This is a genomic window from Pseudoflavonifractor sp. 524-17, from assembly GCF_009935845.1.
Lineage (GTDB): Bacteria > Bacillota > Clostridia > Oscillospirales > Oscillospiraceae > Pseudoflavonifractor_A.
The window spans coordinates 1-42,018 of the sequence record NZ_QWEK01000034.1 but is presented as its reverse complement, the minus strand read 5'-3'; the positions used below and the strand labels follow the sequence as shown (position 1 = coordinate 42,018).

General features: G+C 56.7%; 47 protein-coding genes, 1 tRNA gene and 1 pseudogene. 8 read left to right on the top strand and 41 right to left on the bottom strand.

The genetic code is table 11. The annotated features are described in order from the left end of the window. Positions 1 to 107: 107 nt before the first annotated feature. The 6 genes from pgsA to D1159_RS12805 form a co-directional block, all read right to left on the bottom strand. Positions 108 to 635, bottom strand: a complete 528-nt coding sequence (gene pgsA, locus D1159_RS12830) for a CDP-diacylglycerol--glycerol-3-phosphate 3-phosphatidyltransferase (RefSeq protein ID WP_161846056.1) — start codon at positions 633 to 635, stop codon at positions 108 to 110. Between the two features lie 4 nt (positions 636 to 639). Further along, positions 640 to 1,995, bottom strand: a complete 1,356-nt coding sequence (gene rimO / locus D1159_RS12825; protein ID WP_161846055.1) for a 30S ribosomal protein S12 methylthiotransferase RimO — start codon at positions 1,993 to 1,995, stop codon at positions 640 to 642. Beyond that, the gene (locus D1159_RS12820; RefSeq protein ID WP_161846054.1) at positions 1,988 to 2,662 is read right to left on the bottom strand and encodes a regulatory protein RecX; all 675 of its coding nucleotides are present in this window, start codon (positions 2,660 to 2,662) and stop codon (positions 1,988 to 1,990) included. The genes rimO and D1159_RS12820 overlap by 8 nt, the downstream gene beginning before the upstream one ends. Next, the gene (recA, locus tag D1159_RS12815) at positions 2,649 to 3,809 is read right to left on the bottom strand and encodes a recombinase RecA (RefSeq protein ID WP_161846053.1); all 1,161 of its coding nucleotides are present in this window, start codon (positions 3,807 to 3,809) and stop codon (positions 2,649 to 2,651) included. The genes D1159_RS12820 and recA overlap by 14 nt, the downstream gene beginning before the upstream one ends. Positions 3,810 to 4,008: 199 nt before the next feature. Next, a complete protein-coding gene (gene prmC / locus D1159_RS12810; RefSeq protein WP_161846052.1) occupies positions 4,009 to 4,872 on the bottom strand; it encodes a peptide chain release factor N(5)-glutamine methyltransferase in 864 nt (287 codons plus the stop codon). Positions 4,873 to 4,918: 46 nt separating this feature from the next. Continuing rightward, positions 4,919 to 5,890, bottom strand: a complete 972-nt coding sequence (locus D1159_RS12805) for a DUF1385 domain-containing protein (RefSeq protein WP_202621076.1) — start codon at positions 5,888 to 5,890, stop codon at positions 4,919 to 4,921. A 485-nt stretch (positions 5,891 to 6,375) separates the two neighbouring features. On the opposite strand from D1159_RS12805, the gene D1159_RS12800 reads away from it, so the two are divergent. After that, complete coding sequence (locus D1159_RS12800; RefSeq protein ID WP_161846051.1) at positions 6,376 to 6,744, top strand: nuclear transport factor 2 family protein; 369 nt, start codon at positions 6,376 to 6,378, stop codon at positions 6,742 to 6,744. Here the strand turns inward: D1159_RS12800 and D1159_RS12795 are convergent, their stop codons facing one another. From D1159_RS12795 to D1159_RS12785, 3 genes are read right to left on the bottom strand one after another with little or no spacing between them, the layout of a single operon-like run. After that, the gene (locus D1159_RS12795) at positions 6,745 to 8,169 is read right to left on the bottom strand and encodes a HAMP domain-containing sensor histidine kinase (protein WP_161846050.1); all 1,425 of its coding nucleotides are present in this window, start codon (positions 8,167 to 8,169) and stop codon (positions 6,745 to 6,747) included. A 46-nt stretch (positions 8,170 to 8,215) separates the two neighbouring features. Further along, positions 8,216 to 8,902 (bottom strand): response regulator transcription factor, encoded by a 687-nt coding sequence (locus D1159_RS12790; protein WP_161846049.1) that lies wholly within the window; start codon positions 8,900 to 8,902, stop codon positions 8,216 to 8,218. Positions 8,903 to 8,961: 59 nt separating this feature from the next. Then, on the bottom strand, positions 8,962 to 10,377 hold the full coding sequence (locus D1159_RS12785) for a hypothetical protein (protein ID WP_161846048.1): 1,416 nt from the start codon (positions 10,375 to 10,377) through the stop codon (positions 8,962 to 8,964). A gap of 210 nt (positions 10,378 to 10,587) precedes the next feature. On the opposite strand from D1159_RS12785, the gene D1159_RS12780 reads away from it, so the two are divergent. Next, positions 10,588 to 10,674, top strand: a tRNA-Leu gene (locus D1159_RS12780). A 152-nt stretch (positions 10,675 to 10,826) separates the two neighbouring features. Here the strand turns inward: D1159_RS12780 and D1159_RS12775 are convergent. Then, a complete protein-coding gene (locus D1159_RS12775; protein WP_161846047.1) occupies positions 10,827 to 11,366 on the bottom strand; it encodes a DUF4364 family protein in 540 nt (179 codons plus the stop codon). Positions 11,367 to 11,588: 222 nt separating this feature from the next. Here D1159_RS12775 and D1159_RS12770 point away from each other — a divergent pair, with 222 nt between their 5' ends. After that, positions 11,589 to 12,689 (top strand): DUF3048 domain-containing protein, encoded by a 1,101-nt coding sequence (locus D1159_RS12770; protein ID WP_161846046.1) that lies wholly within the window; start codon positions 11,589 to 11,591, stop codon positions 12,687 to 12,689. 48 nt (positions 12,690 to 12,737) lie between these two features. On the opposite strand, the gene D1159_RS19710 is transcribed toward D1159_RS12770, so the two are convergent. From D1159_RS19710 to D1159_RS12715, 11 genes are all read right to left on the bottom strand, one after another. Continuing rightward, positions 12,738 to 13,058 carry a 4Fe-4S binding protein gene (locus D1159_RS19710; RefSeq protein ID WP_347563692.1) on the bottom strand — a complete coding sequence of 107 codons (321 nt, stop codon included), beginning with the start codon at positions 13,056 to 13,058 and terminating at the stop codon, positions 12,738 to 12,740. A gap of 597 nt (positions 13,059 to 13,655) precedes the next feature. Continuing rightward, complete coding sequence (gene gltA, locus D1159_RS12760; RefSeq protein WP_161846045.1) at positions 13,656 to 15,050, bottom strand: NADPH-dependent glutamate synthase; 1,395 nt, start codon at positions 15,048 to 15,050, stop codon at positions 13,656 to 13,658. 16 nt (positions 15,051 to 15,066) lie between these two features. Then, entirely contained in the window at positions 15,067 to 15,927 is an 861-nt protein-coding gene (locus D1159_RS12755; protein ID WP_161846044.1) for a sulfide/dihydroorotate dehydrogenase-like FAD/NAD-binding protein, read from the bottom strand. Positions 15,928 to 16,184: 257 nt separating this feature from the next. Beyond that, complete coding sequence (locus D1159_RS12750) at positions 16,185 to 17,108, bottom strand: HAMP domain-containing sensor histidine kinase (protein ID WP_243152273.1); 924 nt, start codon at positions 17,106 to 17,108, stop codon at positions 16,185 to 16,187. Between the two features lie 60 nt (positions 17,109 to 17,168). Then, on the bottom strand, positions 17,169 to 17,918 hold the full coding sequence (locus D1159_RS12745; RefSeq protein WP_161846043.1) for a hypothetical protein: 750 nt from the start codon (positions 17,916 to 17,918) through the stop codon (positions 17,169 to 17,171). Between the two features lie 29 nt (positions 17,919 to 17,947). Beyond that, positions 17,948 to 18,703: an ABC transporter permease gene (locus D1159_RS12740; protein ID WP_161846042.1), complete on the bottom strand. Its 756-nt coding sequence runs from the start codon at positions 18,701 to 18,703 to the stop codon at positions 17,948 to 17,950. Beyond that, entirely contained in the window at positions 18,696 to 19,619 is a 924-nt protein-coding gene (locus tag D1159_RS12735; protein ID WP_161846041.1) for an ABC transporter ATP-binding protein, read from the bottom strand. Before D1159_RS12735 ends, D1159_RS12740 begins: the two co-directional genes overlap by 8 nt. 119 nt (positions 19,620 to 19,738) lie before the next feature. Further along, on the bottom strand, positions 19,739 to 20,425 hold the full coding sequence (locus tag D1159_RS12730; protein ID WP_161846040.1) for a response regulator transcription factor: 687 nt from the start codon (positions 20,423 to 20,425) through the stop codon (positions 19,739 to 19,741). 11 nt (positions 20,426 to 20,436) lie between these two features. Then, positions 20,437 to 22,161: an NFACT RNA binding domain-containing protein gene (locus tag D1159_RS12725; protein ID WP_161846039.1), complete on the bottom strand. Its 1,725-nt coding sequence runs from the start codon at positions 22,159 to 22,161 to the stop codon at positions 20,437 to 20,439. Continuing rightward, positions 22,152 to 22,565, bottom strand: coding sequence for a ribonuclease III domain-containing protein (locus D1159_RS12720; RefSeq protein WP_202621075.1), 414 nt, complete (start codon positions 22,563 to 22,565; stop codon positions 22,152 to 22,154). Before D1159_RS12720 ends, D1159_RS12725 begins: the two co-directional genes overlap by 10 nt. A 15-nt stretch (positions 22,566 to 22,580) precedes the next feature. Continuing rightward, complete coding sequence (locus D1159_RS12715; RefSeq protein WP_161846038.1) at positions 22,581 to 23,810, bottom strand: class I SAM-dependent rRNA methyltransferase; 1,230 nt, start codon at positions 23,808 to 23,810, stop codon at positions 22,581 to 22,583. A gap of 201 nt (positions 23,811 to 24,011) precedes the next feature. Here D1159_RS12715 and D1159_RS12710 point away from each other — a divergent pair, with 201 nt between their 5' ends. Next, positions 24,012 to 24,344: an alpha/beta fold hydrolase gene (locus D1159_RS12710; RefSeq protein ID WP_243152272.1), complete on the top strand. Its 333-nt coding sequence runs from the start codon at positions 24,012 to 24,014 to the stop codon at positions 24,342 to 24,344. 563 nt (positions 24,345 to 24,907) lie between these two features. Here the strand turns inward: D1159_RS12710 and D1159_RS12705 are convergent. Both D1159_RS12705 and D1159_RS12700 read right to left on the bottom strand, forming a co-directional pair. Next, entirely contained in the window at positions 24,908 to 26,332 is a 1,425-nt protein-coding gene (locus D1159_RS12705; RefSeq protein WP_161846037.1) for an amidohydrolase, read from the bottom strand. A 205-nt stretch (positions 26,333 to 26,537) separates the two neighbouring features. Then, on the bottom strand, positions 26,538 to 27,020 hold the full coding sequence (locus D1159_RS12700; RefSeq protein WP_161846036.1) for a hypothetical protein: 483 nt from the start codon (positions 27,018 to 27,020) through the stop codon (positions 26,538 to 26,540). 178 nt (positions 27,021 to 27,198) lie between these two features. On the opposite strand from D1159_RS12700, the gene D1159_RS12695 reads away from it, so the two are divergent. The 3 genes from D1159_RS12695 (at position 27,199) to tnpB (ending at position 29,113) form a co-directional block, all read left to right on the top strand. After that, a complete protein-coding gene (locus D1159_RS12695; RefSeq protein ID WP_161846035.1) occupies positions 27,199 to 27,525 on the top strand; it encodes a pyridoxamine 5'-phosphate oxidase family protein in 327 nt (108 codons plus the stop codon). A gap of 73 nt (positions 27,526 to 27,598) precedes the next feature. Next, positions 27,599 to 27,991: an IS200/IS605 family transposase gene (tnpA, locus tag D1159_RS12690; protein WP_161846034.1), complete on the top strand. Its 393-nt coding sequence runs from the start codon at positions 27,599 to 27,601 to the stop codon at positions 27,989 to 27,991. A gap of 9 nt (positions 27,992 to 28,000) precedes the next feature. Beyond that, positions 28,001 to 29,113 (top strand): IS200/IS605 family element RNA-guided endonuclease TnpB, encoded by a 1,113-nt coding sequence (tnpB, locus tag D1159_RS12685; protein WP_161846033.1) that lies wholly within the window; start codon positions 28,001 to 28,003, stop codon positions 29,111 to 29,113. 123 nt (positions 29,114 to 29,236) lie between these two features. Here the strand turns inward: tnpB and D1159_RS12680 are convergent, their stop codons facing one another. The 5 genes from D1159_RS12680 to D1159_RS12660 form a co-directional block, all read right to left on the bottom strand. Further along, positions 29,237 to 29,917: a hypothetical protein gene (locus tag D1159_RS12680; RefSeq protein WP_161846032.1), complete on the bottom strand. Its 681-nt coding sequence runs from the start codon at positions 29,915 to 29,917 to the stop codon at positions 29,237 to 29,239. Positions 29,918 to 29,920: 3 nt separating this feature from the next. Continuing rightward, positions 29,921 to 30,286, bottom strand: a complete 366-nt coding sequence (locus D1159_RS12675) for a hypothetical protein (RefSeq protein ID WP_161846031.1) — start codon at positions 30,284 to 30,286, stop codon at positions 29,921 to 29,923. Positions 30,287 to 30,295: 9 nt separating this feature from the next. Continuing rightward, complete coding sequence (locus tag D1159_RS12670; protein ID WP_161846030.1) at positions 30,296 to 33,526, bottom strand: hypothetical protein; 3,231 nt, start codon at positions 33,524 to 33,526, stop codon at positions 30,296 to 30,298. Between the two features lie 161 nt (positions 33,527 to 33,687). Further along, positions 33,688 to 33,834 carry a hypothetical protein gene (locus D1159_RS12665; protein ID WP_161846029.1) on the bottom strand — a complete coding sequence of 49 codons (147 nt, stop codon included), beginning with the start codon at positions 33,832 to 33,834 and terminating at the stop codon, positions 33,688 to 33,690. 82 nt (positions 33,835 to 33,916) lie between these two features. Further along, the gene (locus tag D1159_RS12660) at positions 33,917 to 34,072 is read right to left on the bottom strand and encodes a hypothetical protein (RefSeq protein ID WP_161846028.1); all 156 of its coding nucleotides are present in this window, start codon (positions 34,070 to 34,072) and stop codon (positions 33,917 to 33,919) included. 208 nt (positions 34,073 to 34,280) lie between these two features. Between D1159_RS12660 and D1159_RS12655 the strand changes: the two genes are divergently transcribed. Then, positions 34,281 to 34,943: a DUF5067 domain-containing protein gene (locus tag D1159_RS12655; protein ID WP_347563691.1), complete on the top strand. Its 663-nt coding sequence runs from the start codon at positions 34,281 to 34,283 to the stop codon at positions 34,941 to 34,943. Positions 34,944 to 35,044: 101 nt separating this feature from the next. Here the strand turns inward: D1159_RS12655 and D1159_RS12650 are convergent, their stop codons facing one another. The 13 genes and pseudogenes from D1159_RS12650 to D1159_RS12595 form a co-directional block, all read right to left on the bottom strand. Then, complete coding sequence (locus D1159_RS12650) at positions 35,045 to 35,608, bottom strand: Gp15 family bacteriophage protein (RefSeq protein ID WP_161846027.1); 564 nt, start codon at positions 35,606 to 35,608, stop codon at positions 35,045 to 35,047. Continuing rightward, positions 35,601 to 36,029 (bottom strand): hypothetical protein, encoded by a 429-nt coding sequence (locus D1159_RS12645; RefSeq protein ID WP_161846026.1) that lies wholly within the window; start codon positions 36,027 to 36,029, stop codon positions 35,601 to 35,603. The genes D1159_RS12650 and D1159_RS12645 overlap by 8 nt, the downstream gene beginning before the upstream one ends. Positions 36,030 to 36,032: 3 nt before the next feature. Further along, positions 36,033 to 36,545: a hypothetical protein gene (locus tag D1159_RS12640; protein WP_161846025.1), complete on the bottom strand. Its 513-nt coding sequence runs from the start codon at positions 36,543 to 36,545 to the stop codon at positions 36,033 to 36,035. A 7-nt stretch (positions 36,546 to 36,552) separates the two neighbouring features. Beyond that, a complete protein-coding gene (locus D1159_RS12635; RefSeq protein ID WP_161846024.1) occupies positions 36,553 to 37,020 on the bottom strand; it encodes a hypothetical protein in 468 nt (155 codons plus the stop codon). Further along, positions 37,004 to 37,426: a minor capsid protein gene (locus D1159_RS12630; protein ID WP_161846023.1), complete on the bottom strand. Its 423-nt coding sequence runs from the start codon at positions 37,424 to 37,426 to the stop codon at positions 37,004 to 37,006. The genes D1159_RS12635 and D1159_RS12630 overlap by 17 nt, the downstream gene beginning before the upstream one ends. After that, the gene (locus D1159_RS12625; protein ID WP_161846022.1) at positions 37,426 to 37,896 is read right to left on the bottom strand and encodes a hypothetical protein; all 471 of its coding nucleotides are present in this window, start codon (positions 37,894 to 37,896) and stop codon (positions 37,426 to 37,428) included. The genes D1159_RS12630 and D1159_RS12625 overlap by 1 nt, the downstream gene beginning before the upstream one ends. Continuing rightward, entirely contained in the window at positions 37,893 to 38,318 is a 426-nt protein-coding gene (locus D1159_RS12620; RefSeq protein ID WP_161846021.1) for a hypothetical protein, read from the bottom strand. The genes D1159_RS12625 and D1159_RS12620 overlap by 4 nt, the downstream gene beginning before the upstream one ends. Before the next feature lie 100 nt (positions 38,319 to 38,418). Further along, positions 38,419 to 39,378, bottom strand: coding sequence for a phage major capsid protein (locus tag D1159_RS12615; protein WP_161846020.1), 960 nt, complete (start codon positions 39,376 to 39,378; stop codon positions 38,419 to 38,421). A 7-nt stretch (positions 39,379 to 39,385) separates the two neighbouring features. Next, positions 39,386 to 39,931: a hypothetical protein gene (locus tag D1159_RS12610; protein WP_161846019.1), complete on the bottom strand. Its 546-nt coding sequence runs from the start codon at positions 39,929 to 39,931 to the stop codon at positions 39,386 to 39,388. A gap of 292 nt (positions 39,932 to 40,223) precedes the next feature. Beyond that, a complete protein-coding gene (locus D1159_RS12605; protein WP_161846018.1) occupies positions 40,224 to 40,433 on the bottom strand; it encodes a hypothetical protein in 210 nt (69 codons plus the stop codon). Further along, positions 40,430 to 40,840: a polymorphic toxin type 50 domain-containing protein gene (locus tag D1159_RS20075; protein WP_279280067.1), complete on the bottom strand. Its 411-nt coding sequence runs from the start codon at positions 40,838 to 40,840 to the stop codon at positions 40,430 to 40,432. The genes D1159_RS12605 and D1159_RS20075 overlap by 4 nt, the downstream gene beginning before the upstream one ends. Before the next feature lie 45 nt (positions 40,841 to 40,885). Next, positions 40,886 to 41,137 (bottom strand): annotated as a pseudogene (locus tag D1159_RS20070) (phage minor capsid protein); the annotation flags it as partial. A gap of 234 nt (positions 41,138 to 41,371) precedes the next feature. Then, complete coding sequence (locus D1159_RS12595) at positions 41,372 to 41,710, bottom strand: hypothetical protein (RefSeq protein WP_161846016.1); 339 nt, start codon at positions 41,708 to 41,710, stop codon at positions 41,372 to 41,374. Positions 41,711 to 42,018 lie beyond the last annotated feature (308 nt).

Below are 42,018 nucleotides of genomic sequence, written 5' to 3'. Positions count from 1 at the left end.
TTTTCTCACCCTGCTCTATTTTACCTCGTTTATATGAAAAAGTCTGCCGAAGGGCAGACTTTTTCGACAGGCTGGGCGCCCCATCAACAGATGGGGCGCAGTTCCTTTTATATGTGACTCCAGTCAATGACGTCCTTATTTTTGACAAAATACTCCACTCCGGAGTATACCGTGGTCAGCACAATCACCGCCGTCACAGTCACGTCTACCGCCGGCGGCACCGGCAGCAGCATCAGGCAGATCCCCACCATAGTGGAGGCCGTCTTGATCTTGCCGGACCAGGCGGCGGCAATCACCCTGCCGTTATCCACCGCCACCAGACGCAGGCCGCTCACCGCGAACTCCCGCACCACTACGATCAGCAGCGCCCAGGCCGGCATACGCCCCACCTCCACAAACCAGAGCATGGCGGCCATTACCAGCATCTTGTCCGCCAGCGGATCCATGAACTTGCCGAAATCCGTGATCTGGTTGTAGTGCCGGGCCACATAGCCGTCCACAAAGTCGGTGGCGCTGGCCAGGATAAATACCGCCAGGGCGGCATAGCGGTGATAGGGGAAGTCCAGATAGAGAATCACCAGAAACAGCGGGATCATCACAATGCGCAGCAAGGTCAGTTTGTTGGCAGTATTCATCGTGTCACTCCTCGATCTCCCCGGTCAGGTCCCCATCCGACGTCCCGGTCATGCGGACGTTGACAAAGGTCCCCGCAGGCACCAGTCCGGCTCCGGTGAAGAAGACCTTTCCATCCACATCGGGGGAGTCGGCATAGGTGCGGCCCACATAGCAGCCCATCTCCCGGTCAAAGCCCTCGCACAGAACCTCCATCACCTCGCCCAAACGGCTCTCATTGTAGCCGTCCATAATCCGGGACTGGAGCTCTACCACCCGCTCCACCCGGCGCTGGGCGGTATCCGGATCCACCTGATTGGGCATGACCGCGGCAGGCGTCCCCTCCTCCGGAGAGAACTGAAACACCCCCGCCCGCTCAATCCGGCTCTCCCTCAGAAATTCGCACAGCTCCTCAAATTCCGCCTCTCCCTCCCCCGGCAGGCCGCAGATGAGAGAGGTACGCAGCACAAGCCCCGGCAGGCGCTGACGCAGTTTGTCCAGCAGCGCCACAATCTCCGCCTTGGTGCTCCGGCGGTTCATGGATTTCAGGATCTCATCATTGATATGCTGGAGGGGTATGTCGATATACCTCAGAATCTTCGGCTGTCCGGCGATCACGTCAATCAGCGCATCGTCCAGCTCGTCCGGGTAGAGGTAGTGCAGGCGCACCCAGTGGAAGGGGAGCGCGCACAGCTTGACCAGCAACTCCCCCAGCATCCGCTTCTGATACCGGTCGGTGCCGTAGCGGGTGATATCCTGGGCGATGACGATGATCTCCTTCACCCCCCGCTCCGCCAGCTCCTGGGCCTCCGCCAGCAGGCTGTCCATGGAGCGGCTGCGGTACCGGCCCCGGAGCCTGGGGATGACACAGTAGGCACAGAAATTGTCGCACCCCTCGGCGATTTTCAGATAGGCGGTGTAGCTGGGAGTGGACACCAAGCGCCGGCCATCCTCTTTGGTATGGTGGATATCGCCAAAGATTTGAGGCTGCGCACCGGCCATCAGAGCCTCCACCGCCGGGACTACCTGGTCATAGCTGCCGGTGCCCAGCATACCGTCCACCTCCGGCAGCTCCTCCAGGATCTCCTTTTGATACCGCTGGGACAGACAGCCCGTCACCAGCAGCTTTTTCAGCTTTCCCGCCTCTTTCAGCTCCGCCAGCTCCAGGATGTTCTGAATGGCCTCACTTTTGGCCGAGTCGATAAACCCGCAGGTGTTGAGCACCGCCACATCGGCCCCCGCCGGATCGCCGGTGATCTCGTATCCGGCATCCTGGACCAGCGCCATCATCTGTTCAGTATTCACCAGATTTTTCGCACAGCCCAGTGAGATAAAGGCCACTTTATATGGATTCAAGGTCAATTCCTCCCTGTTCTCAGTCATCCATCCGGTGGTCCGCCCGATAGCGGTCCAGTCCCTCCTTGATATCCTCCCAGCGGTATCCCCGCCGGGCCAGAGCATCGGACACCCGCTTGAGGGCCTTCCGGTCGTCGGGATCCGCCCCGCGCATCTTTTTTTCGATGAGGGCATTGATGCGCTCCGCTTCCTCCCCATCCCCAGCCTCGTCCTGCGCCAGGGCGGTCTCCCAGTATTCCCGGGGCACCCCACGGCGAAACAGCTCGTCTTGGATCCTCCGGTGACCGTAGCCCTTGGCAGCATAGTGCCGGGCCACTGCAGCAGCATAGGTCTCGTCATTGAGGTAGCCCAGCCTCTCCAGCCAGTCGGCCACTGCCTCCGCCTCGGCGGGGGTGGGGCCTGCCTCCTCCGCACCATCCTCGCCTTTTTTTCTGGGGGGACGGGTCAGCTTTTGAAGCAGCTCCTTTCGGGACAGCGGGCGGGCGGACAGCGCCCGAAGGGCTTTCTCCCGCAGCCGGGACTCCCTCGCCCCCCGGTCCAGCTCCGCCAGCTGAGGCTCGGATAGGTCCATTCCCGCGTACAGGCCAAAGGACACCACCGCCTCCTCCCCCACGCGGAGAATTCTGCCGTCCTCCAGGTAGAGCAGCCAGCGGCCCTTCACCCGCTGGGAGGGTGACAGCTTACTCAGCCGCATCGTCCTGACTCTCCCCGCCCTTTTCGGCGGCTGGGGCGGCGGCGCTGTCGTCGAAGTCCTCGGCGCTCACATCCACCGCGCGGCCAGCAGCCCGGGCCGCCGCCTGGGCCTGACTGGACAGCAGCTTATAGGAGTTTTTGCGGATCTCCGTCTCCACCCGCTCCGCCTCTTCCGGTTTGGACTTTAAGTACTGCTTCACCGCGTCCCGACCCTGGCCCAGACGCACCTCTCCCATGGAGAACCAGGAGCCTGATTTCTGGATGATGTCCAGCTTGACACCCAGATCCACCAGCTCTCCCACCTTGGAGATGCCCTCACCATACATAATGTCAAACTCCGCCTCTTTAAAGGGAGGCGCCACCTTGTTTTTCACCACTTTCACCCGGGTCCGGTTGCCGATGATCTCCGAGCCGCTTTTCAGCGCCTCCACCCGGCGCACATCCATGCGCACGGAGGAGTAGAACTTCAGCGCCCGGCCGCCGGTGGTCACCTCCGGATTACCGTACACCACTCCCACCTTCTCCCGGAGCTGGTTGATGAAGACTACAATACAGTTGGTCTTGGCGATGGAGCCCGCCAGCTTCCGCAGGGCCTGGCTCATCAGCCGGGCCAGCAGACCCACATGGCTGTCCCCCATGTCCCCCTCAATTTCCGCCCGGGGGGTCAGCGCCGCCACCGAGTCCACAATCACCACATCAATGGCGCCGGAGCGGACCAGGGCCTCGCAGATCTCCAGGCCCTGCTCCCCAGTGTCCGGCTGGGAGATCAGCATGGAGTCGATGTCCACCCCCAGCGCTCTGGCGTAAGTGGGGTCCAGGGCGTGCTCGGCGTCAATAAAGGCCACCTCGCCCCCCTTCTTTTGGGCTTCCGCCACAATGTGCAGGGCCAAGGTGGTCTTGCCGGAGGACTCTGGACCGTACACCTCAATAATGCGTCCCTTTGGCACGCCCCCAATCCCCAGGGCCAGATCCAAGGACAGCGAACCTGTGGGGATGGACTCCACCACCACATGGCTGTTCTGCCCCAGGCGCATCACCGTACCCTTTCCATAGGTCTTTTCAATATTGGCCAGGCAGGTCTCCAGCGCCTTTTTCCGGTCTGCCGCCGGGGCCGCCGCCTCTACCGTGGATTTTTTCTTTTCCGCCATAGGTCTCTCCCTTTCCTGCCGGTCCGCTGCCGGCTCCGTAATCTGTAGTCCCCGACCACACCAGCCACCATAGGACAAGCGGAAAAGCCATCCGTAAAATCGTGGCTGGAGTGTCTTTCGACAGGATTCAGTATCTCATATCTGCTGTCCAATAAATCGGACTTTAAATGTCTGTATTCCCAGCTGTGGCGATAGGTGCTCAATCCTTTACCACGCCGGCCACCACCCGCAGAATGCCTTGGGTATCCCGATAGCTGCGAATATCCTCATAGCCAGCCTGTTCCAAAATGGCGCCCACGTCGCTGGCCTGGCCCATCCCTACCTCAAAGAGGAGGGTGCCGCCCAGGCTCAGGGCGTTCTTCCACCCGTTGGCGATCATGCGGTAAAAGTCCAGACCATCTGGGCCTCCGTCCAACGCCAGCTGGGGCTCAAAGTCCCGGACGGTGGGCTCTAAACCCGCCATCTCCCCGCTTGGGATGTAGGGCGGATTGCTGGCGATCACGTCAAAGTCCCACAGGGTAGAGGGCGGCGTCTGCCGGGCGTCCGCCTGGGCACAGGTGACCCGGGCATTGAGGTCGTTGCGGCGCACGTTTTTTTTACAGATCTCCAGCGCCGCCTCCGACACGTCGCACAGCACCACCCGGCTCCCCGGCACATTGGCAGCTACGGCCAGGCCCACACAGCCGCTTCCGGCGCACAGATCCAGCACCCGCACCCCTTCCCCGGCGGCCCGGGCCAGCAAAATGGCCTGTTCCGCCAGCACCTCCGTGTCCAGCCGGGGGATGAGGACATCCGGCGAGATCTCCAGGGGCAGGCCGTAAAACTCCCACTCCCCGATGAGATAGGCCACCGGCTCCCCCGCCACCCGGCGCTTCACCAGCGTCTTTACCTTTTGTTCCACCTGGGCCGAGGCATAGAGACAGATATCCCGGTAAAACTGCTCCCGGCTCTTTTCTGCGGCAAAGCAGACAATTTCCCGCGCCTCCAGCTGGGCCGACTCGATCCCCGCCCGCTTCAGATCCCGGCGGGCGTCCAGATACAGATTATTATAGGTGGTCGCCATTGGGAATCACCCTCACACACAAAATCTCTCTTATCGTTTCTTATGTTTACCAGGCGTCCTTGCCCTTCTCGCTGGGCAGTACCAGCTCCAGCGCACGGATTCCCACTTGAATCATCTCGTCATCCGGCTCAAAGGTGGTCCAGTTCTGGAGCCACAGGCCCGGCTTTGTAAACAGCCGGGTGACCGGGTTGCTGCACCGGCCCACCCAGCGATTAAGCTCATAGGTAATGCTCACCACTATAGGGAGCAGAAGCAGGTGGACCCCCATACGGGCAAAGGCGTTGGTCATAGGGAAAAAGGAGAACACTACGCTGGAGATCAAAATAGACACCACGATAACCACAAAAAGGAAGCTGGTTCCGCACCGGGGATGATGCCTGGGCTGCCTGCGCACGTTCTCCACCGTGAGCGGCAGGCCCGCCTCGTAGCAGAAGATGGACTTGTGCTCCGCGCCGTGGTATTGAAACACACGGCGGATGTCCTTCGTCTTGGAGCAGAGGATGAGGTAGGCCGTGAAAATCACCACACGGACCGCGCCCTCCAGCACATTGCGGCACCACATAGGCATTCCCCCCGCCAAAAAGCCGATTCCTCCCACCACTCCGGTGGGCAGCAGAATGAACAGCCCCACGGAAAAAGCCAGCCCCAAGACCACCGCCACTGTCACCAGCAGAGAGGACATTTTCTCACTGCCCAGCTTCTGTTCCAGCCACCGCTCAAATTTTGAGGGCTCCCCCTCCTCCTCGGGGAAAAATTCCGCCGAGTACATCAGGGCCCGCATTCCGTTGGCCATGGAGGAGCCGAAGTTGAATACGCCCCGGATCAAAGGCACCCCCAGTATGGGGTGCTTATCCTTGATGAGCACCCGATTTTCCACCTGTTCCTCCAGTCCCCCGTCGCTGCGCCGGATGACGACGGCTTTCTTCTCCGGGCCCAGCATCATAATTCCCTCAATCAGCGCCTGTCCACCGATCATAGTCTGAAAGGAACCGGAATCCCGCTGCTTTTCCTCTGCCATTTATCTGCTTCTCCTTTGTCTGTGGGCTTCTGTTTTTTGTGCCTGACTCCGCTTTCATCCGGCACATATTGTTATGGTATCAAATTTTGCAGGAAAAGGCAAGCACCGCACCACACCCCTCTCTCTTTTCCGAAACGTGTTGCTGACGGAGACCTTCGGCAATTTCATGAAAAGCGATTGAAGCAAATGAGTGCTGGTGCTATAATCAGTGTGATCAATTATTTTGGTGAGGGAACGACATGAATTTAAAAAAGATTCGAATTGAAGGCATTCCCGCAATCCTCTGGGGCGGCCCAAATAATAATTGCCGCATGTGAATATCCCCATGCGAAGGAGTTTGCGGACCGCTTTGGATGTGAGCTTACAGAACAAAAAGGCGGCGAACATTGGTTCCACACTGACACAGAGTTGGATTTTTTCAGAAGCTGGCTGCAAAAAAGGCTCAGCTGATAGGATAGAATAAGAATTCGAAAGGAGGGTGTATCGTGGAGATACAACACTTTTGGAACGCGGTGCTGCGTCAGGACGCCCAGGCCCTGCGGGCCTGCTTTTGGGACGATGCCTGGGTGAACTGGCACTGCACCAACGAGCATTTTACCGTAGAGGAGTATCTTGAGGCCAACTGCACCTATCCCGGCCGGTGGGACGGCGCCATTGAGCGGATTGTGGCCGCCGGCGATACGACCATTGTGGTGGGTCGTGTGTACCCCTTGGACAGAAGCCGCTCCTTCCATGTGGTATCCTTCCTCCAGCTGGAGGGCGGGAAAATCCGCGCTCTGGATGAGTATTGGAGCGACGACGGTCCCCCGCCTCAATGGCGGCTGGAAAAAAAGCTTGGCACTCCGATTATCTGATCAGCCGCCTATGGGAAAGCGCATAGTGGCCACACAGCCGCCCCCCGGGGCGTTCCCAATGTCCAGCGTCCCCTGGTGGCGCACCACAATCTCCTCGCACACCGCCAGACCGATGCCGCTCCCCCGGGCCTTGGAGCTGCCCTTGTAAAACCGGGTCTTCACGTGGGGGAGCTCCTCCTCCGGGATGCCGGGACCATAGTCCCGCACGGTAATGACCACCTGTTCCTCCTCTCCCCAGATAGCGGTGTCAATCCGCTTTCCGCTGCCGCCATGCTTTGCGGCGTTGTCCAGCAGGTTGCAGAACACCTGGCGCAGCCGCTCCGGGTCGGCGTTCATCAGGGGAAACTCCTCCTCGCAGTCGGTATGGGTCAGCTCAATCCCCTCCCGGCGGAAGAACTCCCGGTAGGTGTACACTGCGTCCTCCAGCTCCGCCTTGATGTCTACCGGCTCAATCGACAGGGTAAACCGCCCGTCCTGAATACGGGAGAACTCCAGCAGCTCCTCCACCATGTTGATCAGCCGCCGGGCCTCGCTGACAATAATGCCCATTCCCTTTTTTACGTCGTGGGCGTCCCGGACCTCTCCGTTCATAATGGTTTCCGCCCAGCCGTTAATGGCGGTGAGGGGGGTGCGCAGCTCGTGGGAGACGGAGGAGATAAACTCATTCTTCATCTTTTCCGACTGCTTGATCTTGGTGGACATATCGTTAATGGCGTCGATCAGATCTCCCACCTCGTCGTCAAAGCTCTTCTCCATTTGGACGCCGTAGCTCCCGGCGGCGATGTGCTCGGCGGTACGGGTCACCTCCGCCACCGGTCCCACAATGGAGCGGACAAAGTACAGCCCCGATGCGTAGATGAGCAGCAGCACCAACAGACCCACCAGCAGCGCAATTCCGATAACAATCACAATCTGCCGGTCCACAACCGCCAGGGAGGTGACCATACGCAGCACCGACACTACCTGCCCGCCCACAATCAGCGGACAGGACACCGCCATCACATGCTCCTTGGTGTTGGGGTCAATCCCGGTCCATACAAAGATGTTGGATACTGGGGTGCGCTCGCTCTCTACCGCCTTCTGAATGTCCGGCGTCCCCGGCTGGTACCCTGAGGGCAGCAGCATATAGCTGGAAAAGTGTACCGCTCCGTCTATATCCAGAATCTGAAAGTCCAGCTGATCCCGGTCTTCGAACTGGTTGTTAACGAAGGCGTAAGCATTTTGATAGTAGGCCTCCTCCGTCTTATAGCTGCCGAAAAAGTTCACCGCCGTCTTGATTTTGCCCTCCAGCCCCCTGCTCAGGCTGGAGTAATAGTAGCTGATAATGGCCATTGAGAAGGCAATGACCGCCAGCAGAATGCTCAGCATCGCGGCGCTGATGGAGTTCACCATCCACCGCCGCTGGATGCCCTTCATTTTTTTCATGGATGCACCGCCTTATCAATCCAGCTTGTTCCAGTCTGGACTGGATCTAACCGCCCCACTTATAGCCGTAGCCCCAGACAGTATTGATATAGGTAGGATTGGTGGGGTCGTCCTCAATTTTGATGCGCAGCCGCCGGATGTTCACATCCACGATCTTCAGCTCCCCAAAGTAATCCCTGCCCCAGACCGTGTCCAAAATCTCCTCCCGGGAGAGGGCCTTGCCTGGGTTGTCCATAAAAAGCTTCACAATCGCGTACTCCACCTGGGTCAGCTTCACCCGCTGGCCGCTCTTTTCCAGCGTACGGTTGCGGGTGTTCAGCAAAAAGGGCGGCTGGCTGATCTCCCCTGTGTCCTCCGCCACCACGCCGCCGGTGCGGCGGTACAGGGCGTCAATGCGGGCGGTGAGCTCCGCAGGAGAAAAGGGCTTCGTCACATAGTCGTCCGCCCCGGTCATCAGGCCGGTCACCTTGTCCATCTCCTGGGTGCGGGCGGTGAGCATGATAATCCCAATCTGGGTATTGCTGGCCCGAATGCGGCGGCACACCTCGAAGCCGTCCATATCGGGAAGCATAATGTCCAAAAGGGCCACCTTGGTGTCCGGGTTCTGTTTCAGCTGCTCCAGCGCCTCTTCCCCGGTGCCGGCCTCAATGGCCTCATAACCGGCCCGCTTTAAATTGATCACCACAAAACTGCGGATATTGGTCTCATCCTCCAATACCAGTACCTTTTTCAACCCTGTTCACTCCTTATTTCTGCCGTCCCTGCTCAAACACTGTCTCTGTAAAAAGCCGCTTAATCGCTGCTTCCCCAGTCCGCCCGAATCACCTGGAAATGCTCCCGCAGGGTTTCTTCTGTCAGGCCGCAGTCCCAGCCGCCCTCCTCAAAGCAGGCGGCGTAGATGGTGGAGGGCATGTCCTCCCCGCTGTCTGCCAGGCGGAACCGTCCAGGCAGCAGCACCCGGCTCTCCCGGTTGCTCCCTGTCAGGCGGTAGATGGTCAAAAAGGGCACAGGCTCCGCCTGGCGCTCCTTGTCCCAGTAGGAGAAAACCACCGCCCGCTCTCCCCCGCCGGCCGCATCCCGGCGTGACAAGGAGATCTTACCCTCCCACTCGTCAGGCAGGATGAGATACCAACCGTCCCGGTCGTTGTAATAGGTGGTGCCCACATAGTGGGCTGTCCCGTCGATGTCATATTGGCTCCAGCGGTTCAGCCAGAAGCTGGGCAACATACTGGTCTGCCGGTATTCCTCAATAGGAATGGACTGGGACAGTTCCATAATTGAGTCCCGGTTGATGTCCATAGGCCCCACCACGGCGCTGTTTGAGCTCACCGTGTTGTGGCTGTATCCCTTTTCCCCATCCAGGGTCACATTGCGCAGGCTCTTTTCTCCCTCCGGCCCCTGTACATCCTTTTTTCCCTCCCAGACAAAAATGTCTGTGGTGCGGAAGGTATTTCGCTCGTTCAGCTCGTCAAAGAGATTTGAAGTGACAAAGAGCGCCGGCACCGAGTCCCTCAAATAGCCCCGCTGCACCGCGCTGTCCTTGGGGTCCGCAATCCCCGCGGACAGCGGCGCTGCGGAGTCCAGCTCCATCAGCCCGTCCTGAAAATCATAGAGTTCCACCTGGGGACCGCTCTCCGGTCGGGTATTGACAATGAGGATCTCCTGATCATTGTCCCGGTCCATGTCGGAGAGCTTGAACGAGACATAGTCGGTGTGCAGCAGCTCTACCACCTGGTCCTCTGACACCGAGTAGGCCGACAGAAAATGGGCCTGATCGCTCAACTGCCAAGTCACCACAATCTCCTTGTCAGGATTATTGTCCAAATTTTCGTAGGTCACATAGTTAATGGCAGTCCCGCTTCCCTCAATAATGGCCATCAGCTCATACCGATCCTCCAGCTGGCGGTAGATGTAGATTTTCAGGGGATTTTCCTGGCCATTCATCCGAAAAAAGGCAATCGCCGAGTCTACCTCGCCGTCCCCGTCCAAATCCTGGAGCTGGACATTCTGAATGTTCTCCCCTGTCAGCGGCGCGGAGTACTCTGCCCCCTGCTCCTGTACTGCGGCGATCTGCTTGGTCAGATCCTCAAATTCTTTGGGCGCTTTGGGAATGCGGTACAGATCATCATCTGATTTCAGCATACATCCGCTCAGCAGCATCAGCAGCGCCGGAAGCAGGATTGCGGCTTTTTTTCTCATCTGTTTCATGGTATAACCTCTTAAAAACCTGCCAGAGTGATATAAATTCACTTGCCTTTCTATAGGCATCCAGCCGGATCAAGGATCCGGCCTCTAAAATTCCAGTTTTTATTGTAGCACAATTTGCCCCTGATTGGTATGCCTATTTCTTTGTAAAAAATCTTTTCCATTTTTCTCTTGCCAAATCGCCTCTTTTCGTTTATAATTAGAGACCGATACGCCGGTATGATGGAATTGGTAGACGTGACGGACTCAAAATCCGTTGGTGGCGACATCGTGTCGGTTCGAGTCCGACTACCGGCACCAGCTCAGAAATTCCCCTTCCCGCCCGTTTTTGCCGCAAATACGGCAAAAACGGCGCTGGATGGGGAAATTTTTTCCGGTAAACCCGCCCCATGTGGGATACTCGCTCACAGAAAAGGGCTCTCCCCACGCATTTATGCCGGGGAGAACCCTTTTTACTCTTCTTTTTCATCCTCCCGGTCCAGAAGCGCTGCCAGGACCTCATTATAGATCCGCTCCGGCTTCGCCTGAAAGCCTTTGGACAGGCTGGCCGCCTGATCCTCATTGACGCACAGCAGCTCAATGGTCATAATATTGCCGCCCTCATCGTCCAGGGTCATTCTGGCGGTGAGGCTGCCGTCCGGCCGGGGCAGCACCTGGGTGCGTACCTGGGCGTTGCGGCGCAGGATACTGTTCACCTTGGCCAGATTGGCGTTGCACTTATGCCGCACTGAGTAGGGCAGGTTGCTCTCGCACGCCTCGCCGTTCTGCCGCCCCTTGTCGGTGATGGTGTACTGTCCGTCCTCCAGATTCAGATGACCGGTCTCCACCAGCTCGGCGGCGGCCTCGGCAAACTCGAAGTAGTCCACCCCTTCGTCGCACATAGTCAGCTCCGTCAGCGTGGGAAAGTCAATTCCAGACGCCACCCGGGCCATAATGTAGAGGATCAAAAATTTGATGTCCATTTTGCTGTGGATAAATCCAAACCGGCTCATGAAGACCACCTTTCCAAACCGCATCCGTCAGGGATAGCTATTTGCCCCTGTCTGTATTATACGGGATTCTGCCCCAAATAACAAGAGCGCGATTCTTTGACAAACCCCGGCCCTTCTCCCTCTCTTTCTTTTGTATATCTTGACAAAATCTTCCCCACAGAGTATCATAAAATTATCAGAATCACGGCTGCTAAACTTATGAAAGAAAGCGGGGCGCTTCCTATGCAACGCAGACTGCTCGTCTTCAGTCTCTGTCTGATGCTCGCTCTCTCCGCCTGCGGAAAACCAACTGCCGATCCCCCTCCTCAGCCGGAGCACTCCATTCCCCCTGTCACCGCCGCTCCCACGCCCACGCCGGAGCCCACTCCCACCCCCTACAGCGGGCCGGTCAACCCCCTCACCGGCCTGCCCATTGACGAGGCCTATGTCAACCGGCGGCCGGTGGCCATTATGCTCAACAATCTGAAAAAAGCCCTCCCTCAGGTGGGGGTCTCTCAGGCCGATATTATCTATGAGTGTCTGGCGGAGGGGGGCATCACCCGGATGCTAGGCCTCTATCAGGACCCCAGCCAGGCGGGCGCCATTGGATCCATCCGCTCCTCCCGCACCTACTATCTGGAGCTGGCTCTTGGGCATGACGCAGTATACATCCACGCCGGCGGCAGCCCAGACGCCTACAATAAAATCAAGGCTTGGAACGTCACCGCCCTGGACGGCGTCAACGGCCCCTACTGCGGCACAAGCCCCAACACCAACCTCATGTGGCGGGACAGCGACCGCCGGAAAAACATGGGCTATGAGCACAGCGTTATCACCACCGGAGAGACCATTGTCCAGCAGTTCGCCTCCTACTCCTTCCGCAAGGACCACGAGGAGGGCTGGCACTACGACATGGACTTTGCCCAGGACGGCACCCCCGCCGGCGGCGTCACCGCCAACACGGTGACGGTTCCCTTCTCCAATGTGAAGACGGGTGTGTTCACCTACGACCCGGAGCAGGGCCTCTACCTGGTGGAGGAGTATGGACAGCCCTATGTGGACGGCAACACCGGCGAACAGGTGGGGGTCACCAACGTTCTGGTGCTGAAAACCAAGTGCGCCGTTATCCCTGGGGACAGCTACGGCCGCATTACGGTGGATCTCACCAGCGGCGGCGACGGTTACTTCGCCTGCGGCGGCCAGTGTATTGACATCCGCTGGCGCAAGGACAGCCGCACTGACCAGTTCCATTATACCACCCCAGACGGCTCCCCCATTACGTTGGGCCAGGGCCGCAGCTATGTCAGCATCGTCCCCCTGGACTGCCAGGTGGAAATACAATAACCCCCAGAACCAGCAGCAGGGCGCCGCGAAAAGCGGCGCCCTGTGTGTCTATACCTCCAGAAAGAGATTGTCTTTCCGAGCGGTGCAGGTCCGCTCCAGCATGGTGACGTGGGACAAAAAATCAGGATCGTCAAAGTACTTCGCCCCTGCGGGACAGGCCCTGATACAGGCCTGGCACTTGATGCACACCCCTGTGACTTGGGTGAAATCGCTGCGGGAGATGCTGCCCATAGGGCAGACCGCGCTGCACAGGCCGCAGCCGGCGCACCGCGCCCCATCTGTAAGAGGCTTTGCCTTTAAAAACCGCGCAGGCGTACCGTCCTCTTTCAGCGGGGTATAGTAGGGGCCTGCCGGACGGGTCCGATCCACGTTCAACGCCCGCCCCCCCAGTCTTCACCCTCCGGGCCATCCGCTCCCCAAATGCAGCGAGCTCCGCCCCATCGGAGGGGTCCGGCCGGCCGGCCGCCAGGGTTTGGGAGAACACATGCCGGCTCACCACTGCCGCTCCCCCGATGGGGACAAACCCGTTCCGCTCTGCCAGCACAATCAGCTCCCGCAGGGCCTCGCCGCAGCTTCTGTTGCCGTAGACGCTCACCGGCACAATTTTAGTGTCCCCCGCGCCCCCAAGTCCCGCCTCCAGGTCCGGCAGGATTTTGTTGGGAACCCGCCCGGCGTACACCGGCGCACCCAGCACCACAAGGTCCTCCCCGCCGAATGAATACCGCTGCTTCCGGCGCTCCGATCCTGTGAGGTCAAGCCCAACCGCCTCCCGCCCCAATATCTCCCCCATCCGTCCGGCAATCAGCCGGACGCAGCGCCTGGTTCCGCCGGTAGGGCTGAAATACACGGCGTACAGCGCGCCTCCTTTCAAGCGCAGCCACCTCCTATCGCTCCGAACGCCCTCGGATAAAAAACCTGACATGGGAACTCCCATGTCAGGTTTTTCCTGCTTTTTAACGCCTTAGATTATTTGCTGTACTTCTCCTGAAGGTACTTGTCCATGGCCTCCGCCGCCTTTTTGCCGGCACCCATGGCCAGAATGACTGTCGCCGCGCCGGTGACCGCGTCGCCGCCGGCGTAGACGCCCTCCCGGCTGGTGGCCATAGTCTCCTCGTCGGCCACCAGGCAGCCCTTTTTATTGGCCTCCAGGCCCGGGGTGGTGGAGCGGATCAGGGGGTTGGGGCTGGTGCCCAGAGACATGATCACCGTGTCCACCTCCAGCTCGAAGTTGGAGCCGGCCACCTCTACCGGGCGGCGGCGGCCGGAGGCGTCGGGCTCGCCCAGCTCCATCTTCACGCACTCCATGGCACGCACCTTGCCGTGGCCGTCATCCAGAATTTTTACCGGGTTGTTCAGGAAGAGGAACTCAATGCCCTCCTCCTTGGCGTGGTGGATCTCCTCCCGGCGGGCAGGCATGGCCTCCTCGTCCCGGCGGTAGACCACGTACACCTTGGCGCCCAGGCGCTTGGCGCAGCGGGCCGCGTCCATGGCCACATTGCCGCCGCCCACCACGGCCACAGCCTTGCTGTCCTTGATGGGGGTGTCATACCCCTCCCGATAGGCCTTCATCAGGTTGACACGGGTCAGGTATTCGTTGGCGGAGTATACACCGGCCAGCGCCTCGCCGGGGATGCCCATGAACATGGGCAGGCCGGCGCCGGAGCCCACAAACACGGCCTTGAAGCCGTCCTCAAACATCTCGTCAATGGTGTAAGTACGGCCCACCACCACGTTCGTCTCCACGTCGGCACCCAGGGCGGCCAGCTTGTCTACCTCGTTCTGCACAATGGCCTTGGGAAGACGGAACTCGGGGATTCCGTACACCAGCACGCCGCCGGCGGTGTGGAACGCCTCGAAGATAGAAACCTGATAGCCCTTCTTGGCCAGGTCGCTGGCGCAGGTCAGGCTGGCGGGGCCAGAACCCACCACCGCCACCTTGATGCCGTTGGGCTCCGGCTTCTTGGGCATGGCGTTTACGTTGGCCCGGTACCAGTCCGCCACAAAGCGCTCCAGCCGGCCGATGGACACCGGCTCGCCCTTGATGCCCCGGACACAGCGGCACTCGCACTGGGTCTCCTGGGGGCACACCCGGCCGCTGATAGAGGGCAGGGCGTTGGTATCGGTGATCACCTCATAGGCGGCCTGAAAGTCTCCCTCGGCCACCTTGGAGATAAACTCAGGAATGCGGATATTCACAGGGCAGCCCGCCACGCAGGGCATATTTTTGCAGTTCAGGCACCGCTTGGCCTCATCCATGGCCATCTCGGCGGTGTAGCCCATGGCCACCTCTTCAAAATTATGGTTGCGGACATTGGGATCCTGCTCCGGCATCGGATTTTTGGTCATACTCATATTCGGCATGTTACTCTACCTCCCCTTAGTGGATCATTTCCTTACCCAGCTTCTCCATCCGGCACTCGTGGCGCTCCTTCTCCTTGGCCTCCCGCTCGCGGTAGACGGAGTTGCGGTTCATCAGCTCGTCAAAGTCCACCTTGTGGCCGTCAAAGTCGGGCCCGTCCACGCAGGCGAATTTCATCTCGCCGCCCACGGTGACCCGGCAGCAGCCGCACATGCCGGTCCCGTCGATCATAATGGGGTTCAGGCTCACCAGTGTGCGCAGGTTGTAGGGCTCCGTGGTCTTGCACACAAATTTCATCATGGGTACGGGGCCGATGGCGATGACAGCGTCGTACTGCTTCCCCGACTCAACGAGGGCCTTCAGCTTGTCGGTAACAAAGCCCTTTTCCCCATAGGTGCCGTCGTCCGTGGTCAGGTAGAAATTGGTACAGGCGGCCTTGAACTCCTCCTCCAGAATCACAATGTCCTTGGAGCGGAAGCCGGCGATGACATCCACCTCGATCCCCTCCTCGTGGAGCGCCTTGGCCTGGGGATAGGCGATGGCGCAGCCCACGCCGCCGCCGACTACGCACACCCGCTTGACCTCGCCCAGCTCCGGCCGGGTGGGCTGGCCCAGGGGACCCACAAAGTCCCGGATGTAATCCCCCTCGTTCAGGTCGCCCAGCAGCTCGGTGGTCAGGCCGACTTTCTGGAACATGATGGTAATCGTGCCCTTCTCCCGGTCATAACCTCCGATGGTGAGAGGAATGCGCTCCCCCTCCTCGTCCAGGCGCAGGATGATAAACTGTCCGGCCTGGGCCTTCTTGGCAATCATAGGGGCCTCGACCTCCAGCAGTGTGACGCTGGCGTTGAGAACCTTCTTTCTCACGATTTTAACCATAGCAATGACCTTTCCTTTCCTCCGACTCCAGCCATGTACGCCCTCCCCTTCCCCTGCCGGGACAGAGAGATACACGGGCCTTCCGTCTCTGATTCCGCCCCGGCCTGTGGAGCCGGGGGGCTCATATCGCAGAATATAAGACCATCCGGTTCAAAAACCCGTTGATATGCCTTATTTCTCACAGAAAAAGATATCAGTTCTCCAGGGTTTTGTCAAGAAATATGGGCCCCTTTGAGGGAATTTTTCAGTCCGCTTTTTTACCGGCGGTCCCACTCCCGCCAGCACGGAAAAAATATCTTCAGTTCAAACCGGGCTGCGTCCCCTTGGGCGGTCACGTCCCCGCCCATCTGCTGGGCCAGCGTTTTGACGATGGCCAGACCCAGGCCGGTATTCCGCCCGGTGCGCATCTTGTCCGCGGTAAAAAAGCGGTCGAATACCTGGGGCACGTCCTCCGGCTCCAGGCCGGGGGCGGCGTTGGCGAAGACCGCGGCCACCCGCTCCCCCTCCTGCCGCAGACAGATCTCCAGCGGTCCCGCCCCGTGGTCCAGGGCGTTGCGCAGCAGATTGGTAAAAATACGCAGCACACCCCCGGGATCCGCCTGGACCGGGGGCAGGATATCGGGCAGCTCCACCTCCACCTCAAACCCGGCCTGGGTAAAATCCCCGTAGAAGGCGGCCAGCAGCTGGGACAGCACAGGCCGCAGGTCCACCTTCTGCCGCTCCAGGGGGTACTCCCCGCCCTCCAGCCGGGAGAGATCGTAAAAGCTGGTAATCAGCGTCTGGAGGGTCTTGGCCCGGCCCGCCACAATGGCCAGATACTCCGCCCGCCGCTCCAGGGGCAGCTCCTCCCCCTCCAGCAGCTGGAGATAGCCCAAAATGGAGGTGAGAGGGGTGCGCAGGTCGTGGGAGATGTTGGCGATCTGCCGCCGCAGCTCCCGCTCCCGCCCCTGCCACCGGGACTGGTCCGCCTGGCGCAGCTCCAGCAGGCGGTTGATCTGGTCCAGCAGCGCCTCCGCCGCGGTGTTGGGCACCTCCAGGCGGAGCTTGGACCGGCTCCCCTGCTCTTCCAGGGTCTTCATCTGCTCCACCGCGCTGTTCAGGCTCCGCCGCAGCGTCCAGTTCCACAGATACAGCCCACCGCACAGCAGCGCCAGCGCCGCGCACAGTATCCTCAGTCCCATGTCTCACCCTCCCTGTATATGCGCACAGGGCGTACCTGAGCACTCAGGTACGCCGGTGTGTTAAAGTTCTATTTTCTGAAAAATTGTCAGACCCAGCACGGTGGTCCCCGCCAGCCAGAACAGGCCCACGCCCCAGCACAGCACCTGATATTCCCAGTTCAGCTGGCCGCATATTACACCCGGCAGCATCAGCACCACCGGCGCGATGACCGCCTGGAGCACCACGCTCCCCTGCTCCGGCAGCTGGTTCAGCAGGGAGACGGCGGCCAGCATCACCACGGGCGCGCCTATGAGCAGCATCAGGTAGTACGCCGCCACCCAGCCCGCATTTCCCCGAAAGAACAGACTGAGCATATGACACGCCGAGAGCATCCCGCACCACACCGGAAAGGCCGCCGCAATACAGAAGCCCGCCACCAGCAGCGCCACCCAGTCCTCTTCCCGGGCGCTGTGGGGCAGCAGCAGCCAGCCCCCGCCCAGACTCAGCCCCACCAGGAGCAGGCTCAGCCCCGCCCCCACCAGCAGGCTGGTATACAGCCTGCCCAGATAAATCCGCTCCCGGGTCAGGCCGAAGGAGAGCTCATTCTTCGCCGTCCCCATGGCGCAGCTGTCCACCATCTGGGCCAGGGCCGGTGCCGCCAATACCCCCACAATCATAGTCACGCATACCGCAGAGGCAAGCCCCTGGAAGCTGCCGTTGTGGAACGCGGCGCAGAACAGGAGCGTTCCGCCGGACAGCGCCGCCGCCAGAAGATAGATCCCCCGCTGGTGAAAGATCCGCCACAGCTCCGCCTTGATATAGTTCAGCAAAACGCTCCCCCCTTCTGCCGCCCCGGGTTTTACCGGATCTCCGACCGGTGGAAGCCCATCAGGCCCACCGCCACGGCGCCCACAGTCCACACAGCCCCTACCAGCCAGGCCCGGCCCACGTAGCTCCAGTCAAAGGCCATGTTTTTCAGATTGTCCACGATTACCGTGGGCATATACTCATAGATTTTCAAAAAGACATCGTTCACCAGCAGGCCCAAAATCTGAATGATGTTGGACAGCACCATGAGAATGCCCACCGCCAGCAGGGTGCCCACGGTAGAGCTTCTGATATTGAAGAAGCAGGCCATAATCACCGCCAAGGCGCTGATCCATAGGGGAAGCGCCCCTGCCAGACAGTAGCCCAGCATTTGAAAGAACAGGCCGTCTCCCGCTCCGTGGGGGAAGAGCACCCAGCATCCCGCCAGATAGAACCCCATCATCACCCCGCAGGCCACCACCGACAGCAGCCCCGCCGCCAGCAGCTTTCCCAGATAGATCACACTGCGGGATACGCCGTAGGACACCTCGTTTTTCAACGTGCCCCACTTGTACTGGTCGGAGAACACCACATCCCCCAGCAGAATTGTGGCATAGAGGCCAAAAGACAGCATCAGCAGCAGCTCAATCGCAGTACTTTGAAAGCTGATGTGTACGTTGCCCCGGCTGTAGGTAAACCAGTAGCTCCACAGCAGCAGGCCCTCTCCCGCCAGACACACCGCCAGGGCGATGTAAAAATACTTGCGCCGGAACGCCTTGAAACATTCCGCGGAAAAATAGTTACGCATGATGCACCCCTCCAATCAGACTCAGGAAGTAATCCTCCAGGTTGGCCCCCCGGCTGTCCAGGCCGTACACGGCCGCGCCGCTTTCCACCAGCGCCCGGGTGATCCGCTCCGGATGATCCAGATGGCTGTACAGCCGGATAATCCCGCCGGAGAGCACCTCAAAGTCCCGGATGTCCAAAACCTGCTCCAGCACCCGGGCCGCTTTGGCCGGGTCGTCCACCCGCAGCTCCAGGCAGGCCCGGCACCGCTCCTCCAGCGCCTGGGCGGAACACTGTTCCAGCATATGCCCCTGATCGATGAAGCCGAAGTGCGTGGCCAGGTTGGCCAGCTCCGTGAGGATGTGGCTGGAGATAAGGATGGTGGTCTTGCGCTCCCGGTTCAGCTGAAGCAGCAGATTGCGGAGCTCCACAATGCCCTCCGGGTCCAGGCCGTTGATGGGCTCGTCCAGCACCAGAAAGTCCGGCCGGTTCATCAGCGCCAGGGCCAGGCCCAGCCGCTGCTTCATGCCCAAAGAGAAGTGCTTGAACAGCTTCTTCCCTGTGTCGGCCAGGCCCGCCTGCTCCAGCGCCTCGTCCACCGTCCGCCGGCCGGGAATGCCCCGCTGGATACGGTAGTACTCCAAGTTCTGCCGGGCGGTGAGGTAGGGGTAAAAGCTGGGAGTCTCCACCATGGAGCCGATGCGGCTGCGCATCTTGGCCAGCGCCCGCTCCCCCTCCGCGCCGAAGAGGGAGAGCTCCCCCGATGTGGGAGCGGTCTGGGCGGTAATCATCCGGATCAAAGTGGTCTTTCCCGCCCCGTTCCGGCCCACCAGGCCGTAAATCTGCCCCTGCTCTATGGTAATGTCCGCCTGGGCCAGGGCCGCTGTCCCGCCGTACTGCTTGGTCAGCGCCCGGGTTACCAATACCGATTCTGCCATCTGGCATCCACCTTTCTGTTTTTTTGCCTTTGCTATGGTGCCATTATAGCCATCGGTTTGCAAACCATCCTAAAGCAAAGATTAAGAATGTTTAAAACCTGATGTCTGACGGATTCTCCTCAGTCCGCCATTTTAAAGCCGATGCCCCACACGGTCTTGATATACTCCCTGGGATTGGCCTTGGCCAGCTTGGAGCGCAGGTTGGAGATGTGGACGTTTACCGTGTTGTCGTCCCCCATATACTCCCCGCCCCACACCTGTTCGTAAATCTGCTCCCGGGTATAGACCTTCTTGGGGTGGCTGATCAGCAGGGCCAGAATCTCAAACTCCCGGGCGGTGAGGGGCACTGCTTTCTCCCCCGCGGTGACGGTAATGCTCTCCCGGTCCACAGTCAGATCCCCGTACGTCAGCACACTGCCGCTGCCGCCGCCGGAGAACTCCTTGTACCGGCGCAGCTGGGCCTCCACCCGGGCCAGCACCTCGGCGTTATCAAAGGGCTTGGGGATGAAGTCGTCTGCCCCCAGGCGGAGCACGTTCACCCGGTCCTCCAGTCCCGCCTTGGCGGACAGGACAATGACAGGCATGGTCTTTTTCTTCCGCAGGCGCTGGATAAACTCCTCCCCCGTCAGGCCAGGGAGCATCAGATCCAGCAAAATCAGGTCATAGCTGTACTGCCCCGCCCACAGCTCCGCCTCGCTGCCGGAAAAGGCCGGGCGGCAGGTATACCCCGCGTTGCCCAGAATGGTACACAGCAGGCGGTTGATGTCCTGATCGTCCTCTACTACTAAAATGCGGCATCCTTCCACGCTTCTCCCCCCTATTTCACTCGCAGCTTGCGGGCCAGCGCCCCGTCCGGGTCCACATAGGCCGTCTGATAGGTGGTGTACACCACCATGCCGGGCCGGGCGCCCCCCGGCTTTTTCACAAACTTCACCGGCGTATAGTCCACCGGCACCTTTTTGCCCTCTCTCCCCTGGGAGAACCAGGCGGCCAGCGCCGCCGCCTCCCGGATGCTCTGGAGGTCCGCCTCCCCCCCATCCGTCCACAGGATGACGTGGGAGCCGTGGATTTTCTGGGTGTGGAACCAGAGATCTCCCTTGCGGGCCAGCTTGCCGGTGAGCTGGTCGTTCTGGCTGTTGTTCTTGCCCACCGAAATGCGCAGGCCGGAGGAGGATCGGAATTCCATTGGCTTTCCGCTTACCCGCTTTTCCCGCTTGGCGGCGGTCTTCTGCCGCCGCAGGTAGCCGGTGTCAATCAGCTCCTGGCGGATCTCCTGCAAATCCCGCTCCCCCTCTGCCAAAGAGAGGGCCTCCAGCACACTGTTTAAATACTCCAGCTCCCCCTCTCCCTTTTCAATCTGAAGGGTGAGCATCTGCTGAGCGGTCTTGGCCCGGTTGTAGTCCTTATAATACTTCGCCGCATTCTGTTGGGGTGTACGCAGGGGGTCCAGGGAAATGTCCACCTCTCTCCCCTCCGGGTCGTAGAAGTCTACCGCATGGAGCACCCGCTGCCCCTTCGCCATCCCATGGAGATTGGAGGTAATGATGTCCCCCAGCTCCCGCAGCCGCTCCCGGTCCAGCGTAGCCGCCAGCTCCTTGGCCTGAAGGGCCAGCTTCCGCCGCACCCGATCCCTGGCGTTGGTCACTGTCTTGAGCAGATCCTGTCCCCGCTGGCGCACCCGCTCCGCCTGATCTTTGGTTTCATAGTAGACATCCAGCAGCTTGGAGAAGCTCTCCCACCGGCGGCACTCGGTCTCCGGCCCGTACTGGAGAATGGGCAGAAAGGTAAAGTCCACCGGCTTCTCGTCCCGCACCAGCAGATATGGTGTAAAGCGTTTCTCCATTACATTATCCAGCAGGTGTTCCAGCTCCGCCCCCAGGGCCGGCAGATCCTCCCCTGACCGGAAGGCCAGTTCCCGGGCCACCAGGGGGGACAGGCCGGAAAACCGGTCCACCAGCAGCTTGTCCAGCGGCATCCCGGAGGCATCCTCCAGCGCCCGCTGGCGCTCCTCTGGCAAACACTGTAAAGGATTTATCCTTTCCGGAGGCGGAGGAAGGCGGTAAAACATCCCCGGCAACACCTGCCGCTTAGCGGACAGATCCCCGTCCACCCGCCGCAGGCAGTCGGTAATGCGCCCCTCCTGGTCCAGCAGGATCAGATTGGCCCGGCGGCCCATGCACTCCAGGACAAGGCGGCGCTCCACCCGGTCCCCCAGCTCGTCAATGGTCTCCAGATGAAAGTCCAGCAGGCGCTCCATGGGCGGCTGCTCCAAGGACAGGATGCGCCCGCCGGTGAGGTGCTTGCGCAGCAGCATACAGAACATAGGCGGCGTACTGGGGTTTTCCCGGGGCAGCTGGGTGAGCTGGGCTCTGGGCTGGCTGGGGCTGGCGGACAGCAGCAGCCTGACATTCCCCGCCGGCCCCCGTACCGCCAGGATCACCTCGTCCCGGCTGGGCTGATAGATTTTATCAATTTTACCGCCCACTACAGCGGCGCGCAGCTCCTCCGCCACGGCGGAGAGACAGATGGCGTCTAACGGCATGGGGTATCCTCCTCCATTATCTTTAAAAACAGCTGGTTGAGCCGGTCAGTCCGGCCCTGGAGGTAGAGCCATCCGAAGAGGGCCTCCAGTCCTGTGGCGGCCTGGTACTCCCCCCGGCTGGCCTTCTGTGGCACAAAGTGAGGGCTCACATTCCGCCCCCGGCGGTACACATCCCCCTCCTCCTCGGTCAGCAGGGGCAGAATACGCTCCACCGCCCTGGCCTGGGCCGGCGCCGCCACATAGCGCACCGTGGCCCGGTGGAGGCTCTGGGCGCTGGCCTTCCCATGGAGGCACAGCCAGGAGCGCACCATCAGCTCATATACTCCGTCCCCCAGGTGTGCCAGACCCAAATTGCTGATGGCGTTGATCTGGTCCCGGCTGGCCGACAGATGAAAATAGTCCATAATAGGTCGCTCCTTTTAAACCACCTGGAACAGGTAGAATTTCAGATAGTTGGTCTCCGGCACATTCCACAAAATAGGGTGGTCCGGCGCCTGCTGCCGGGCCTCGATCTGCCGCAGCTCCCGCCCTGTGTCCGCCGCTGCGGCCTGGAGCATCTGGACAAATCGCGTCTCGTCCATGAAGTGGGAGCAGGAGCACGTGGCCAGATAACCCCCTCTGGGCAGCAGCTTCATGGCCCGGTAGTTGATCTCCTTGTACCCCCGGGCCGCGTTTTCAATGGTCCTGCGGCTCTTGGTGAAGGCGGGCGGGTCCAGGATGATGAAATCATAGGGGTGTCCCCCGGAGCGCTCCAGCTCCGGCAGCAGGTCGAAGACGTCGGCAGCGCGGAAGTCCATCTTCTCCTCCAGGCCGTTGCGCCGGGCGTTCTCCTGGGCCAGTTCCACCGCCCCCTGGGATACATCCACGGCGGTGACGTGCTCCGCCCCGCCCCTGGCGGCGTTGAGGGCAAAGGAGCCGGTGTGGGTAAAGCAGTCCAGCACCCGCCGTCCCCTGGCCAGCCGGGCCACCGCCTGCCGGTTGTACTTCTGGTCCAGAAAAAATCCAGTCTTCTGTCCGTTCTCTATGTCCACCTGATATTCAATCCCGTTTTCCGTGATTACTGCATGGGCCGGCCCCGGGTTAGGGCACTCCGCCAGAGAAAACCATCCCTTCCCCTCCGCCAGCCCCTCATGGGCGCGGATTGACACGTCGTTGCGCTCAAAAATCCCCCGAATTTCCTGTCCATCCTCCCTCAAGACGCGGACGAGGATAGGAAAGAGCACCGGCTTCAGCCGCTCCATCCCCAGAGACAGGGTCTGTGTCACCAGTACATCGCCAAATCGGTCCACCGTCAGGCCAGGAAAGGCGTCCGCCTCCCCAAAGATCACCCGGCAGCAGCTAATATCCGGCCCCATCACCGTCTTTCGGTAGTCCCAGGCATAGCGCACACGCCGCGCCCAGAAGGCGTCGTCAAAGGTGTCATTGGCGTTACGGGAAATCAGCCGCACCCGGATCCTGGACTGCTCGCTGAGAAAGCCGGTGCCCAGATAGCGCCCCTTCCTGCTGGCCACGTCCACCAGGCCGCCGTTTTCGCCGGCGCCCTGGATCTCCGTTATCTCTCCGTCATATACCCAGGGGTGGCCGCTCAAAATGGCCCGCTCCCCTTTAGCTGTCACAAAATATTTCGCGAATCCCCGCTCCTGTTTCATAAAAACCTCCCTGCACCGCCGCAAATAATACATCAGTATACCGCAGTTTATCTGGGAAGGCAAGGGTGGAGCGCCCCGGTCTCCTTTTCAGAAAAGTGCCGCAGTTTTACAGCTTCGGCAGTTTCTACAAAAACATGTTGATGCAACAGTCAGGGTATGCTATAATTGACTTGGCAAATTCAATTTTGAGAGGAAAAATGGATGGAACTCATTTTGATACACGGTTCGGGCCATAAGTCAACCAGTTGGAATGAAACAATTTCATATATGGAACACGATAAAGAGATTTTGTGTCCAAACTTATCTTCAATTCTCAACGGAAAAGAAGCTAGTTATCATAATTTATATTCTTCATTTAAAGAATATTGTAATAATCACGACGGACAAATAAACTTATGCGGTATTTCGCTAGGGGGGATATTAGCATTACATTACACATTGGATTTCCCCGATAAAGTAAAATCACTTGTTCTAATTGGTACTCCGCATAAAATGTCCCACTCTTTTGATTTGCGGAAAAAAGGACAGGTCTAATATTAAATCTGCATATTATTTCCACACACATATTCAAGGTTCTAAATTACAAATCATTCAAAATACGGGGCATATTGTAAATGATGAAAATCCAAAAATTTTAGCCCAAATATTAAACAAATATTATAACGAAATAAAATAAAGCCTGCCATGTTTATAGGGCTTAGACACAAAAATTTTAATTTATCGGGCAGTCACCTTCCAAACAAATCTGAAATGGAGGCAATTTGTTATGTGGACAAAAGTAAATCATGTTCTGAATACTATAATCGGATCGGTTGTGGGCGTTTTCATTGGACATGGAATCTATATATTCTGGGATTACAAGACACATCCCGATCTGTACGCGATGCAATCAGCTCCATGGTATACAAGTATTTTCGTTTACGGCATATTCACGATGATTGTTTTGATCGCTGCGGTTTTTATAAAACTAATGATTCGTAGGAAGTAAGGCCAGGGGTCCTTGTCTCAGAGCCTCAGAAAAGCACCCTGCGAGACGCGCAACCAACCATCAGTAAAATTGCGGCCTGGATGTTTCCAGACCGCAATTTTACTTCCTATCAGGCGTCGTTACTCTGTCCTTTTTCCTTAAAGCTGGCCCATACGTGGCCCTCCCGCCGGTTGGAGATCCCGCCCCGGCGGCACAGGTCCTCCGCAGCCCGCTGGCCGTTGGCGATAATGGCCTTGTCGCTGGCACGGGTGAGCTTTCCCTGGTCCAGCACCAGCTCCCCATCCACCATGACGGCAGTAATGTTCTCCATGCCGGAGGAGTAGACCAGCGTGGACACCGGATTATGCATTGGGGTGGACTTCTGGCTGGCGGCAGGGTCAAAGAAGACCAGATCCGCCCGCTTGCCCGTCTCAATGGAGCCAATTTCATTCTCCATGCCAATGGAGCGGGCGCCGTCAATGGTGGCCAGTTCCAGCACCTTCTCGGCGGTGATGGCCATGGGGTCCCCAGTCTTTACTTTGTGCTGGAGCGCGGTCAGCTTCATCAATTCAATCATATCCTGGGCGTTATTACTGGCGGCGCCGTCCAGGCCCAGGCCCACAGTGATGCCCTTTTTCAGCATCTGGGGCACTGGGGCCACTCCATCAGCCAGGTACATGTTGGAGCATACATCGTGGGACACCTTGATACCGTGGCTTCGCATCAGCTCCATATCCTTCTCGTTCACCCAGCAGCAGTGAACCGCCAGCACGTTGGGGCCCAGAATGCCCAGCTTCTCCAGCAAATCCACGTCGTTGCAGCCATGGACCCACTGGGTAGCCATCCGGGCGTACTCCGTCTCAGAGACATGGACCGTAAAGCTGCCGCCGCATTCGTTGACCACCCGCCACTGCATGTTCAGCATTTCGTCGGAGTTGGACCACATGGAGGAGGGCGCAGCCCAGATCTTCAGCCGGCCGTTCTCTGTGTTGTGATAGGTCTTGAACAGGCGGCGCAGGTCGGCCTCCACGTCCTCCACCTTCTCGCACAGGTCGGGGCAGGTACCGTACTCCACGCCGGTGTCCATGGTACCCCGGCCCACGATGCCCCGCACCCCCAGCTCCTTCACCGCCCGGCAGATGCCGTCGGTAAGGCCGGGCTTGCTGTGGCAGTGCATATAATCCACCGTAGTGGTGACGCCGCTGTGAAGCGCCTCAGACAGGCCCAGCATGGCCGCGTAATAGGTGTCCTCCGGCTCCAGGAAGACGGCGGCGGGGAACATCATGTGGGACAGCCAGTCCGTCAGCTCCATGTCGTCTCCGATGCCCTTCAGCAGCGTCTGGAACAGGTGGGTATGGTTATCGATAAAGCCGGGGAAAATCACCTTGCCGCCGGCGTCTATTACCCGGTCCGCGTGGGGATACTGTCCCTCCAGCGCTCCACTGTCCCCCACGGCGGCGATGCGGCCGTCCTCCACCGCAATGGCTCCATCCCACAAAATCCGCCGCTGTGCGTCCACGGTGACTACAGTCCCGCGCTTAATCAGCTGTATCATCCCAACATTCCCTCTTCCTTCTTTAAACTTTTACAAGCTGTACCATTCGCTGAAACCTACAGATTTGCGAGACAAAATTGCCGGAGACGGAAAAAATCCCCAGGAACACGTTGTGTATTTCAAACTTTTTAATGTGGCCAGCGGTGATTTTGGACGCAAAGATTTTTGTTAAAGCGACTGGTACAGGTTCTGAATAAACCAGTGTTCAAACAGCGGAGCCAGGCTCCTGCTCCGCTGGGGCGATACTGCCCAGCTCTAGGACAGGGGTATCCCCCAAAAAATCAGGTATCCTTTTGGCCTCCTCCACAGTCTTCTGGAAATAATCGTACAGCGCACTGGTCCGATACTCTGTATATGGGTAGCCGGACAGCGCATAGCCATAGTCCAAGGTCAGGTAGCCCATCTCCTCCAGGGCGGTAAGCATGGCCCCCGTCTCCTTGACGCTGTCCATGTTCTCTTTTGGGCCGCGCAGATACACCGGGGCCAAGGCCACAGCGGAAAAGTCCTCCTCCACGCTGCTCTCTACCAGAAAACGGGCCACCGGCAAAAACCGGTGGTGCCGCAGATGATGAAGAAATTCCTCCATCTCAGGGGTCAGCGGCCCTGCGGGCCTGGCGCACTCTTCCCCATGGGAATGGGTATGATCGTGGTGGGAATGGCCGCAGCCGCAGTGACATTCCTGGCTCATAATAAGACTTCCTCCTGTCCGTTTTTTACAGTATAACGGATTTCTCTCGAAAAGTAAACGATTGTGCTCCATTTATTGCCCCGCCCCCTCTCTTGACTTTTTACGGTCTGTCTGATAAATTGCAGTCAGTCCAGTCCTGACGGGCCTGGCGAGATCGTCTGTAATTGAGGTGTTTTTGATGTTTCGACCTATGCGCCGGAAACAACAAGCCCTGTCCATGGAGGCGGCCGAGGCTGTTCTGCACCGCGGAACCTCCGGCGTGCTTGCTCTGGCAGGGGACAGCGGCTACCCCTACGCCCTCCCCATCAGCTACGTATATGGCAGCGGTCGGATCTACTTCCACTGCGCCAGATCCGGCCATAAGCTGGACGCCATCAGAAGAAATCCCAAGGCCTCCTTCTGTGTAATCCACCAGGACCAGATTGTTCCAGAGCAGTACACAACCTATTTTATAAGCGTTATCACAGGTGTCGTAATACCCCTAGCTTTAGCTATGGGGATATAAGCCACACCTTGTTCCCCCGTATTTAGAACTACGAGGGATTGAGTTAGTTTTCTTTGAGTGGTATAATGTTCTCATGAAATATAAAAACAATCATAATGTGGTGTACTCCTGCAAATATCATGTGGTCTGGTGTCCAAAATACCGCCGCAAGGTCTTGGTCAATGGCGTTGATGTGCGCTTGAAGGAACTCATAGAGGAAATTTGCAACGAGTTTCGCATCGACATCATAGAGATGGAGATCATGCCAGACCACATCCATTTGCTCATAGAGGTAGACCCGCAATTTGGCATTCACAAGGCGGTGAAGTTGCTTAAAGGCCGGACTTCTCGTGTTTTGAGGCAAGAATACGGGTGGCTTCGCTCTCGACTTCCATCGCTGTGGACAAACTCCTACTTTGTCTCTACTGTCGGGGGCGCTCCTTTGTCTGCCATCAAGCAGTACATAGAGAACCAGAAGAAAGTGTGAGGTATTGAGATGGAATACAGCTATAAATTTCGTATCTATCCCAACACAACACAGACACAGCTGATACAGAGGACTTTTGGCTGCTGCCGGTTCGTCTGGAACCACTACCTTGCCTTGCGGAAGGAAGCGTACGAACGAGACGGGAAAACGATGAACTACAACGCCTGTTCCGGGGATATGACACAGCTGAAAAAAGTCCTTCCGTGGTTGAAAGAGGTAGACGCAACCGCTCTGCAATCCTCCCTGCGTGATTTGGACACCGCCTACCAGAACTTCTTCCGGCGGGTGAAGCAAGGCCAGAAGCCAGGCTATCCCCGGTTCAAGAGCAAGCATGACCACCGGAGGAGATATAAAAGCAAGTGCATCGGTACAAATATTAGGGTGCTGGATAAAACGGTGCAGCTCCCGAAACTCGGTCTCGTCAAGTGCCGGGTCAGCAAGGCAGTGAAAGGCCGTATTCTGTCCGCAACAGTCAGCCAGAACCCCAGCGGGAAATACTTTGTCGCTTTGTGCTGTACCGATGTTGAAATAGAGCCACTGCCCTCTACTGGGGCGGCTGTCGGCCTTGATATGGGCCTGAAAGCGTTTGCCATCACCTCCGACGGCACGGAGTATCCAAACCATAAATACCTAACCAAAAACCAAAAGAAACTTGCGAAACTTCAACGGCAGCTCTCCCGAAAATCAAAGGGCAGCAATCGCCGGGAAAAGGCGAGAATCAAGGTGGCCCGGCTGCATGAACGCGTTGCGAACCAGCGGGCTGATATGCTGCACAAATTGTCTACCGAATTTGTGCGGCAATACGATGTGATAGCGTTGGAAGATTTAGCACCGTCCAATATGGTGAAAAACCACAGCTTAGCCCGGTCTATCTCCGACGCTTCCTGGGGCGAGTTCCGGCGGCAGTTGGAGTACAAGGCGGCGTGGTACGGGAAACAGGTGGTCACGGCAGACCGATTCTTCCCGTCCTCTCAGCTCTGTTCCGCTTGCGGCGCTCAGTGGGCCGGTACGAAAGACTTGTCTGTCCGGAAATGGACTTGCCCGGTCTGCGGCGTTGCCCACGACAGGGACATAAACGCGGCAAAGAATATCTTAAAGAAAGGCTTGCGCCTGTTGGCGTAGCTGATACATACGGTAGGGCGGGACACGTCCGAACCTATACGCTCGGGGACATCGTGTAAGACCTCGCTGGTGCAGGCTGTGATGGTTGAGCCGAGAATCCCCCGGCTTTAGCCGGGGGCAGTGTCAACAGGCAAGGATCCGCACCCCCCCAAACAAAATCGCGTCCCCGTGCTCCGTCACCAGATAATTCCCCTCCGCCGGAAAGGAAAGCAAGGGAACCAGACGGAGCTTCCCGGCGTCGCTCATAAACCAGTTCCCTCCGTGGGCGGCGGCGATATCCCGCAGCGCGTCCCGGCGCATGTACTCCCCCTCCGGATAGGCACTCATGGTGTAAGGCAGGTAGACATTGCGTTCGTCCAGCTCCACCTCCATTCCGGCGGCGATATCCCGGGCCGCGGCCTCCATTGTGCAGGGGAAGGCGAAACCCTTCCGGGGCGTCCAGGTGATGTCCGCCTTTAACATGGCGTCGTATGCCTCGAGGGTCCAGCAGCCGTCCTCGTTAATCCGCCGGTTGACGAAAAACACCCCTTTGGGAAGCCACTCAGAGGACCGTGCGCCGTTTACCAGCCGGACATACCGCTTGATTACCGCGCCCCGGGGGATCTCGTCCGCGTACAGCTCCAAAGACAAGGTGGCTGACATGGCGTTGCCGATGCCAAAGGATTCAAACAGGCTGTAGTCCACAGAATGGCTTGCCTCTGCCTCCGGGCCGCACCACACATTGTTGATGTCAAAGGCGTACTCCCGCTGCGTGTTCTGCTCCCGGATGAGCTCCTTCCAAAGTTCACTCGTGGTCTGGGCCATTATTTACACCTCAATTATGGTAAAGGATGCGCTCTCCCACACCTCCTGGTCTTCTGTAATGACGCGGGCTCCAGCAGTAAAGGAAGAACAGTAGAACTCCAAATTTTTTTGACCATCAATCCCGTAATGAGTTGCGCGGAATGTCTGTTTTTTCAAAACAGCATTGAACCGCCTAAGCTCTTCAACAGGGGTCTCTCCAAGCTCAAATGAGAGCGTCAGCTTATCAGTTATCTTCACAACCCTGGCGTTTCCCGTTTTTACACGGGTCGTTTTATCGCTGTGTAGTGTGTTCCTAGTCCAGGTATAGCCCTGGGACTTGATATAAGGGGTGACGTTTACACCGCCCTCCAGTACCAGTATGTCTTTCATCGCGCCTCCTTACATCAAGAGAGGGGACCGCCCTCCCGAGCGTGTCATCCGATTGATCTCATTTACTATTGCCGTGGCCAACACCTTTCTCTCAAGTATGACATTGACCTGGATAGGCTGGTTGCTGCCTGACCCCCCTGCTGCCTGTATACCCTCTGTCACCGCCTGGCGAATCAGAGCAATGGGGGCCTCAATGTTCTTCCCGCTGCGCTGGTCACCCAAAATCGCGGCAAACTGCTGGTTCGGGGGGATTACCGCTCCGTTGGCAAGACGGGGGAGACTTACCTCAGAAACCGGACGGATATTGAATCCAAAATCTTTTCCGCCGATGCCCGGCACCCAATCCGGAACGTTAAAGCTGATTTTATTCAGCTGAGAAATTAACCAGTTAACACCACGTATTGCACTGTTGATCAGCCACTCAACTCCGCCGATTACTCCGTTAAAAATCCCCTTTATGAAGTTTCCTGCCGCTTCAAACGCATTCCCAATCGGCTCAGCAACATGGGCGCGGAACCACTCTCCCGCGCTCTGCCAAACGGATACAATATTGCTCCACAGCGCAGAAGCACCGTCTTTGATTCCGTTCCACATTCCGCTGAAAAAACCCGTCACTGGCTTAATAATATTTGTGTCAAACCAGCCGGTTACAACAGACCATATCTGCTGAATTCCTGCCCAAGCGTCTGAGGCGAGCTGCTTTACATTTTCCCACATATCGGAGAAAAACTTTTTAACTGGCTCAATGATATTTTCATTAAACCAACTGCATACTACACTCCAAACCGTTTGAATATTCGTCCATGCGTCGGAGGCAAACTGCTTAATATTTTCCCAAAAATCTGAGAAAAAGGTTTTCAATGGTTCAATGATCGTCTCGCTAAACCATGTAGAAACAGCACTCCAAACATCCTGAATCCCAGCCCACGTGTCAGAAGCAAACTGAGTGATTGCGTTCCACATATCGGAAAAGAACTGTGTAACGGGTTGAATTACGTTTTCATTCCACCACTCGCCTACGCCGCTCCAATAGTCCCGGATCCCGTTCCATGTATCGATTGCCCAATTTTTTATGTTCTCCCATAACTGACTAAAAAACTTTGCAATCGCATCCCAATTCTCTTTAATGACTACGATAGCCGTCATAACTGCCGCTACAATCCCAGCAACCGCTGCCGCCACTAAAGCCGGAGCGCCGAGAATAACCGCGCCTACCGCAGCAAAAGCAGCTCCTACAATCATCAGGATCTCTTTCAGCCAATCAAAGCCGCCTGCAAGCATGCTGAAAAAATTGGTGACCGCAAGGACTATTCCGCTTATCAGTGTTGCAATCCCGCCAAAAACGGGAGCAATTTTGGCGATCACACCGCCTATTTTTGATAGAAACGCGCCAATTCCAGAGCCGGAAATCTCTGACACAAGATTTCCAATCAATTTACTTACAATCTCCTTGCCAAGCGGAAGGAGCACTTTTGTAATGAGTCCGCCTAACAGCTTGGAGGCAAGAAATGCCGCGGCTACCAGCAGGGTATCCGGGTCAGCATTTGCAATAAACCCACTAATCGCCTCTAAAATAGCTGGAACTGCCTCCTTTATCGCGCCTGCAACGGCACTTATCACACCAGCCCAGTCAATATTGTTCAGGAATTCTGCTATTTGAGCACCGATTTTATACCAGTCTATTTTTCTGATAGTTTCCTCCATGGAATTGAAGAAACCAATTATGATATTGCTTGCAGCCTGACCCAACTGCGCCATATCCAGGTTTAGGATCAGCCCAGACATGATTTCAAGAGCCAGCTTAAATTTTAGAAAAAGAAGCTGTCCGACGGCAGCCCAATCTATTTCAGAGACCGCACCGTTGATAAATTCTGCCAGCTTATTCCCAAATCCAATCCAGTCAAATGTGTACAGAAGATTTACCAGAAATTGAAGCCCCAGGTTAAGACCTGCACCCAATTTCTTGCCCCAGAGCTCCCAGTCTATTGCAACAACCAGATCGTTGAATGCTTTTGCCAGTTCAACGCCAAGTTGCTGCACACGGTCTTTCAGCCCCGGGAAGGTGAATGCGTCATATAATTTTTGGTTAAACTCGTTGAAACTGTCTGCAAATCCTAACAGATTTTCCCGAAATCCAGGCATTGCGGCCAGAATATCGTCTAACGTTTTGACAAACAGCTCTCCCAGAGAAGAAAAAGCCTCTCCTAATTGGTCTGCTTCCTCGATCTCAGATTCATAAGATGGAATCTCCATCTCTGGGACGCTGGTGCCCATTCCAGCGGCGGCGTCCTCCAGACTGCTGGCCGTATTGTCCGCCAGGATATTAAACTCATCAAAGGGCGCTGTGACGCTCTTCATGTCTTTCCCGGCCTTTTTCGCCGCGTCCCCCGCGCCGCCAAGAGAATCCGCCAATTCATCCGTTGCACCGGAGGCGGAAGAGGCCGACGCCGCGATTCCGCCTGTCTCTTTTACGTTTGCAGATTTACCAAACAGAAGCGCTGTCACTTTTGAAAAGACGCCGGCCAATTTTGTGAGCCCGGCAATAATTGCGTTAATTCCGGGAAGTACTGCCTGCGCGATTGGAATCAAAGCATTTCCAACTTCTACTTTTAATTTTTGAAAATTGAACCCAAGAAGTGCAATTTGTCCCGAATAGGTGGTAACCAGCTTTGCGGCGTCGCCGGTCTGAAAACGGGTTTCCTCCAGAATTCCATTTACTTCCGCCTGAATTTTTTGGTCTTTCGTCAGATTGTTGGCAGTGGTTCCAATACTCTTTGCATAGTCATCCCACATCTTTGCCACGTTCTTGGTAACGCCTGCATTATCCACTAAAATACTATTTTCGTTCTTCAGACCTTCTGTTGCAGAGGATACTGCATCCCCAAGAGAATAGCTTGCTTGACGGCCAAATGCCGCTGCATCTTTTAATGCAACCATCGTCTTTTCAATCTGATCTGAGCTGTAACCTCTTGCGGCTAGGTTTTTGTAAGCTGTTACAGCATTTTCAAGTGGGACTAAACCGTCAGATATATAGTCGTTAATAAACGATTTTGCTTCGCTGAAACTCTTTCCCTGTGCTGTTACAATGCTCTCAAGCCCCATCCACGCATCATTTAGGGCAGACGCAGCTTTAATTGCCTCTTTCCCAAAATTGATAAGGGCTGCAGCCCCAAACGCAACCCCAACAAGTCCCGCAATTTTGGTAAGCGTATTCCCAAATTTTTTTAGAGAGTTTGTCATGGACAATAGCCCGCGGTCAAAGCCTCTGTGATTCAAATCGGCTTTAATTCGGACAGACCCATCGTAGCCGCCTGCCATATGTATCACCAACTTCCATTTTCAAACAAAAATTCCCGCCACCTCATAGAGATAGCGGGAATTTTGATTGATTTGGTTGTTAGTTAACCCTGCAAGTCCTCGCGCAGGTCTTTTTCCAGCTTTTCCAGCGCCGCCAGGACCTGCTCTTTCGTCTCCTGGTTCTTTGCCTCGTCCAGCCACCGAAGGATGCCTTTCAAATAGCTTTTGAACTGCAAATCAGTCATTCCCATGAGCTTACACCCTCCTTTCATATTCTAACTTTATTATACCGCAGAGTCCGGATGATTGCAAGGTATTTCTCCGTTCCTGCCGTCAGCGCAGGATTATCATCCCAAAGAATCCAAGAAACGCCGTGACGCCGATGAGGGCCATACGCAGGTAGAATTTCTGCTCCCCGGTGAGCCGTTCCTCCGTCTCCCGGCGGATGGTAATGCCGTCCTCCCGGATGGTCATCTCAAAGAGCTTCATTGGTGACGGCCTCCTCTCTTGGCGGGACCGCCTGGGCCTGCCAGCGTCTGAGTACGCCCTCAAAGATGGCCCGCAGCATATTAAAGATGACTTTATAAAATATTTTGGTGATATTTGGCGTTTAACTATGGACAAACTATGAACAATATGTTAACATTATGTCCATAGTATTAAGGATGTCCATAGTATTAAGGAGGAGGAATTTATCGTGGCAGTTAAAACCAGGATGGTCACTTGCAAATCATGCGGCAAGGAGATCCCGAAGACAGCGAACATATGTCCATCGTGCGGGGCGAAACAAAAGAAGCATAAGGCGCTGGGGGTTATCCTTCTGATCCTCGGAATCTTCATTGTTATCGCGGCGGTCTTTGGCGGCAGCGATGACGAAGACAAACCACAGCGTGTCTCAAAAGAGGATAGCCCTAAAGCGTCCGCCGCAGCCACCACCGCGCCCGCAGCGACGCCTGAGCCGAAGGACGAGGTCTTCACCGTTGGCGACTCCGTCTCCTTGGATGACATTGTTGTTACGCTGGTAGATGTCTCTGAGAGCACGGGTGGGAACTATATGACCCCAGCAGATGGAAATGTATTTATCATATGTGAGTTTGAGATCGAAAACAATTCCAGCAAGGATATCTCTGTCAGCTCCATCATGTCCTTCGACGCCTATGTGGATGACTACTCCACCAGTATGAGCCTGTCAGCAGAAATGAGTAGCGACAAAAATCAGTTGGACGGTTCTGTCGCCGCAGGGAAGAAAATGAACGGTGTCATCGGTTACGAAGTTGCCAGCGATTGGAGCGAAATCGAAGTTAGATTTACCCCGGACTTCTGGTCCGGCAATGAATTTATCTTTACTTACTCCAAATAGGCCAAGCGGCCTCCGCTACATTGTAGTAGCGGAGGCCGCTGCCAATTTCAAAATTTCCGCTATCTCTATGAAGTTTTCAAGGTACACGGTGCAGGGAAGGGCTATGGTTTGTCTGTACCCTTCACCCGTTCCAGGACATTGTTTATGGTAGCTACTTCTTCCGCCGTATACTGGTTTGGAAGCGCAAATCGTTTTTTCAGGCGGATAAATTCCGCCCTGTGCTTTTGGTCCACCTCTGAGGCGTCCATGCTCCTGACATCAATTACGCTGGTAAACGCCGTATCCTTCAAATCGCCTATCATAGCAGCGAACTCAAACCAGTGTATCCGCGTCCGGCTGATATCAATCCCAAATGTTTTTCGGAACCCGGACACGATCCTGGCCGCATCGTGCTCAAAGGAATAGAGCAGCGGTTCATTTTCGTCCTCCTCCTTGGAAGGTGTTGGATTTCCGCAGGCGAGGAACCAGGACAGACCGTCCAACGCCGTTTGGAAGTCTGGAATCCCGTTCCCATAGAGCAAATGCAGCGCAGTCCAGGTCTTCTCGCTGTCTGTCAACTCTAGATCGGAGATGCACATCTGGATCTGTACCCCGATTCGGTAATCAGTACGGATAAGCCAGCCGTTGTAATCCTCCGGCAGGCGGTCCAGAAGTGCGTTATACATTGCCCATCCTGTCTGCGCTGTACTTGCTCATCCGCTGAGCCCGCTCCTTGCTGAACTCCTCAAAATAGGGCATGAGCTGAGTGAAGAAATCGTCGAAGAGCTCAATCCCAGGGACGATATCCCCGAACACCTTTTTACAGGTATCAGGGCCGAAAAGGTGATCTACCTCAGCGGATATTCTGAGATGCACATCCTTATACAGGGCAAACAGCGCTCGGTTTAGGCTTTCGCTTCCCGCCTCATGCTGCGCCCTGATCTCTTTTTCCTGCGGGTCTGCTTCCTTGGCGAACTCCTGAATCTTGTCCATCGTGGTAAAAAAGCGGTCAGGGAAGCTTTGGTCGCCAAAATTCAGGGTAATATAGTCGCCGTTGTCGTTGACCTCAATCCGCTTTGCCCCTGTGTTTACGCGAATGCCAGCCATAGTTTACGCCTCCTCTTCCTCAAACATTGCCGCTGATGTTCCGGCAGTAAACGTCTTTGTGTCCGGGTCGAAGCTCCCCTTCTCCCCGCTTCCGCGCCAGTTAATGGTGTAGCCGATGGACAGCGGGTCAGAAGCCGCGCCGCCATAGCTATCAATCTGAATGGAGACCGGCTGCCGGGTGGCAGGATATTTCCCGCTGCCAGCTGTCTCAAAGGCATCCATCATCACAATATCGGTATGGGCGTCGCTGCCGATAGGCAGGCTCTGTCGCATATTATTGATGTACTCAAAGGCGGGATCCCCCTTGACCACTTGGGATGTGACCGGCGCGTTGGGCTGGTAACCGGTCAGCTCTGTATTGGCGGTGTCTTGGTGGATGTACTGCTCAGTGCTGGTCTGGGGGTTATAGGAAATCGTTAACTCTGTGACACCGTCTCCTACAAGGGAATAGGCCCCGTCTGTTTCCTTGGGGGTGGTGTTCAAAAACAGCAGAAATGCGCTCCGTTTCTCTGCCATAAATTCCTCACTTTCCCGGATTGACCTTATAAGTCATCCGCATAAATATTTGATGATCCTCCCATCCGCCCTCCATGCGGGCGAACAGAGAAGAACGTGTGGTCTGCTCCAGCTCCTGGATTGCAAGGTTTTCTCCAATATCCGGCCTGTTCGTACTTATCCAATCGCCCAGACGATCCAGCATCTCATCCGCTTTTAATCTGGAATCTGGGCTTTTCCCGGGCTTTACGCGGTACACAACTTTAAATTGATATTCCGCAACATATGCTCCGCTGATATACCGTTCTACAATGTACGTACTTTGAACAATGGAAAGGGCCATGCAGGCTGTATCCGGTTCAATCAACTCGTAGTCAATCAGGTCAACCGAAACCGGTATGTCAGGGAATCGGTTCAGCCACGCCACCATTTTTCTTGATATCGTGTCCTCTTCGCCTGCTGATACAAATTCAATCGGTTTATCCTCTAAACTCACGCCGTATCACCCTTCCAGCAACCCGAATCCACTTGTCTAGATTCTGCGCTTTTGACGCCTCAAACCAGTGGGATTGCGCTTTCCCGTGCATTGCTTTGCTGATATTCAAATTCTTCCCTGTAATTACTTTTGACGCCCCTTTTGGCGCCCATGCACTACCGGTATTGGGGTCAATAAAGAGCTTTCCACCATAGAGATAGTGGGCATACGGGCCAGGATAGATGATGGTATCATCCTTCACACGCGTTACATAGGAGAGCAGACCTGTTCTCGCTGGAACAAACTGCTCTGTATCCTTCGCCATCTGTACCGCCATGGCATGTTTTGCCTTTGGGCCTGCGCGGGCCAGCTTTGCATTAAGTTCTAATAGCCCTTGCGTGTGTACCATGAACGATAAAATCCCCATCAGTTCGCCCCCACTTCAAAATGGGGCAGACCGCCGAAATCCTTTTCATCGATCTTGGTGATATCGCAGACGTGATCATACATCATCTCGATAACCTCCACGCGCTGGTCTGGTTCTACTGCCTCCCCTTTGACAAAGAAGGTGCTGCCGTCCACGCCGGGAGTTTTTGTCCCGCCTACGGACAGGGTCCAGGCGTCGGACTTGTCCTCCATACGCCAGAACGCCAGGGGCGGTATATACCGCTTTGGTTTCCCTGTCACACCGTCCACAGCATCCACAGAGAATGGGATATACAGGTTGACCGCATCCGCCCCCTCTAAGCCGCTCTCACGCACGTTGACAGCCTTTGAAGCGTCCAGGAGTACGCCCCGCAGGATAGTAATGTGGTTGGTCAGCTTGTCTGCCAAGGTGTCCTTGTCGGTTTCAATAGAGACGTTATAGACCGTGATGGTGTGTGGGAACATGCTCACAGGCAACACCTCCCGCCCCGGTACAACAGCCCTGTGCGGGCTAAATGGCGCTGTGCGATGCTCCGAAGCGCAGGTTTCCACGCCTCCTCCGCCTGCGCCGCAGACTGTGCGCTATCCCCACCGGAGCGGTAGGAACGGGACCATCCCCCTACCGTCTCGCTCTGGACTTCCGCACCATCCGCAGCCCCGGCGGAGAGGTTTTTTTGCGCAAGGGTCTTCGCGGCGTCGATTGTCTGGTACTGCTCGGCAAGCTCACAGCAGCACATTTTTACCTCTGCAAGCTCCGCCTGGGCCTCGGCCTTGCCTTGCGTGATGTAGTCGATGTACTGACTGCCGCGCAGGGCAAGGCGGGGGAAATCGTCCTCCGGGATAGAGCGGCCAAAATAGCTATTCGCATAGTAGTCATAGTCCGCATAGATCACGCTTCCACCGCCTTTTTACGGCTTGTCCTTGCCTTTTTCACCGAACTGCCCGCCCCAGCGTCCATTACAGACGCCGGGGTAGGCTCATCGGACAGTTCGGTTAACCCCCCACGGAGGAGGCGGGGGCGTACACGGCAAAGGGTGACCTCTTGGTTTCGTCGGGCTGGAATGCGTTGATGGGGTTGGGGATCTCCCAGCCCAGGCGCATGACCGCCCGGAGGGCTACCATGTCCTGCTGGGCCAGGGAGTAGATTACCTCCTTGGTGGCGGGATCAATGATGGTGGCCTGATCCAGCATCTTGTAGGTGATATCCTGCCGGATTGCATACACCAGCTGGGAGAAGTCGCCCGCAATCAGCAGCGCCTTTTCAAAGTCAAACGCGCCATTCATGGGGAAGTTCAGGGGGATGCCGTCCAAAGCGTACTGTGTGGCCCCCTGCATATCGCTCTTAAAGATGGGCTGGCCGGTGGTATCTTTCAGCCCGCGCAGGACCGCGCGGAGCTTTACAGCCGCCAGAGCGCCGGTAGCCGGGAAGCCGGACTCCTCCACCTTCGCGATCACACCGTCCACGCCCAACAGATCCGTGTAGGTGTCGCTGGCAGCGGTCACAACCGCGCCTGCGTCCTGAGCGGTCTCAAAGATGGACTTGCGCCAGGAGGCGGGCTTGTCCACACCAAAGAGGATTGCGTCATCAATCTTCTGACCAAATGCCTCCACCAGCCGGGGGCGGACCTCCCCCCAGATGTCATAGTTGGAATCGTCCAGCACCGCCTCGGGAATGGGCACGATGACGGCCAGCTCCTCCGCCACAATCCGCTTCTTGCCCCAGGCCATTTTGGTGGTCTGCTTGATACCGGTATCGGAGTCCACCCAGTAGGCCGTTGGCAGCATGTCCAGCACGTTCATGCTCTGGGTCTTGCTGGTCATATTGGGCAGGCGCCGGCCGAACTGGAGCACAGCGGAACCCTCTGCCACGCCCTGGATAATCTCTCTGGTTACAGGCTCCGGAATCAGGCCGGACAGATCAGTTCTGGAGATGCTTGTTACAGTAGTTGCCATAGATACCTCACTTTCTTGCGCCTCGAATGAGGCTGTTCATGGTTTCGTTTGCGTTCTTTGCTGGCTGGCCGCCGCCCAGAGGGGCGGACAAGTCCACCTGTACGGTCCCGGCGGGCGGATTGTCCTTCAAATAGGTCTCCGCCGCCTTTTGGAAGTCCACGGTGTCGGTGACCAGCTTGCCGATCTTGAAGGCGTAGTAGTCCACGTCCTCGGCGGGGACGCCCTTACCCAGCAGGAGCTTTTCCCGTTCAAACTGCTCCACTTTTGCCTGAACCTCCGCAAGGGCGGCGCGGCTCTCGCTAAGCTCTCTCTCCCGCTGCTCCTGCTTCTCCCGCTCCGACTGCCGGCTCTCTTTCCATGCGCGGAAGGCGGAAAGCTCCTCCTCCCCCGGCATGCCCTTCATAGCTTTGGCAATGCGCTTGCCGACAATGCTGTCCAGCTCCGCCTGAGTGAAGGTCTTCTCAGGGGAGGGCTCCGGCCCGGCGGCCGGGTTGGGTGCGGGGGCAGGATCGCCCTCAGCAAAAAATTGCAGTCCGATATGCCTCAGTTTCATAATCTCTCCTTCTCGTTTCCGGCCCGGCGGCCCTGATTTAACGCCTCGCGGCTAGGTTGTGTAAAATCCGTATACGCGGGTTTTATCAAAATAAAATGAGCCATTAACCACCAAAAATCGGTAGTTAATGGCTCTTGGCTCTTAAATATTCACTTCTATATCGTGCTTGCAGGCTTTGCAGCGGAAGGGCAAGCGTTCCACTCTGGTATCCGGACGAACAGGAAACAATGCCTTGCCGCAGTAAGGGCAACGATACCACCGCCCTCTTTCATGGATTTTGGTGGTCCTTTCATCAATCGACAATTTCAATGCGTTCAATTTCGTCCTCCGTAAACCCAATCAAAAATCCGTCTTCCCGCATAACATCAAAATCAAGGATTTCATTATCATCATCGTCATAATCATAACTAAATCCGAAAAAGTCTCCAACTGTAACATCTCCATCCGGAGAATAAACTTTTATCTTTTTACCAAAGTAAATGTCAGGAGCAGGAATATTCACTTTTTCCACCACCTTGAATTTGGTACGGCATGAACGCCGGTTTTACTGTAATGTATTTTAATGCTCTTTGCAGTTATTATATCACCATTTGCGTTGATTGTATAGCCTATTTCTTTCCCGGCATCTACAATTTCTTTGTTTTTCCATGTCAGTTCCCGAGTAAGTTCGATATGTCCGCTTCCAGCCTGCTCGTCTACTATTTTCTGCAATTCTTCCATCGAAATAGTAATCACACTGCGGCCGGGGATTGCTGTCTCAACCATGTGTCGTGCTTGTTTTTCTGGATTAACAGTAAGCGGATAGTCGCCCCGCCGGATTGCTTCCCTTATTGGGGCTTCCGCGTCCCTTAGAGTTTTCAAAGACGCCGCTTTCGCTTTGGATACATCATCCACATATTGAACCTTCATCCGTTCCCGCTGCTCCGGCAGACCGGCGGCTTTGCTGAACGCTCGGTATTTCTCATTCAGGCGTTGCAGGCGGATGTTGGCGTCCTGGGCGTCCTCCGTCAGCCCGGCGGCCTCATAGGCGGTTTTTAAGCGCCTTTGCTTGCAGATTTCCCGTTCCACGCGCCGCTGCATCTGGGTCGCCTGATAATCGTCGTACTCCCGGCCCTCAAACTGGATTTTGGGGCGGTTCTCCGGCTTCATGGCCTCCAGCTCCGCGTCCGTATAGGTCCTCTCGCTGACACCCTCGATAAAGGGCCAGAAGGAGTGGCGCTAGCGGCAGTTAGCCCCGCCGATGCCCTGCACATGGCCGTAGCCGCACTTTTTCACAAAGTCGGGATAACTGTTCATTGCATCACCACCTTTGCTGCAAAACGCCCTTGCAAAATGCGCTTGGAGCGTATATAATAAGAATTGGTTAGGTTAGGGGGCCATACGTCCGTCACAGGGAGGTACTCCTTTACCCCATAACCAGAGAGCCGCTGTGACCGGCTCTTATTTTTTATGTCTGATTATTTTTAAAAGGCTTCCTTTTGACAACAGCATCACATCAAGGCTGTTAATATTGCTCCGCAGGAATCGCCCTAAAATCTGGCGTTCCAATTGGGGCAAGTCCATTTCTTCCAATAAATCCAGGATGACCCCTCCTGGATTGTCGTGAATCTGCTTGATAGCGTGCTGCAGGGATTTGTCTGCGCCGTTTATGGATTGAGCCCCTTTTAGTTCCCACTTCTTTCCGTTCCATAAATAATCCGACATCTTCTCTCCGCGTTGCGTTGCTTCCGGCAGCAACTTAATATCACCGCCAAACGTCTGTCGCAGCCACTCCGCCATGTCGATCTCCGCTCGATGGCCACCAACTTTATATCCATCCCCGTATGTAACCGTCCCTCGTCCCGGCGTGGCGGCATCCAGATATTCCTGCGTCACGTCCAGCGGCGTTAAGGCAGTGCGCGGCGCCGGCTGATCGGATGCGTCCCCTATCGTCTGAATCAGCGTGGGAGATACTGATACTGGTTTCGGCGTTTTCTGTTGCTCTGGCCCCGTATCTCCGCTTTCATTCTTCTGATTTTGTCAATATTAGTTGACACATTTTCCACAAGGATTTTGAATCCTAGGCAGTCTCTTTCTTTTTCAGGGAA

Bases quoted from the DNA above. Each gene is read 5' to 3' on its own strand.
- pgsA (WP_161846056.1), bottom strand. From the start codon at position 635: ATGAATACTGCCAACAAACTGACCTTGCTGCGCATTGTGATGATCCCG.
- rimO (WP_161846055.1), bottom strand. From the start codon at position 1,995: ATGACTGAGAACAGGGAGGAATTGACCTTGAATCCATATAAAGTGGCC.
- D1159_RS12820 (WP_161846054.1), bottom strand. From the start codon at position 2,662: ATGCGGCTGAGTAAGCTGTCACCCTCCCAGCGGGTGAAGGGCCGCTGG.
- recA (WP_161846053.1), bottom strand. From the start codon at position 3,809: ATGGCGGAAAAGAAAAAATCCACGGTAGAGGCGGCGGCCCCGGCGGCA.
- prmC (WP_161846052.1), bottom strand. From the start codon at position 4,872: ATGGCGACCACCTATAATAATCTGTATCTGGACGCCCGCCGGGATCTG.
- D1159_RS12805 (WP_202621076.1), bottom strand. From the start codon at position 5,890: ATGGCAGAGGAAAAGCAGCGGGATTCCGGTTCCTTTCAGACTATGATC.
- D1159_RS12795 (WP_161846050.1), bottom strand. From the start codon at position 8,169: ATGAAAAAAATGAAGGGCATCCAGCGGCGGTGGATGGTGAACTCCATC.
- D1159_RS12785 (WP_161846048.1), bottom strand. From the start codon at position 10,377: ATGAAACAGATGAGAAAAAAAGCCGCAATCCTGCTTCCGGCGCTGCTG.
- D1159_RS12775 (WP_161846047.1), bottom strand. From the start codon at position 11,366: ATGAGCCGGTTTGGATTTATCCACAGCAAAATGGACATCAAATTTTTG.
- D1159_RS12770 (WP_161846046.1), top strand. From the start codon at position 11,589: ATGCAACGCAGACTGCTCGTCTTCAGTCTCTGTCTGATGCTCGCTCTC.
- gltA (WP_161846045.1), bottom strand. From the start codon at position 15,050: ATGCCGAATATGAGTATGACCAAAAATCCGATGCCGGAGCAGGATCCC.
- D1159_RS12755 (WP_161846044.1), bottom strand. From the start codon at position 15,927: ATGGTTAAAATCGTGAGAAAGAAGGTTCTCAACGCCAGCGTCACACTG.
- D1159_RS12750 (WP_243152273.1), bottom strand. From the start codon at position 17,108: ATGGGACTGAGGATACTGTGCGCGGCGCTGGCGCTGCTGTGCGGTGGG.
- D1159_RS12740 (WP_161846042.1), bottom strand. From the start codon at position 18,703: ATGCGTAACTATTTTTCCGCGGAATGTTTCAAGGCGTTCCGGCGCAAG.
- D1159_RS12735 (WP_161846041.1), bottom strand. From the start codon at position 19,619: ATGGCAGAATCGGTATTGGTAACCCGGGCGCTGACCAAGCAGTACGGC.
- D1159_RS12725 (WP_161846039.1), bottom strand. From the start codon at position 22,161: ATGCCGTTAGACGCCATCTGTCTCTCCGCCGTGGCGGAGGAGCTGCGC.
- D1159_RS12720 (WP_202621075.1), bottom strand. From the start codon at position 22,565: ATGGACTATTTTCATCTGTCGGCCAGCCGGGACCAGATCAACGCCATC.
- D1159_RS12715 (WP_161846038.1), bottom strand. From the start codon at position 23,810: ATGAAACAGGAGCGGGGATTCGCGAAATATTTTGTGACAGCTAAAGGG.
- D1159_RS12710 (WP_243152272.1), top strand. From the start codon at position 24,012: ATGGAACTCATTTTGATACACGGTTCGGGCCATAAGTCAACCAGTTGG.
- D1159_RS12705 (WP_161846037.1), bottom strand. From the start codon at position 26,332: ATGATACAGCTGATTAAGCGCGGGACTGTAGTCACCGTGGACGCACAG.
- D1159_RS12700 (WP_161846036.1), bottom strand. From the start codon at position 27,020: ATGAGCCAGGAATGTCACTGCGGCTGCGGCCATTCCCACCACGATCAT.
- D1159_RS12695 (WP_161846035.1), top strand. From the start codon at position 27,199: ATGTTTCGACCTATGCGCCGGAAACAACAAGCCCTGTCCATGGAGGCG.
- tnpA (WP_161846034.1), top strand. From the start codon at position 27,599: ATGAAATATAAAAACAATCATAATGTGGTGTACTCCTGCAAATATCAT.
- tnpB (WP_161846033.1), top strand. From the start codon at position 28,001: ATGGAATACAGCTATAAATTTCGTATCTATCCCAACACAACACAGACA.
- D1159_RS12680 (WP_161846032.1), bottom strand. From the start codon at position 29,917: ATGGCCCAGACCACGAGTGAACTTTGGAAGGAGCTCATCCGGGAGCAG.
- D1159_RS12675 (WP_161846031.1), bottom strand. From the start codon at position 30,286: ATGAAAGACATACTGGTACTGGAGGGCGGTGTAAACGTCACCCCTTAT.
- D1159_RS12670 (WP_161846030.1), bottom strand. From the start codon at position 33,526: ATGACAAACTCTCTAAAAAAATTTGGGAATACGCTTACCAAAATTGCG.
- D1159_RS12665 (WP_161846029.1), bottom strand. From the start codon at position 33,834: ATGGGAATGACTGATTTGCAGTTCAAAAGCTATTTGAAAGGCATCCTT.
- D1159_RS12660 (WP_161846028.1), bottom strand. From the start codon at position 34,072: ATGAAGCTCTTTGAGATGACCATCCGGGAGGACGGCATTACCATCCGC.
- D1159_RS12650 (WP_161846027.1), bottom strand. From the start codon at position 35,608: ATGTATAACGCACTTCTGGACCGCCTGCCGGAGGATTACAACGGCTGG.
- D1159_RS12645 (WP_161846026.1), bottom strand. From the start codon at position 36,029: ATGGCTGGCATTCGCGTAAACACAGGGGCAAAGCGGATTGAGGTCAAC.
- D1159_RS12640 (WP_161846025.1), bottom strand. From the start codon at position 36,545: ATGGCAGAGAAACGGAGCGCATTTCTGCTGTTTTTGAACACCACCCCC.
- D1159_RS12630 (WP_161846023.1), bottom strand. From the start codon at position 37,426: ATGGGGATTTTATCGTTCATGGTACACACGCAAGGGCTATTAGAACTT.
- D1159_RS12615 (WP_161846020.1), bottom strand. From the start codon at position 39,378: ATGGCAACTACTGTAACAAGCATCTCCAGAACTGATCTGTCCGGCCTG.
- D1159_RS12610 (WP_161846019.1), bottom strand. From the start codon at position 39,931: ATGAAACTGAGGCATATCGGACTGCAATTTTTTGCTGAGGGCGATCCT.
- D1159_RS20075 (WP_279280067.1), bottom strand. From the start codon at position 40,840: ATGAAGGTTCAATATGTGGATGATGTATCCAAAGCGAAAGCGGCGTCT.
- D1159_RS12595 (WP_161846016.1), bottom strand. From the start codon at position 41,710: ATGGCGGAGTGGCTGCGACAGACGTTTGGCGGTGATATTAAGTTGCTG.